This is a genomic window from Pseudoalteromonas ulvae UL12, assembly GCF_014925405.1.
In the GTDB taxonomy this organism is placed as follows: Bacteria; Pseudomonadota; Gammaproteobacteria; order Enterobacterales; family Alteromonadaceae; genus Pseudoalteromonas; species Pseudoalteromonas ulvae.
This window is the reverse complement of the sequence record NZ_AQHJ01000033.1, coordinates 1-57,671: the sequence shown is the minus strand read 5'-3', so window position 1 is coordinate 57,671 and position 57,671 is coordinate 1. Positions and strand designations below refer to the sequence as shown.

Annotated in this window: 51 protein-coding genes (1 of these 51 running past the window's edge); 14 read left to right on the top strand and 37 right to left on the bottom strand. The window is 41.5% G+C overall.

Going from position 1 to position 57,671, the window contains the following annotated elements:
• The 18 genes from PULV_RS15650 to PULV_RS15565 form a co-directional block, all read right to left on the bottom strand.
• Positions 1–3: the start of an SUMF1/EgtB/PvdO family nonheme iron enzyme gene (locus tag PULV_RS15650; RefSeq protein ID WP_193332206.1), read on the bottom strand. The gene continues 1,962 nt to the left of window position 1, outside the view; 3 of the gene's 1,965 nt are visible here — the first part of the coding sequence; it begins with the start codon at positions 1–3; its stop codon lies beyond the left edge, outside the window.
• A 146-nt stretch (positions 4–149) separates the two neighbouring features.
• Positions 150–4,310: a DUF6701 domain-containing protein gene (locus tag PULV_RS15645; RefSeq protein WP_193332205.1), complete on the bottom strand. Its 4,161-nt coding sequence runs from the start codon at positions 4,308–4,310 to the stop codon at positions 150–152.
• Positions 4,285–4,734, bottom strand: a complete 450-nt coding sequence (locus tag PULV_RS15640; protein ID WP_227009425.1) for an agglutinin biogenesis protein MshP — start codon at positions 4,732–4,734, stop codon at positions 4,285–4,287. The genes PULV_RS15645 and PULV_RS15640 overlap by 26 nt, the downstream gene beginning before the upstream one ends.
• Positions 4,735–4,780: 46 nt before the next feature.
• Positions 4,781–5,614 carry a PilW family protein gene (locus tag PULV_RS15635; RefSeq protein ID WP_086744063.1) on the bottom strand — a complete coding sequence of 278 codons (834 nt, stop codon included), beginning with the start codon at positions 5,612–5,614 and terminating at the stop codon, positions 4,781–4,783.
• On the bottom strand, positions 5,614–6,222 hold the full coding sequence (locus PULV_RS15630) for a prepilin-type N-terminal cleavage/methylation domain-containing protein (RefSeq protein WP_086744062.1): 609 nt from the start codon (positions 6,220–6,222) through the stop codon (positions 5,614–5,616). Before PULV_RS15630 ends, PULV_RS15635 begins: the two co-directional genes overlap by 1 nt.
• Complete coding sequence (locus PULV_RS15625; protein WP_086744061.1) at positions 6,209–6,685, bottom strand: type II secretion system protein; 477 nt, start codon at positions 6,683–6,685, stop codon at positions 6,209–6,211. The genes PULV_RS15630 and PULV_RS15625 overlap by 14 nt, the downstream gene beginning before the upstream one ends.
• 6 nt (positions 6,686–6,691) lie before the next feature.
• Entirely contained in the window at positions 6,692–7,231 is a 540-nt protein-coding gene (locus PULV_RS22100; RefSeq protein ID WP_086744060.1) for a prepilin-type N-terminal cleavage/methylation domain-containing protein, read from the bottom strand.
• Between the two features lie 33 nt (positions 7,232–7,264).
• Complete coding sequence (locus PULV_RS15615; protein WP_086744483.1) at positions 7,265–7,840, bottom strand: type II secretion system protein; 576 nt, start codon at positions 7,838–7,840, stop codon at positions 7,265–7,267.
• 139 nt (positions 7,841–7,979) lie between these two features.
• The gene (locus PULV_RS15610) at positions 7,980–8,483 is read right to left on the bottom strand and encodes a hypothetical protein (protein WP_086744059.1); all 504 of its coding nucleotides are present in this window, start codon (positions 8,481–8,483) and stop codon (positions 7,980–7,982) included.
• 1 nt (position 8,484) lies between these two features.
• Positions 8,485–9,705: a type II secretion system F family protein gene (locus tag PULV_RS15605; protein ID WP_086744058.1), complete on the bottom strand. Its 1,221-nt coding sequence runs from the start codon at positions 9,703–9,705 to the stop codon at positions 8,485–8,487.
• A 6-nt stretch (positions 9,706–9,711) separates the two neighbouring features.
• The gene (locus PULV_RS15600; protein ID WP_176365179.1) at positions 9,712–11,430 is read right to left on the bottom strand and encodes a GspE/PulE family protein; all 1,719 of its coding nucleotides are present in this window, start codon (positions 11,428–11,430) and stop codon (positions 9,712–9,714) included.
• Positions 11,427–12,515 carry a tetratricopeptide repeat protein gene (locus tag PULV_RS15595; protein ID WP_193332204.1) on the bottom strand — a complete coding sequence of 363 codons (1,089 nt, stop codon included), beginning with the start codon at positions 12,513–12,515 and terminating at the stop codon, positions 11,427–11,429. Before PULV_RS15595 ends, PULV_RS15600 begins: the two co-directional genes overlap by 4 nt.
• Positions 12,512–13,408, bottom strand: a complete 897-nt coding sequence (locus PULV_RS15590; protein ID WP_086744056.1) for an ExeA family protein — start codon at positions 13,406–13,408, stop codon at positions 12,512–12,514. Before PULV_RS15590 ends, PULV_RS15595 begins: the two co-directional genes overlap by 4 nt.
• Entirely contained in the window at positions 13,409–15,103 is a 1,695-nt protein-coding gene (gene mshL, locus PULV_RS15585) for a pilus (MSHA type) biogenesis protein MshL (RefSeq protein ID WP_086744055.1), read from the bottom strand.
• On the bottom strand, positions 15,087–15,413 hold the full coding sequence (locus tag PULV_RS15580) for a hypothetical protein (protein WP_086744054.1): 327 nt from the start codon (positions 15,411–15,413) through the stop codon (positions 15,087–15,089). Before PULV_RS15580 ends, mshL begins: the two co-directional genes overlap by 17 nt.
• The gene (locus PULV_RS15575; protein ID WP_086744053.1) at positions 15,391–16,041 is read right to left on the bottom strand and encodes a hypothetical protein; all 651 of its coding nucleotides are present in this window, start codon (positions 16,039–16,041) and stop codon (positions 15,391–15,393) included. Before PULV_RS15575 ends, PULV_RS15580 begins: the two co-directional genes overlap by 23 nt.
• Positions 16,038–16,631 (bottom strand): PilN domain-containing protein, encoded by a 594-nt coding sequence (locus PULV_RS15570; RefSeq protein WP_086744052.1) that lies wholly within the window; start codon positions 16,629–16,631, stop codon positions 16,038–16,040. The genes PULV_RS15575 and PULV_RS15570 overlap by 4 nt, the downstream gene beginning before the upstream one ends.
• A complete protein-coding gene (locus PULV_RS15565) occupies positions 16,615–17,559 on the bottom strand; it encodes a hypothetical protein (RefSeq protein WP_193332203.1) in 945 nt (314 codons plus the stop codon). The genes PULV_RS15570 and PULV_RS15565 overlap by 17 nt, the downstream gene beginning before the upstream one ends.
• Positions 17,560–17,667: 108 nt before the next feature.
• Between PULV_RS15565 and PULV_RS15560 the strand changes: the two genes are divergently transcribed.
• Positions 17,668–18,567 carry a 1-aminocyclopropane-1-carboxylate deaminase/D-cysteine desulfhydrase gene (locus PULV_RS15560; RefSeq protein ID WP_193332202.1) on the top strand — a complete coding sequence of 300 codons (900 nt, stop codon included), beginning with the start codon at positions 17,668–17,670 and terminating at the stop codon, positions 18,565–18,567.
• Here the strand turns inward: PULV_RS15560 and PULV_RS15555 are convergent.
• From PULV_RS15555 to PULV_RS15540, 4 genes are all read right to left on the bottom strand, one after another.
• A complete protein-coding gene (locus PULV_RS15555; RefSeq protein ID WP_176365178.1) occupies positions 18,564–20,261 on the bottom strand; it encodes an EAL domain-containing protein in 1,698 nt (565 codons plus the stop codon). The genes PULV_RS15560 and PULV_RS15555 overlap by 4 nt on opposite strands.
• Before the next feature lie 98 nt (positions 20,262–20,359).
• Positions 20,360–21,172, bottom strand: coding sequence for an ion transporter (locus tag PULV_RS15550; RefSeq protein ID WP_086744048.1), 813 nt, complete (start codon positions 21,170–21,172; stop codon positions 20,360–20,362).
• A gap of 105 nt (positions 21,173–21,277) precedes the next feature.
• A complete protein-coding gene (gene ssb, locus PULV_RS15545; protein WP_193332201.1) occupies positions 21,278–21,970 on the bottom strand; it encodes a single-stranded DNA-binding protein in 693 nt (230 codons plus the stop codon).
• A gap of 18 nt (positions 21,971–21,988) precedes the next feature.
• Positions 21,989–23,356 (bottom strand): MFS transporter, encoded by a 1,368-nt coding sequence (locus tag PULV_RS15540; RefSeq protein ID WP_086744046.1) that lies wholly within the window; start codon positions 23,354–23,356, stop codon positions 21,989–21,991.
• 288 nt (positions 23,357–23,644) lie between these two features.
• Here PULV_RS15540 and uvrA point away from each other — a divergent pair, with 288 nt between their 5' ends.
• The 4 genes from uvrA (at position 23,645) to PULV_RS15520 (ending at position 29,598) form a co-directional block, all read left to right on the top strand.
• Positions 23,645–26,464: an excinuclease ABC subunit UvrA gene (gene uvrA, locus PULV_RS15535; RefSeq protein ID WP_086744045.1), complete on the top strand. Its 2,820-nt coding sequence runs from the start codon at positions 23,645–23,647 to the stop codon at positions 26,462–26,464.
• Positions 26,465–26,488: 24 nt separating this feature from the next.
• Positions 26,489–27,466, top strand: a complete 978-nt coding sequence (locus PULV_RS15530; RefSeq protein WP_193332200.1) for a hypothetical protein — start codon at positions 26,489–26,491, stop codon at positions 27,464–27,466.
• Positions 27,467–27,478: 12 nt separating this feature from the next.
• A complete protein-coding gene (locus PULV_RS15525) occupies positions 27,479–28,372 on the top strand; it encodes a TraB/GumN family protein (protein ID WP_086744043.1) in 894 nt (297 codons plus the stop codon).
• A 275-nt stretch (positions 28,373–28,647) separates the two neighbouring features.
• Positions 28,648–29,598 carry an IS110-like element ISPtu2 family transposase gene (locus tag PULV_RS15520; protein ID WP_193331278.1) on the top strand — a complete coding sequence of 317 codons (951 nt, stop codon included), beginning with the start codon at positions 28,648–28,650 and terminating at the stop codon, positions 29,596–29,598.
• 28 nt (positions 29,599–29,626) lie between these two features.
• On the opposite strand, the gene PULV_RS15515 is transcribed toward PULV_RS15520, so the two are convergent.
• Entirely contained in the window at positions 29,627–30,016 is a 390-nt protein-coding gene (locus tag PULV_RS15515; protein WP_086744042.1) for an acyl-CoA thioesterase, read from the bottom strand.
• 23 nt (positions 30,017–30,039) lie between these two features.
• On the opposite strand from PULV_RS15515, the gene PULV_RS15510 reads away from it, so the two are divergent.
• Positions 30,040–30,750 carry a 2OG-Fe(II) oxygenase gene (locus PULV_RS15510; RefSeq protein WP_193332199.1) on the top strand — a complete coding sequence of 237 codons (711 nt, stop codon included), beginning with the start codon at positions 30,040–30,042 and terminating at the stop codon, positions 30,748–30,750.
• Here PULV_RS15510 and PULV_RS15505 read toward each other — a convergent pair whose 3' ends face one another.
• On the bottom strand, positions 30,751–31,611 hold the full coding sequence (locus tag PULV_RS15505) for a tetratricopeptide repeat protein (RefSeq protein ID WP_193332198.1): 861 nt from the start codon (positions 31,609–31,611) through the stop codon (positions 30,751–30,753).
• A gap of 391 nt (positions 31,612–32,002) precedes the next feature.
• Between PULV_RS15505 and PULV_RS15500 the strand changes: the two genes are divergently transcribed.
• Positions 32,003–32,614 carry a response regulator gene (locus PULV_RS15500; protein WP_193332197.1) on the top strand — a complete coding sequence of 204 codons (612 nt, stop codon included), beginning with the start codon at positions 32,003–32,005 and terminating at the stop codon, positions 32,612–32,614.
• 222 nt (positions 32,615–32,836) lie between these two features.
• Here PULV_RS15500 and PULV_RS15495 read toward each other — a convergent pair whose 3' ends face one another.
• Positions 32,837–34,075: a cysteine desulfurase-like protein gene (locus tag PULV_RS15495; RefSeq protein ID WP_193332196.1), complete on the bottom strand. Its 1,239-nt coding sequence runs from the start codon at positions 34,073–34,075 to the stop codon at positions 32,837–32,839.
• Between the two features lie 12 nt (positions 34,076–34,087).
• Positions 34,088–34,720: a 2OG-Fe dioxygenase family protein gene (locus tag PULV_RS15490; RefSeq protein WP_086744038.1), complete on the bottom strand. Its 633-nt coding sequence runs from the start codon at positions 34,718–34,720 to the stop codon at positions 34,088–34,090.
• A 313-nt stretch (positions 34,721–35,033) separates the two neighbouring features.
• On the opposite strand from PULV_RS15490, the gene PULV_RS15485 reads away from it, so the two are divergent.
• Together PULV_RS15485 and PULV_RS15480 are read left to right on the top strand one after the other, a co-directional pair.
• The gene (locus tag PULV_RS15485; protein ID WP_193332195.1) at positions 35,034–37,490 is read left to right on the top strand and encodes an alpha/beta hydrolase family protein; all 2,457 of its coding nucleotides are present in this window, start codon (positions 35,034–35,036) and stop codon (positions 37,488–37,490) included.
• Positions 37,491–37,632: 142 nt separating this feature from the next.
• Positions 37,633–38,340 carry a response regulator transcription factor gene (locus tag PULV_RS15480; protein ID WP_086744036.1) on the top strand — a complete coding sequence of 236 codons (708 nt, stop codon included), beginning with the start codon at positions 37,633–37,635 and terminating at the stop codon, positions 38,338–38,340.
• 36 nt (positions 38,341–38,376) lie between these two features.
• Here PULV_RS15480 and PULV_RS15475 read toward each other — a convergent pair whose 3' ends face one another.
• From PULV_RS15475 to PULV_RS15440, 8 genes are all read right to left on the bottom strand, one after another.
• The gene (locus tag PULV_RS15475; protein ID WP_193332194.1) at positions 38,377–40,089 is read right to left on the bottom strand and encodes a tetratricopeptide repeat protein; all 1,713 of its coding nucleotides are present in this window, start codon (positions 40,087–40,089) and stop codon (positions 38,377–38,379) included.
• A gap of 73 nt (positions 40,090–40,162) precedes the next feature.
• The gene (locus PULV_RS15470; RefSeq protein WP_086744034.1) at positions 40,163–41,686 is read right to left on the bottom strand and encodes a YifB family Mg chelatase-like AAA ATPase; all 1,524 of its coding nucleotides are present in this window, start codon (positions 41,684–41,686) and stop codon (positions 40,163–40,165) included.
• 34 nt (positions 41,687–41,720) lie between these two features.
• The gene (locus PULV_RS15465; protein ID WP_193332193.1) at positions 41,721–42,335 is read right to left on the bottom strand and encodes a trimeric intracellular cation channel family protein; all 615 of its coding nucleotides are present in this window, start codon (positions 42,333–42,335) and stop codon (positions 41,721–41,723) included.
• 90 nt (positions 42,336–42,425) lie between these two features.
• Positions 42,426–43,022 carry a 3-isopropylmalate dehydratase small subunit gene (leuD, locus tag PULV_RS15460; protein WP_086744032.1) on the bottom strand — a complete coding sequence of 199 codons (597 nt, stop codon included), beginning with the start codon at positions 43,020–43,022 and terminating at the stop codon, positions 42,426–42,428.
• Positions 43,022–44,422 carry a 3-isopropylmalate dehydratase large subunit gene (leuC, locus tag PULV_RS15455; protein ID WP_086744031.1) on the bottom strand — a complete coding sequence of 467 codons (1,401 nt, stop codon included), beginning with the start codon at positions 44,420–44,422 and terminating at the stop codon, positions 43,022–43,024. Before leuC ends, leuD begins: the two co-directional genes overlap by 1 nt.
• A 54-nt stretch (positions 44,423–44,476) precedes the next feature.
• The gene (gene leuB / locus PULV_RS15450) at positions 44,477–45,553 is read right to left on the bottom strand and encodes a 3-isopropylmalate dehydrogenase (protein WP_086744030.1); all 1,077 of its coding nucleotides are present in this window, start codon (positions 45,551–45,553) and stop codon (positions 44,477–44,479) included.
• Positions 45,550–47,097, bottom strand: a complete 1,548-nt coding sequence (gene leuA, locus PULV_RS15445; protein ID WP_086744029.1) for a 2-isopropylmalate synthase — start codon at positions 47,095–47,097, stop codon at positions 45,550–45,552. Before leuA ends, leuB begins: the two co-directional genes overlap by 4 nt.
• Positions 47,098–47,739: 642 nt before the next feature.
• On the bottom strand, positions 47,740–48,864 hold the full coding sequence (locus tag PULV_RS15440) for an EAL domain-containing protein (RefSeq protein WP_193332192.1): 1,125 nt from the start codon (positions 48,862–48,864) through the stop codon (positions 47,740–47,742).
• 271 nt (positions 48,865–49,135) lie between these two features.
• On the opposite strand from PULV_RS15440, the gene PULV_RS15435 reads away from it, so the two are divergent.
• Genes PULV_RS15435 through PULV_RS15420 form a run of 4 tightly spaced genes read left to right on the top strand, consistent with a single transcriptional unit; the run spans position 49,136 to position 51,372 of the window.
• A complete protein-coding gene (locus PULV_RS15435; RefSeq protein WP_086744027.1) occupies positions 49,136–49,441 on the top strand; it encodes a winged helix-turn-helix domain-containing protein in 306 nt (101 codons plus the stop codon).
• A gap of 6 nt (positions 49,442–49,447) precedes the next feature.
• Positions 49,448–50,044: a PepSY-associated TM helix domain-containing protein gene (locus PULV_RS15430; RefSeq protein WP_193332191.1), complete on the top strand. Its 597-nt coding sequence runs from the start codon at positions 49,448–49,450 to the stop codon at positions 50,042–50,044.
• A gap of 9 nt (positions 50,045–50,053) precedes the next feature.
• Positions 50,054–50,551, top strand: coding sequence for a DUF2271 domain-containing protein (locus PULV_RS15425; RefSeq protein WP_193332190.1), 498 nt, complete (start codon positions 50,054–50,056; stop codon positions 50,549–50,551).
• Positions 50,552–50,559: 8 nt separating this feature from the next.
• Entirely contained in the window at positions 50,560–51,372 is an 813-nt protein-coding gene (locus PULV_RS15420; protein ID WP_193332189.1) for a DUF4198 domain-containing protein, read from the top strand.
• Between the two features lie 46 nt (positions 51,373–51,418).
• Here PULV_RS15420 and PULV_RS15415 read toward each other — a convergent pair whose 3' ends face one another.
• The 3 genes from PULV_RS15415 to PULV_RS15405 all read right to left on the bottom strand — a co-directional run bounded on the left by PULV_RS15415 (position 51,419) and on the right by PULV_RS15405 (position 56,271).
• Positions 51,419–54,529, bottom strand: a complete 3,111-nt coding sequence (locus tag PULV_RS15415) for an efflux RND transporter permease subunit (protein WP_193332188.1) — start codon at positions 54,527–54,529, stop codon at positions 51,419–51,421.
• A gap of 9 nt (positions 54,530–54,538) precedes the next feature.
• Complete coding sequence (locus tag PULV_RS15410) at positions 54,539–55,771, bottom strand: efflux RND transporter periplasmic adaptor subunit (protein ID WP_086744022.1); 1,233 nt, start codon at positions 55,769–55,771, stop codon at positions 54,539–54,541.
• A gap of 62 nt (positions 55,772–55,833) precedes the next feature.
• On the bottom strand, positions 55,834–56,271 hold the full coding sequence (locus PULV_RS15405) for a hypothetical protein (RefSeq protein WP_086744021.1): 438 nt from the start codon (positions 56,269–56,271) through the stop codon (positions 55,834–55,836).
• Positions 56,272–56,397: 126 nt separating this feature from the next.
• On the opposite strand from PULV_RS15405, the gene PULV_RS15400 reads away from it, so the two are divergent.
• Positions 56,398–57,288, top strand: coding sequence for a DMT family transporter (locus PULV_RS15400; RefSeq protein ID WP_086744481.1), 891 nt, complete (start codon positions 56,398–56,400; stop codon positions 57,286–57,288).
• Positions 57,289–57,671: the final 383 nt, after the last annotated feature.

The following is a 57,671-nucleotide window of genomic DNA, read 5'->3' as shown; positions in this document are numbered from 1 at the left end:
CATACATTCCATTCCCAAAACGGCCGATTTTTGGTTCTTATTGTTTTTTATTCTAAATTGCCCTTTATGCTATGGAGTTGCAAGGCAAAATACAAGCATTGTTCAATTTTTCAATTAATTTTAGCTAGCGTGTAGTTATACCACGACATTTAATTAGTTTCACGCCAATAAATCACTCTATCATTTCCTCGGTATCGTCCAAACTGAATTTGGCTTCGCGGGTTAAGCTGAGAATTATCACCTAGCCAGTCATACTGCAGCCAAGCAGGCGGGCTGACATATTCTAAAATAAACACGCCCCCTTGCTCTTGTGAGAAAGGATTGGCGATAATTCCCTCGCCTAATTGGTATTCGCCTGAACTCAAGGTTAGTGGCCCAGCACCACCTTGTAACGAAAACGACAGCGCAGGAGAATTTGGAGAAATCTGCACTAATCCCTGTTGATAAGTGCTACAGCTATCAACTGCATTCAACTTCCACTGATTCTCATCCCAATACTCAGCTTTAAGCGGCACTTGTATAGCATTAAAGGCTGAGCCATAGGTATCGAGCAAGACATAGCGACCATATTTGAACTCTATTGGACTCGGGTTTAATCTCACGCTATTGCAGGTGCTAGGTATATTAAGATTGCATGGTTGGGCTAAATCATTTTCCTCGTAATTTTCATTTAAATCTTTTAGTTCAGTAAACGTTGAGGATTCATTATCTTGAGCTGTGATAACAAACTGCACAGCTTTAAATGGGCCATCGGCGGCTGAATCTCGCTTGAGTACAAAATCATTTTCATCTAACTGATATTCACCAGCAACCCAGTTACCTTGATTTGCTTTATCTTCTAAACGGTTTACATTACTGCTATCTTTAAAATCATCATGAGCTTTATAGCGAGGCGTAGGCTCATTGTTTTCAAGTTTCATTGCAATATCAGCTTTGGCTAGTGCACCGCTGTAATTTTTAGTGACCGTGATATTATTAGTCTCATCACTGAGCGCTTTAAGTTTAAACGCCGCCCTAAAAGGTTGTTCTAAATAAGTGAAACCGCTATTGCACATTGGTGGCAAAATCACTGAACTCGTATCAAGATAAAACGCTGCGGGAACAAAACGCCCGATATGGTCAACCTCCCCAATTATCGTATCTACATGCCCTAAATAACCGCCACTGGCAACGGCAGTCTCTAAACCGATTATGCCCACCTCACTCCAAGTTGCATTAAATGCGGCGACCCCATTATTAAATACAACTCCTGTGGCATCAGGGCTAAAGTCACCGATTTCGCCACCAACAGGCAACTGCAAATCATGATTCAGACTCAGAGAACTTGAACTAATTTCGGATGAATGAAAGTTTTGTGTGGTTACACCGTTTTTATTCACTGCCGAAATAGTCACTGGGAATGCTTGATTGGTTTTTTTAAACACTGAACTGGCAGCATCGATTGCATAAGAGTTATCTGAAGGCGCATGTCCATCTTCAAAGCCAAACTCAAAACGATCTGGGCGCACCACAAACTCATTTGACGTCCCCTGTAATACCGCACCGTTGGCAACTGTTTTTTGTGCATCAAGGCTAATCCGACCTGCATCAGGGTAAACATTATTAAGAAGTGCCAAATCGTTATTGCTAGGATCGAAATTAACTGAAACGGTGACAAACGTTGACTCATTTAAACTGACACCATTACTTCGGAAGTTCATCGCATTATCATTGCTGCATGCACCTGGTGTCGTACAGTATATTTTAAGTTGCACTTGCTCGGGCCCACTCATTGCTGACTGACAAGCACCTGTCGTGGTATTTTTTTCAACAGCTTTTAAATAACTCGTAAAATCATGCCCAGCAATTTGATTCGGTAATAAGCTATTATCAGTGCCGTTCACAAACTTAAATCCTGAATCCTTAAACTCAGTGGCACATTGCGATGTTTCACTACCAGCAATAAAGCAACGTACAGCCGATGTTGGCTGTAAGTTCGTTAAACTATACGCCACACTTTGCGGTTGCAGATAATTGATCGCTAAGTTTGTCTGCCCTGTAAACGAAAAGGCATCTGATGGTACCCAAGTGGCTTCTGTATTGGGAGTCGCCACGATCTGGCCTGTGACATTATTTGCATATGGAGTCGCACACGTTGCATCTGCACATGCTTTGAGTACAACATTAGTCGCTTCACACGTGAGTCCCGTTGTGCTGGCCAATTCTATACGGTAATGATCAATGGACGGATTGAGACTACAGGCATGCACTTTACGCATGTCTTCTTGCACTTTTGCTTGCGTTAATGCACTGGCATATATTTTTACTTCGTCTATTTTACCCTGGAAGCGGCGGTTATTCAGTACACCACCACAAGATGTACTACCCGCTGTCGCCGTATCAATTCCAATATAAAAATCACACGGTGTGTCAAATAAGCCATCCGACCAACTGCTCGATGCAACCAAATTTCCGTTTATATACATACGCTGTGCACCTGCTTGGTATGTGACCGCCACGTGAGACCAAGTATTTAAACTCAACGAGATATTACTAGTTAAAGAGCGAGATTGCCGATTGTTATTGGTCCACCACCAATACAAGCGCTCTTGATTATTAAGGTGAAACTCAAAGTGCTCATCTTTTGAGACCAATGTTTGTAATTCATTTTGCTCTCTAGTCGGGTAAACCCAAGCACTAACGGTCAATTTTTCTTGGTTATAATCATTGCTATCGTTAACTCGAGCATAACTACTGCCATCCAACTCTAAATATTTACAAGTGCTATCTGGTGCCTCTGTATAAGCAGGATCAGGATTTGTTTGACTATAGGTTAACGCACCGGTGCCAGTTAAATTATTGATTAACTCTTGGGATGAATCATTCAAGTTATCTTCAAACTGATACCAACCAATTAAACATTCAGGAGCTAAATGCGCAGCACTACCATTGTAGCTTTTGCCTGCACTTTGGTTATCAAACACCGCTTTAGCCTCTGCTAGAGATACTGATCCATCAAAAAAAACGACTTCATCAATAACACCAATATAATTTTGCCCCCCTATAACTCCGCTTGAGGAAATTGTTTGTCCTAAAACCATTTGACTGATTGAAAGCGCACCTGCGGTTAAATTGATACACTCAGAAATTGTGCCATTGATATAAATACAGACATTTTCTTGCTCAACAGACACAACCAAATGCCGCCAGCCACTTAAGCTCAGTGGATTAAAAAACCAATATGATTGCCCATTTAAAGTCACTTGCGGGTAAAAAGAGCTTTGCCATTGCCGTAATTCAATCTTAAATTCTGAGCCATTGGCTGGGTTAGTGGCCGATAAAACTGTCTGTAAGGCTTGCGTATTCGAATAATCGAGCCACATAGAAACCGCAAAGCTACTTTTTCCCTGTAGCATGCTAACATCTTGAAAAGCTAGATAATCGTTGCTTGTATTAGCACTCAAATCAGCACTATAGTGGATCACTCCATTACTATTTTCATCAATATTGGTTGCTTGTGCTAGATAACCATTAATCAAATCAGTAACCGTCGAACTGGTTACATCAAAACATAAATCAAGCGGGTAATGAGCGTTAGCGACACCTCCCCCGTGCACAATTGCACTCCCACAAATCCCAGGGACTGGATTTGGTACCGAGAGTTGATTTGCCTCAAAACCTGCACCAACAGTAATATCGGCACCGGCTGTTACTCCGCCATCTATCACTGATAACGCGCCAAGCTGCGCTTCTCCAGTTGTGTAGATAAACCCTTTAAAATATGACGATGTTGCCGTGATAACCGTTCCATCAACATAAATGACTAAATACGCGCCCGCTGCAAAGTTAATATTTGTAGTTAACACTCTTAATTGCGCTTTAGTTGCGGAATTAAATGACCACCGTAAAAAAATTTCTGTGGGGCCGTTTACTTGATACGTTGTCCCAGCTGAAAAATCGAGGATTTGTTGATCAAAGTAATATTCACCATTTAAAACACTCGGAATACTAGTTCCTGTCACTGCTTTAAATTGGCTCGGTATAGTGCTCGCTTCAGCGGTTGTAATAGCATTTGTACCACTGGCAAAACAATTGGTAGGAGATGGGCATTTCGGTCGCCCACGTGATTTTGTCATTTGAGACGTGATCAGTTCACCATTTGAGGGATAGTTTATTGAGGCTGCACCATCAAACCGAATAGTACTATTATTAAAGGTTGCAAGACCACCAGGGAATAACGCATCACATTGCGGTAAAGCCAATGCTTGCATGCCAGTCATTGTAAAAATGACCGCCAACGCACAATTAATTAAGCGTTTTAGCTTCAACACTTAAACTCCTTTGAGTTTGCCAAAAATCTTTTCGACACGCTTGGCCAAGTGCGCAATCATTCACTTTACACGTCGCTGTGCTAGTGAGTCGATAGACACTCACTTGAGATACGCCTCCAGAAGGGGCTAGATTAAAATCTGGTACAGGCCCCACTTGCTCGCACGCTAATACAACGTTGCAATTTGCTAAGGCGGGTGAAATCAAATCAAAATTTGTTGTAACTGGACAATTTCCTGTACCAGGTGCCCCCCCTAAGGGAAACATCTCACTCAAACCTCGCTCCAACCCACTTTGCGCAGCCAAAAATGCACGTGCACCATAATACTCAACGGCATTATTATTGGCTGAGCTTGAAATAATCTTCACAACTGCCAACCCAAGGCCCAGCATTAAAATAGCGACAAATAAAGCGGTCAGCAACATGCTCCCGCCTTGCCGATTAAGCCGCTTTTTTGTTGCTATCTGTTGATTATGGCACATTGGGTAAATGAATCTCATGATTAAATGACACTGAGTCGCTACCAGAAAAGCCCATTTCAATCTGCAGGTTAACGATCGAATTGCGAGTCAAACTCGCTGACTCATACTTAAAAACAGGGTTAATTGCCAACGCATTTTGAATAAATTGGGCTAAAAACTGTCCTTGAACGCCATTTAAAGTGTGATTAGCCGTGTTTGGAACAGGCTGAGTGCTGCTAAAACCATATCCTTGATAGCGATATATCTTTTTATCTTCTAAACAAAACGACACTGGCCCACTACTTGATAAAACATACACCCTCTTGGCTGGGGAGCTGGCGCTAAATCCCAATTCGACCTGCCATTGATCCGGCTCTGTTGTCGCAGTTCCTTCAATTACTTGAGTAATTCTTCGGCGCTTACCCTGCGTAAGGTCAAATACATCATCAGCTGTTAGCGCATAAATACTGGCCCAATCATTCACATTCGGGCTTTGCTTTGCATCAACGACTGTCATCACGCCGCTCTGAGTCGTGTCCATGGGTAAATTATTAGTATAAATCGTACTACTTGAGAAGGGCACAAACTCTAAGCATTGCGAGCTAATACACAGATCACCTGGCTGGTTCGTACAACTTAACCTTACAGAGCCTGGAGTTGCATGACGCAACTCTTTACTTAAACGAGTCAGTAAAAAACGAGCCTGAGACACCACTTCATCACGTTCTGAGCTGTCAGCATAAATTTGCGCACCAAAACTTAGGTACTGCACAGTGCCAACCGACACAATGCCCAGTATCACAATCACTAAAATGAGCTCAACTAATGTAAAACCCTTATTCATTAATAATTCCCCCGATACGCAGAGAACTGATACAGCTCGTTAGTACTGGCTAACACCTCAATCGTGATTAACTTTGCTGTTTTGCTACTACTGCTGCCTGTATTGTCATAATTATCATCATAAGCAACCGATACAGATATACTAAAACCTTTATAATAATCAGTCGGAAGATTAAAAAAAGCCGCAAATTCAGCATCTGAGTTGAGTGTTAAATTGTGATAATCATCAACATCATTAAATGTTGCTCGACTCTCAAGACTTGAACCTGAACAAGCTGGAGGGGTTTTACTTGAATCAAGGCAATCAGGGCCAAAGCTAGATTGCACCGTACATATCAATGTCCCTTCACCGCATCGTAACCATGGTGCATTTCGTTGTGATTGTTGATCAAAAGATTTTGCAAGTATTTCATTCATTAAGGCCTGACCCAGAGCTGTTGCTCTGATTTGAACAACAGGATCGGCACTTTGTCTTGCTTGTGGAGCTAGCAGCCCAGTAATGATTGTTAGCGTGATTGATAAAATCACAATGCCAATTATAAGCTCAATAAGTGTGAAGCCATTTTGTGGTGATTGCCTAACGTGGAACCGTACTTTATTCACAACCATAAATAGCCCCCTCCACATTGATACAAATATCGGCTTCACCCATTTCGATCCGGCATGTATTAGCACAATTAGGAACACCATTAGTGCGGCCTAAACTATCGAACTCAATAACAGAAAAGCTCGTGTTATTAGTATCTAAGGTGGAAAAACGGACATCAGTGCGATTTGCATCTAAGGCAAGCACTAAATAATCTGCATTATTACTATCGGCAGTATTGGTACAGGTATCCACAGCGGGTGGCGCCATTAACACAGGTGTAATAATAATTTTGTGACAGGCCGCGCCTGTATTTTGCATTGCACGTAATTGCATCGTGCGTAGTATAGAGAGGCCTTGGTCGCGAGCGGTGTACGAATCAAATATACTCGGGCCAAAAAATTTGGGCAGCACCGTCACCGACAGTGTGCCCAAAATAACTAACGTAATGATCAGCTCAACTAAAGAAAAACCGCGAGCTTTCATATTAGATTAACAAGCGTCTGTATTCACAACGGTTGAAGCTGGCGTATAAACACTTCCTGTAACTGTCGCAGCTACATACCCAACATAACAGCCATCATTTGTATCGCCCGCAGTGCCATTACCAGCTACAAATGCAGCTGGTGCAGTAGAACCATTTGCATAAATTACAGCGCCAGCCGCAATAACATTGAAATTAAAGTCAGAAGTGTTTACAACTCCTGCACCACTTAAGTCTGCAACTGAGATTTCTAGTGCTTCAATAATACCCGCGGCTGTTGCTGCAGGGTATCCATAAACAGTGTTGATTGTATCACCATTAACCGTAATAGAATTTGTTGCAGCCTTCTGAATACCAGCTATTACAGACTTACCATAAATAATATTCATAGCGCCATTAACTGAGCCATCAACCCCTTGAATAGCCGATGCATTTGCATCACCTTGCAAGTCTAAAAATTTTGGTGATGCCGTCACGGCTAAAATACCTAAAATTACAATCACGATGATCAGTTCGATCAAAGTAAAACCTTGTTGTTTCTTATTCATAACGACCTCTAATTAAAATAATATATTAATGTATTACTGATTAAACACTGTTACTTGACCTGTAGAAGGCAAGTAAGTAAACCCTCTAAAATTACCCGCAGCTGGTAGTGCGCCATTCGGTGGAATGGTGGTATCGATTGAGCTGCTTAAATAATAAAGGCAGGTATCCGTTGCACCATCCGCACGGACAAAGTATCGATTATCCTGAATGTCAGTTAAAACGGCACTTGTTGTATTAGGTGGTGTACTTTGTAAAATAATATCAAATACTTGCTTGCATTTAGCCGCATCCATCTGACTCGCACGCGTATCAGTGCCTGTACTATCAGTAGTCGGGTAACCGATTGAATTATCGATGCCGACGGTGACAGTATCATAGGTTATGAAAGCGGCATTGCCAGTCCCTTTTGGGCGGCCATTTAATTCCCACTGCGAACGCACTAACCCAACTGCAGCAGCAAATCCACCAGCCATCCCCTCTACGGATGCATCCTCTGCTTGTTCAGTTACATCTAAAAAACGAGGTAGCGCAGTTGCCGCTAATAACCCAAGAATAATGACCACGATGACTAACTCTATCAGGGTAAAACCAGCTTGTTTTTTCGTTATTTTCATAACATTCCTTTTATTCTGGTACAAAGTTATTAGTTAAATCTAACTTAAACACTGTGCTTAGTTCAATTACTTATTGTAAGTTATTAGTTTAAATTACTTTTATTGCTACTTAATTGCAGATTCTAGCTTATTTTCAATGTATTGGTAACAAATAAACCTGCCCATTTTTGCTGTCATACACTAAATAATCTTGTTCAGTTACTTTGTATCGACAGCCTACGACTTCTTCTTTAATCAATATAGTGTCAGCATGTAAAGAGGCACTCCATGGCTGAGATTGCACACTGCTCCATAGTTGCTGGCAATCAAAATTACTTCCATTTTGCAGGCCAATCACATGCCCTCGTGCATTTACACGAAAGCTCACAGAACCCTTTTTTATTAACTGCGAGCCTTCCACAATGTCCAACGTAACGTTTGTACGTCGTTTTTGTAACCATTTACTGCGGATCGCACTCACTGTTTGTTGAAATTCTGCAACGGAGCGGTCTCGATTAACCACATCGATTGACTCCATTAAAGAAGTTACTTTTTCAGCAAATATACCAAAAAAAAACGCAATGATAATCAGCAATATAACCGTGTAATACAGTTTACCATTCGATGTTGGCTTGTCGTTAAAATCACGGGATTTCATCCTAACGCCCTTTGATGGCAGACATCATGTCCCACATCGGTGTAAAAATACCTAAAGCTAACACCAGCACCATAACGGCGACGGCAGAAATCAGAATGGGTTCAATTTTAGCTGTGAGGCTTTTTAAATCGAAATCAACTTCACGCTCATAAAACTCAGCCGACTCTTGCAGTAATTCATCCACCTGACCCGTTTCTTCACCAACTGAAACCATTTGTAATACTAACTGAGTAAACAAGCCACTATTGCGAGAAACACGAAGTAAGCTTTCACCTTTTTCAATGCCACGACGCATTTCGATGACTTTTGTTTCCATATAGCGATTATCAACCGCCTCAGATACTAAGGTAAGCCCTGTTGTCATAGGAACACCCGCTTTTAAAATCATAGCGAAGCTTCGGCTGTAACGAGCTAAAAGAGAGCGTTCAATAATTGAACCAACTAGCGGAAGTTTTAGTTTTATTCGATCCCATTTTAAGCGCCCCGCATCCGAGCGAATGTAATTGCGTACACCTAAAGTGCTCACCACCATCGCGATAATCAGTAACAACCAATAATCAACAAAAAAGTCTGACGTATTGATCAAAATACGAGTCATTAACGGTAACTCAGTATGGAATTTACTAAACATGTCAGCAAAGGTCGGAATGACAAAAATATTTAAAATAAACATCGCCGCAACCAATGCCAAAATAACAAAAGTTGGGTAACGCATGGCTGATTTGATTCGTTTACGCGTTTCTTGCTCACGTTCAAAGTAAGTGGCTAATTGTAAAAAAGCATCCTCAAGCTTACCGGTGCTTTCGCCGACCACTACCAATGAAATCATTAAGCGATTAAATACTTTCTTATGACTAGCCATCGCACTGGATAAATTACGCCCCTGCTCGAGCTGTTTAGCTAAATCATTCAGCGCTTCTGAAAAACGTTTGTGAGTAGTTGTATCAGCCAAACCAACAATTGCTCGAATAATCGGTATTCCAGCTTTAAGCAGTGAGTACATCTGACGGCAAAAAACAATCTGCTCATCAAGCCCGACCTTTGGATCAAAATACTGCATAACATCAAACGCATCACCGCTATCTTTGGTTTCAACAATACTCATCGGGATAAAATCTCGCTTGAGTATTGAATCCGCGGCAGCTGCTTGATTCATAGCTTCAACCACTCCTTGGTGCAACTTACCTTGGCGGTCTTTGGCTTGATATTTAAACATCGGCATCGACGATTACTGACCTATCAATTCAGGAAGACCTTCAGAGACCCTAAAGACCTCATCAAGCGTAGTAATGCCTTGCTCAGCATAATCGAGAGTCATCAACGACAACGGTTCAAAATCAGGGTTATCTTTAGCTGCTTGGGCAAACGCTTGTGTGTCAGACGCCCTTAATGCATCCATCATAGGTTCGTTCATTTCGAGTAACTCGAACACACCTACTCGCCCTTTGTAACCGGTATAATTACAGCTTGAGCAGCCTTTTCCAACACTAAACGTTAAAGGCTCTGTCGCACCTCGTTTTAAATATTTCACCCACGCTAGCTCTTGTGCATCAGGTACATACTCTGTGCGACAATTTTCACATATGCGCCGCACTAAGCGCTGAGCAATAATCGAGCGTAATGAACTCGCCACCAAATAGGATGGTGCGCCCATATCGATTAAACGCATTGCACTGGTAATTGCATCATTGGTATGCAAGGTTGAAAGTACTAAGTGACCTGTTAACGCGCCTCGCAATCCTATCTCTACAGTCTCCTGATCACGCATCTCCCCCACCATAATCACATCGGGATCTTGTCGAAGCGTGGTACGCAGCACGTTGGCAAAGTGCAGACCTATTTTAGGGTTAACTTGGACTTGGTTAATACGCTTTAAACGATACTCGACAGGGTCTTCTACGGTAATAATTTTTGTACTGGGTTGATTTAGCTCGCTTAATGCACCATACAAAGTGGTTGTTTTACCCGAACCAGTTGGACCGGTGACCAAAATCATACCATGAGGGCGTTTTAGCGTTTCACGCATTCTGCGTAACATTTTTTCCGGCATACCAGTCTGATCAAGCGTCAACAATCCAGCCGATTGATCCAATAGTCGCATTACTACCGATTCGCCGTTTTGAACAGGCATAGTCGAAACACGCACATCAATACTGTGATTTTTAACCTTGATATTAAAGCGACCATCTTGCGGCATACGTTTTTCAGAAATGTCCAGACCTGACATGAGCTTGAGTCTTAATACTAAAGCGGCCGCAATGGCAACTTGGTCTAACGTATTCTCATGCAAAATGCCATCGATCCGCTGACGGATCCGCAACAAGCCTTCATCTGGCTCAATATGAATATCTGAGGCACGCATTTGTACAGCATCTTCAAAAATTGACTGCAGTAATTTAACAACCGTAACATCCGACGCATCATCATCGAGGGCATTGAGATCAAAATCTTCACCCTCTTGATATTCTTCTTCAAGCTGCGAAGCAAAGTTCTCGATATCTTGCGTACGGCGGTACAAGCTATCAAATGCATCCATCATTTGGCTTTCTTGTACAACCGCTAATTCAATTTGCTTTGGTTCGACAATCGGTGCGATTTGATCAAGGCCACTTAAGTCAGCGGGATCAGACATACCTAATAAAATTGAATCACCTCGATCCTCAATTACTAAGGCTCGATATCGGCGGGCATATACTTCAGGTAATATTTTTGCGACTTCAGGGGCTATGCGCTGCTGAGAAATATCTAAAAAAGGCACATTAAGCTGCTGGGCTAAAAAGCGTAAAAGCTGCGCCTCACTCAACATATTCAATTCGATCAATGTTGACCCAAGTTTACGACCAGAGGATCTTTGCGCCTGTAAAGCCGCTAATAATTGATGTTCTTCGATAATGCCTTCATGAACAAGCAAGTCACCCAATCGCATTTTTAATCTAGGTCTGATCATAATCGTCCCCCTAAATACTCCAGACGTTTTTCGGCATGGCTGCGGGAATTCGGCGACAACCCCCCGAGCTCTAGAGCCGTCATATAAAAACGACGCGCATTACTTTGCTCTCCTGCTGCATCAGATGAACTGGCTAGCGCAAGCCACCACTTTGCTTGATCAGGCTGAAGCTGTGTTAACTTTCTAAAGCTCGACAATGCAATCGAATTTTCATTCAATTGTTGTGCAGCAGTCCCTTTAAGAATCCAATAATCAATATTTGCATGTGCGTCATAGGAAGGGCTTAAAATTGATAAGACTGATTCATAACTTTGACGCTCGACTAAAATTTTAGCCAATAAAATTCGCCAGCGCATCACATCAGGGTTCAGAGATAACCCATGCCTTAAAATTGCATCTGCTTGCGCTAATTGACCTCGGCCATAATAAGCTGCCGCCAATAAACTGCGGGCATCAATATGCATGGGCATCAAAGTTAATGATTTATCTAAATCTCGAATTGCATCATCAACCAAACCAAACTTAAAAGACTCCTTCCCTTGAGTAAACCATTCTTCGGCTCGCTCGCGAGTTGTAAGACGCGTCACCTGAATTCGCGCTGATGCAGGCTGAGCAGGCGGACTACTTTGCACCACAGTGTTGTTCATTTGCTGTTTTTCATCCGCAGCAGCGGCTGCAAAACGTTGAGAGCTAACAGAAGGCTCTGGTGAAACTGGTTCTGTTTGCTTGCTTGAACTTTCAACCAAATCCACAGCAGGTGACTCTCTTTCGCCTTCGATGGGTAACGAAGTCAAGGTTGCAGGCACTTCTGCTTGCACCTCAACCATTGATTCAGCTGTAACGCTTGGCGTGAGTTGCGCCACACTTTGCGGTGTATTACTAACTTCATTTGACACGCTGAGTTTATTCGGAATAAACAAGTAAGCTAAGACTACACTACCCAGTAAAAGCGCCCCGAAAAGACCCACTTTAATCCATTGCTGAATATCAACAATATTTGCCACTTCAACCGTGGGTTCAATTGGCAATTGCGCTGTGACTTCACGTTGTTCAATATCTTTGAGCATTTTATTAATCACACTCATAGCACTTGCCTCCAAAACCAAAGACCTACAATTACAAGTACTACACAGCCGCTTGCTATTATTCCCCACTTAACATGGGGTGCTTGAGTGCAATCTTCTGTATCGGCAATGGCATGACTAACATGCCTGACTGTTAATTTATCTTCACCTTGGCCAAAAGCTTGTAACAACACCTTGTGACATAACAAATTGACTAACCTTGGAATACCTCTGCTTGCTTTGGCAATTTCAAGTGCACAACGTTTATTAAAGAGTGATTGCGCTGCACCGGCTACTTTTAAGCGATGTTCAATGTAATACACCACTTCTGCTTTGGTCATTGGGCGCAGTTGATATGAAAAACTAATCCGTTGACGAAGCTGACGCACTCGTTCATTAGACAGGCGTTGATCTAATTCTGGCTGCCCAAAGAGCACAACTTGCAGCAGCTTTTTTTGCTCTGTCTCTAAATTAGTAAATAGTCGGAGCGCCTCTAACGCGTCCCAACTTAAGCACTGCGCTTCATCAATAATCAAGATAACGCTTTGCCCTGCACCTTGCAGTTGCAGTAATTTATGCTCAATTTTTTGTGAAAGAGCCTGCTGATCAAGATCTGAATCACTCGTCAAGCCAAGCTCTGTTGCAAATGCCCAGCGTAATTCGTCAGGATTTAGATAAGGATTGGGCAAATACGCAACAACGGTATCCTCAGATAAACTATTGAGTAATTTTCGACACAATAATGTTTTACCTGTCCCAACTTCTCCTGTTACTTTTATAAATCCTTCGCCCATTTTCAATGCTGTCAGCAGAACTTGCATCGCTTCATTATGCGGTTTTAACGCGCAAAAAAACTGCGTATTTGGCGTCAAAGAAAAAGGCATTTCATTTAATGAAAAAAACGATAAATACATTTAATTTGTATACCAGCTTTTAAGCAGTTTCATTGAGCGCTGCTGTTGCTGCTGCCACGTATCAGCCATTACGACTGTCGGCTTAATTAAAATTACGAGCTCTTTTTTATCTTGGCGTTTTCGCACATTTTTAAATAAGTTGCCCAACATTGGAATGTCTCCAAGCAAGGGAGTTTTGGATTCTTCATCACTGGTCACCGTTTGCATCAAACCACCTATCACGACTATTTCACCACTACCGGCGCGAATAACAGTATCTGATTCTCGAATGTTACTTTGTGCAAGCGGGAGGACAAACTCTTCATTATTGAGCGTAATTACTTTGCGTTGTTCAGCCGTTTCAGTCACCGACGGGTGAACATGTAAAATAACTGAACCATACTTGTCAATTTGTGGGGTGACATCTAGCGCAATCCCCGAAAAAAACGGAGTCAGTGATATCTCAGGTGTCGTAGTGGTCGCGTTACCAGTTACTGTCGTGCTTGATACTTCGGTAACGAAATATTCATCTTGCCCAACTTTGATCACCGCCTTTTGATTATTTGTTGCTGTGACACGGGGATTAGACAACATTTGCACATCACCTTGAGTTGAGAGTAAGTTCACAACACCTGAAAAATCTGCATTCTTAAAAACAACATTGGTGACACCACCTAAACCGGCTGAAATGGTATTACCAATTTGGCCTGCAGCCGAAGTACTAAAATTAAAATCAGTACTGCCAACATGACCGAGCACTTCAGTCCAATTAACCCCTTGTTGATAGTCATCTTTGAGCGTCACTTCTATAATTTTAGCTTCTAAAATCACTTGTCTTTGTAAGCTTTCTTCACTTTGACGCAAAAACTCTTTCATCGCTGCAATTTCACTCGGTAATGCATGCACAGTCACTAAGCTGGCCTGAGGACTGACGATAATATAGCGTCCTTTAGCTTTGCCAACGAGTGACTCTAAAGCCTTTTCCAAATCACTCCAGAAATCAGACTCTGAAGACGTTTGAATACTGGCCCCATTGATTTGCATATTATTATTGCCGCCGCCAATACTATTGCCGTTGTTATTGTTATTGCTGTTGCTGTTATTTTGATTAAAACCTTGTGAACCTGAGTTCGACGATCCGCCACTACCACCTTGATCAAATTGACTGACACCACCTGCAACTACGCTAACCGTTGAGATACCGGTTCGCTTCATCATCAAATAATTAACAGGGATTGATTCCGTACGCATTCGGGCAGGTAGCACCTGGATAATTTTTCCTTCACGAAAGACATCAAGCGGGTACATTCGAGTAATAATTTTAATGACTTCATCAATTGTTACGTCTTTGAGGTTTAAGCTAATGTTTCCTTCGACCTCAGGGTGCAAAGCAACACTATACGGCGTGCCATCAACAAGGCTGGTGAAGAAATTTCGTACATCAATCTCATTCGACGCTATTTCAAAACGTTTAAGTTGCAATTCATTCGGTGCAAATAAGTTGGAATTGACCGATGAAAGCAGCTCTGCCGTTAAACCATCTGGCATTGCGTTTGAGCGCGTTTCTGGCGCAGGCTGTTGTGGATCAGCGGTTAATTCCTCACTGATATGTGGGCGGATATCTTGCTCAGTTTCAGTCAATTGACACCCAGAAAGAAGTGACAAAAACAACGCCGCACTCGTAAGCTTTAATGATTGATTAACGTTTAATTTCATGAGGATATAATTCTAATTTTAGTTGTTCGTTACCACGAGTTAAATAAACAGCACGCTGACTTATTTTAGCAACCACATAGTCGCCAAGCAGCTCTCCTTGCTGATAAATAGCCCCCGAAATAATCGCTTTATAATGCCCGTTATGGTGGATCAAAGACTCAAGACGCCATTTTGCTTTACTTTGAGCGATGTTTTTAGCTGAGCCTTGAGATAAAAAACGCGGTTTTGTCGGATCAACTAAGCTCTGCGCAAACAAAGGAGTCGCCACCAACAACACTATCGTTACGCTAAATTGAAATAAATTTTTCATCAGCACTGACCGTTGCAATAATTAATGTGAGTTGTGCATTAGGATACTCAACCACGTTGTACTCAAAATCCTTGATGAACAACTTTTCTTCAATACTTTGAATTTGCTCAACATAGTTCAAAAGGGCGAAAAAATCACCTTGTAACGTTAATACCATCGAGTGCTCAAAAAACACATTCACTGACTGCTCACCTTCACCAACAGTAATGCTATTTACAGGCTCTAACTTAAAAGATACTAACGATACTTTGCTGTTATTTACTAAAACTTTTTTTAATACCCTCGCCATTTTATAAGGCGGAATAAACCCTTGGCTAAAAACCTGTAGTTGCTGATCCACTCTGTCTAGTTGCTGTTTGGCTTCTTCAATTTCAGCTCGCAACTGCCCAGTATAATCTTGTTGCAAAGCATTCTTAAACATTTCTATTTGCTGATGATTACTTTTAATGCTCTGCTGAGTTACCTGCAAATTTTTTGAAGTTTGCACATACTCTTTATACATTGGATTAACCAGAAAAAATCCGATTAAATAACAAATTAGAAACAGCGCAACACCTAAAAAAAGATATTTTTCTCTTAACTGCAATTGTGCAAATTTCTCTGACCATGCTAACCATTGCTCTTTCATGGCTGAGCCTCTTTTTCAAGACCGGCAAGTGTAAACATTACCGTGTTATTTTTTTGTTCAAATTCCATAACAGAAAATGACTGCCCTGAGAAAAAGTCAGATTGCTTCAAATTATCAAGCCAATGTGGCAGTACACTGGCATTTTCTGCCATTCCAGCCAAGGTAACATTGTCAGGGTTTATCTTAAATTCAGTTAACCAGATTCGATTATCATGAAAACGCGCCAAATCAGTCATTACATTGGCAAAATAAACGGCATCAGCCTCGCTTCGAGACGAGATAAAATCAAACATCAACTTTTTATGGGTTATTTCATTTTCTATGAGCTTAAGTTCTTGAGCCAATTTACTTTTATTTTGCTTTTGCTCAAGCTCAGCTTGCAATTGATTTAATGACGATTGTTGCTGTTCGGCTACATATTGCTCCGTTATTAATGCTTTTTTTAATTGCGCAACTTGAGTCGTTATTATTGAGCTCACCACAAGCATCACACTAAAAACAACCCCACTTATTACCAATAACTTTACAAGTGAAAGCGGGTCTTTTTGCGGCCTAAGTTCAGGTGTATATAAATTAATCCGATTCTTCATTGCCACCCTCTATTAACTCTGCGGCCGCAGCAATTGCAAAATGATACTGCTCTTCATGACCTTGGCAAATTGGTAACTCTGACTTAAACGCCTGTACTTTTACCGGAAAATACTGACCGAATTGCGCCACAATCTCAGCTAAACAGGTACTGGGGATACGAATCAAGATAGACTTTAAAGGGGGTTGTTTTAATTGGCTTTCAAAAAAATCAATTGAGCGTTGCACTTCTAAACTAAGTGAATCCAACATACCATGAGCTAACTCTTCGAGACTCATATCACTTAAGCGACTAAACCCACGAAGACGACGAGAAAACAAGACACATCCATCACGAACAATTAATAAACTAGGCTCTTGAGCAACCTCTTGGCTGACAATCAAATTTGCAGCACTTTGCTTACCAACTAACGAAGCAATAATCATTTCATCGCAAGTAAGTAATGACAATGGGGCATCAGATTGATTCACGACATCGATCAAAGGCGAAATTAAGCTTCGGTTACTGACAAAAACACTTATTTTATCCAGCGGGCCTTGTTTGATGGGATTATCGATATAGTCAGCAATGATGTCAGCTGGATTGATTGTTACCAAATCCTTTACCGTCCATTGTAAAGATTGCTGAATTTCCAACTCTGACAGTTGAGGTTTATCCATCTGTACCAATTGATACATGTTACTCGGCAATACTACAGCCGATTGCCCTTGATATTTATCAAACTGTTGTAAGCAATCAGCTATAGCGGACAGTAAATCGGTTTCATTTTGAAATTCTTGAGTCACTTTTTGCTCAACGACCCACTGCTGCTGAGCAGGCACTAAACACACAGCTGTGATTTGCAGATGCTGAACAACTAAACCAACCATCGCGGAGGGGTGATTATTGATATTCAAAAATGGTAAGCGGTTTAGCAGAGTTTTTATCATATAATTATTATAACATATGCTGATATCTTAAATTATCAGGTATTTAGCACACTTAGCAAGTTTATTACCGTGTTAAGTGCACTAAGTCATTTAGAGTAAGTGCAATTAATGAATATTAGTCTTCCAGAGTCCCCATTACAAACTCTTAGGCATCCTCTTTTAAAACACCATAATGTAACTCTCAGCGTGAAAAGGGATGACTTATTGCACCCCATTATTAGCGGCAATAAATGGCGAAAACTTAAATATAATTTGATTGAAGCGCACAATCAACAATATACCCATTTACTCAGCTTTGGTGGTCCTTTCTCAAATCATTTACATGCATTAGCTGCTGCAGGGCGAATTTTTGGCTTTGAAACCACCGCGATTATTCGCGGCCCCGAACTCGATTCTGGCAATCCGACAATTCGCTTTTTACGAGCATGTGGTATGAAATGTCATGCTGTTGATCGACAAACCTATCGATTACGAAACTCGCCCGAGTATCTATCACAGCTAAATAAGCAGTTTGAATCTGCGTTTATCATTCCTGAAGGTGGCAGTAACTTATTTGCAATCGACGGAGTCGCAGAGCTTGCAAGGTCACTACCACAGTTCAGTCACCTCATTACCCCAGTGGGCAGTGCAGGAACTTTGGCAGGATTAATTGAAGGCGCACAGCAAGATCAACACGTTTTAGGTTTGGCGGTATTAAATCAAGCTGATTATTTAATTGAAACAATAAAAACACTTAGCCCTAAAGCAAACGAGCAATCAAATTGGCGCTTATTTACTGAATTTCACGATGGTGGATATGGACGTTTCTCCCCCAAACTTTGGCAGTTCTGCCAGCAAATGCGACGAGATTATTGCTTGCCATTAGAACCGATTTATAGCGGCAAACTCTTTTATGGATTATTTCAATTAATTGAACAGGGTTATTTCAAATCTGGCAGTGAACTATGCGCTATTCATACTGGCGGGTTACAAGGATTAGCAGGGCTTAGATACTGTAAACGAATTTAAACTTGGCTGAACAACGCGAGTTGTTGTAATGGTTCAGAAAAATAATGTCCTTGCGCGCCAGTAACCCCTAACTTAGTTAATACATCTAGTTCAGCCTTAGACTCTACTCCAGTGGCATAAACAGGAATGTTCTGCTGCAAAGCCAAAGCAATAATTTTTCTGACGCTATGTTGCTTTAATACATGATGCTCAATGTGATGCACTAGACTTAAATCCAACTTAAATCCGATCACATTAAGCTGTGTTAATTGAGTTTTATATTTAAATTCGCACTCAATGTTATCAAGTACGATGGCGACTTTAGCTTGCGCTAACAGTTGAATGGTTTTTAACAGCTCGATAGATTGCCCCGATAAATCCTGTAAGCTAATCTCAAATGCAACACGGTGCTCAACCCGCTGAGCATTCAACATACTTAACAACTGGCTTAAATGAGCAACATCAAGCAAAGTAGCATGATTTATATTAATGCTCACTCGGTTGTAACCTGGCTCATTTTCAATAATTTTGAGCACGTTTGTCAGAACTTTTAAATCTAACATACGCTGATCAGCCAATGACACCACATTTGCTAAAAACTGCTTAGCACACAACAAACCCAATTCTTTATGTCGTAACCTTAATAAGGCTTCATGCTGTAAAATCTCTCCATCCGCGATGGAAAATACTGGCTGAAACAAAAATAAATATTGTTTTTTATCGATAATCTCCATGACCTGCTTAGCTGTAAACGTCAACAAATGGTTATAGGTATGGTTATAAGTCAAACGATAATAATGCTGCCATGAATTAGTGCGACTGACCGCAAGTGCAGCTTCAGCTAATTGGTAAACCAACGCTTGATCAATTGTTTCATGAGCTTCAGTGCGGTAATTACATAAACCCAGTTTTACATCGCCTCCTAGTAACTTTTTATTGTACTCTCCAGCAATATGAGCAATTAATCCATGTAATTTCTTTTCTATATTAATCAATAGCTCAGAGCTGATTTGTGCTAATGTGATGGTCATTCGCCCCGAAGGTAAACACTTAATCGACACTAAACCAATCCCTTCAAACTGTGTTTTAATTGCTTGTTTTATTTGCAAACTCATGGCCTTTACTTGCGATGCAGTCAAAGCACTCGCTTGGCGATAATCCACAATTAAAAACGCTTTATAATTTACCTCACCTAAACCCAGTAACGTAGTATTCAATAAAGGCTCAAAAGCGGGCTTTGGTAAATTAGCAACCGTATTTGAAGTAAATAAACGCTCAAACTTAATCGGCTTTGCCGAATTTTTAATGAGTTGCACTGACTTTTTAAGCTTTCTTTGTTGTTTTTTGATGTACATCATCAACATAACAAACAGACCAATACATAACGTATTCGCCAAAATAAAATAATAACTCTTACTTAACCAAACCGGAGGCACTAAAAAACCAAGCCCATTGGCATAATAGACATCGCCAATTTGCGTCGACTCCAAACCCGTATTATTACTAAACAAAACAAAATTATTAGCGAGAATTTCTTTCTTAACATCAGAGACAGGTAACACAGGACTTTGCTCAAGAAGAATAGCAACCGCAGATTGGTCTTGGTTTAGAAAATAACCATACATAAAATAATTCCCAACCAAGGTAAAAAAGCACATAACAGCGACAAGCGCACAACAAAGAATAGATTGATAACGACGAGGGATGAGTTTCATTAACAACCTTACGCAGAATAAGCAGAACTGCATTAAGTGTTGTTCAAATCACAAGGAATACAAGCTATGCAGCAAAGAAACTGCATAGCTTATTGCGCTTATTTTAACTGTTGTTGCTGCAGTTGTTGACTCAATTGAGCAATTTGTTTTTGCAGTTCATCAAGTTGAGAGCGAGTAGCGGGTTTATCGCCGTCAGGGGTTTGTTCAGAGACAAATGCCTGATGCTCATTATTCATCACTTCTAAAATGACCCCAACCATCATATTTAAGAAAATAAAGGCCGTTAAAAAAATGAAGGTCAAATAATATAGCCAGCTTAAAGGGTGAACAGCCATTGTTTCGTACATGACATCCGTCCAATCTTCAAATGTAGCGATCCTAAACAGTGTCAGCATTGCAATCGAGACATCGCGCCATAACTCTTCATTTATATCACTAAACATCATGCTACCGACTGCTGCATAAATATAAAAAATGACAAACATTAATAGCGCAATATGCCCCATTCGCGGAATGGCTTTCAGAAGCGCATTAACCAGCATGCGAAGCTCTGGCACCATAGAGACTAAACGCAAGACCCTAAAAATACGTAACAAGCGTGCGATAAACACCGAAGAACCAGCCAAAGGCACTAAGCTACCAACAACAATCACCACATCAAAAATATTCCAGCCTTTAGAAAAGAACGCCTTAAAACCCTTAGATGCCATATATCGAATAATGATTTCGACTAAAAAGAATAGGGTGATAGCGCGATCAAGGACCAGTAATAAGTTTTCTAGCCATACCGGGAGCGCATAAGTATGTGCACCCACGCTAATGGCCGAAACAACAATAACGAAGATCACAAATGACTGAAATAGCTTACTATTATCAATACGTTGAAACAGCAACTGTAATGATTGAAACATCAAATAAAAACCTCTAAATATCAAAAAGCCCCAATAAAATGGGGCTTTAAAATCATTTATCAATACCTTAACGAGTTAAGAAACTCTCAGCATTAATAGATTTAATTAAAACGGAATGTCGTCATCAAAGTCAATGGGGGGTTCCATTGGGTTTGACGCACCGCCTTGTGGGGCATTTTGTGGTTTTGGTGCAAATCCACCTTGCTGCTGACCTTGCTGTGGATTAAATCCGCCTTGCTGTGGCGCTTGCTGCTGTGGTGCAAATCCCCCCTGCTGCGGTGCTGACTGCTGCGAATAACCACCTTGTTGCGGTGCTGATTGCTGTGCATAGCCACTTTGTTGAGGTGCTTGCTGTTGTGGTGCAAATCCACCCTGCTGCTGACCTTGCTGAGGATTAAAACCACCTTGCTGCGGTTTTTGCTGGTAGCCACCAGATTGTGCGCCGTCATTACGACCACCAAGCATTTGCATTTGACCAGTGAAACCATCAACAACGATTTCTGTGGTGTATTTTTCTTGCCCGTCTTTATCTGTCCACTTACGTGTTTGTAGTTTACCTTCTACGTAAATTTGTGAACCTTTACGTACATACTCACCCACGATTTCAGCTAATTTGCCAAAAAATACCACACGATGCCATTCAGTTTTATCTACCATTTGGCCTGTATTTTTATCTTTATAGCTTTCAGCTGTTGCTAAACTTACATTGGCAACTGCATTACCATTTGGCATATATCTTACTTCTGGATCTTGGCCTAAATTACCCACCAAGATAACTTTATTTACACCGCGTGCCATGACACCTCTCCTTTAAACTTAATTCAGTCCAGCAACCTGACGAGCTTGTTCCAGGTTAAACGTTTTATCATTCACTTTTAAATAGGTGCGGCTTTCTTCCCACACCACCGTTGCCTCAATTACACCTTCAAGATCAACGAAGCGAGCCGCCAGCACTTCTGCTTGCTGCTCAGTATCAATTTCAGTAAGTAAACTAATTAATTTACTTCGTGACGGGATCTGCATTCCCCAAGCGATAGCTAACCATATTACCCCAATCAATGCGGCTGCGGCAAACACTGCTTGCCCTGATTCAACCGAGGCAATATAACCTCCTAATATCCCACCTAAAAAAGCACCAAAAAACTGTCCTGATGAGAAGACCCCCATTGCTGAGCCTTTCTGATTGGCAGGAGCCATTCTGGACACTAAAGCGGGCATGGTGGCCTCTAGGAAATTAAAGGCGATAAAGTAACCGAGCATGGAAATACCAATACCCCATACTGAATTAGCAGCTAAAGTCAGCGTCATTAAGCTCGCAACAAGTAACGCAATCGAGGCTATAAATGCCTGTTTTTCTTTTTCTTTTTTTATTGAAATAATCATAATTGGCACCATTAATACAAATGCCAACACCAATACTGGAATATAAAGCTGCCAATGCTGCTCAGCTGCAAACCCACCTGACATCAACTTACTTGGCAAGACCACAAACACGGCTGTTAAGGTCAAATGCAATAACATCACACCCAAATCTAAACGCGCTAGTTGCGGATTTTTCATCAGCTTTTTAATATCACCGAACACAGCTAAAGTATCGCCTTTTGGCGCTCGGTTAACCGCGGTTGGTACAATCGTCAGGACTATCACTATTCCACACAATGCCAAAGCTGTTGTTAACCAAAAAATACCACTAATACCAAAGCTAGCAGCGATCATCGGCCCAAGTAACATCGCAAACGCAAAACTAAGCCCAATACACATCCCTATCACAGCCATCACTTTTGGGCGCTGTTCATCACGGCTTAAATCAGCGGCCAAGGCCAGCACTGCACTAGCTATCGCGCCCATGCCTTGAAGTGCTCGACCTAAAGTCATCATATAAATTGAATCTGCCATCGCGGCAATCAGTGAACCTAGAGCGAACATCAGTAAACCCGCCACAATGACGCGCTTACGACCAAACTTATCAGACAACCAGCCCATCGGTATTTGCAGCAGCGCTTGTGTCAAACCATAAGCACCAATGGCTAAGCCGACCCATAACGGAGAAAAACCTTCTAACTCTTGGCCATAAATAGCCAAAACAGGCATGAGCATAAACAAGCCCAGCATGCGAAATGCAAAAACACTGGCCAAAGAAACCGCTGTGCGTTTCTCTAAATGATTGAGCGATGATGAAGACATAACACCTAGTCGTATGGTCAATTTATACAAAAATTAGGGCGGCTATATTAACACAGATATTTCAAACCCGTCTAAACCGGATTCACTGTTCGACGCTAAAAATCCCTCATCACTTATTTTCACACTCCTTTAGCGCTGGCGCACGAAGAAAAATCAAACAGCTGCCACAAGTTGACCAAAACATCAGACCATAAACAGTACTCAACTTTTTTTCAAAGTATGCGATACTGGCAGTTAAACCTGATCGAACGTAAATCAGCCACCGTACAATCAAGATTTAGAGAACTCATGGATAATATCGAAGTAAGAGGGGCTCGCACCCACAACCTTAAAGACATCAACCTCACCATTCCTAGAGATAAGCTTATTGTGATCACAGGCTTATCTGGCTCAGGAAAATCATCTTTAGCGTTTGATACTTTATATGCCGAAGGGCAGCGCCGTTACGTAGAATCCTTGTCATCGTATGCACGACAATTTTTATCTTTGATGGAAAAGCCCGATGTCGATCACATCGAAGGTTTGTCACCGGCTATTTCCATTGAGCAGAAGTCAACCTCTCATAACCCACGCTCAACCGTGGGCACCATTACTGAAATTTACGATTATCTACGATTATTATTTGCCCGAGTAGGTGAACCGCGCTGCCCACATCACGATCTGCCATTGGCAGCGCAAACCATCAGTCAAATGGTTGACCAAGTATTAGCACTTGAAGCCGACACTAAAGTAATGTTGCTCGCCCCTGTTGTTAAAGAACGTAAAGGTGAGCATGTTAAAACCCTTGAATCACTGGCTGCACAAGGTTACATTCGCGCTCGGATCGATGGTCAAGTATGTGATTTATCCGATCCTCCAGAACTGGAGCTTCATAAAAAACATACCATAGAGGTGGTCGTCGACCGCGTCAAAGTCAAAGATGGATTACAGCAGCGCCTTGCGGAATCGTTTGAAGCTGCATTGGGGCTTTCTAATGGCGTGGCACAAATTGCTTTTATGGATGACCCGACTCGCGAAGAAATTATTTTCTCAGCTAATTTTGCCTGTCCAACCTGTGGTTATGCCATGGTCGATTTAGAGCCTCGTCTATTTTCATTTAATAATCCGGCAGGTGCGTGTCAAAGTTGTGATGGTTTAGGCGTTCGCCAATATTTCGACCCTAATCGAGTTGTGCAAAATGCCGAATTAAGTTTAGCAGGCGGTGCTATTCGCGGTTGGGACAAACGCAGCCTGTACTACTTCCAGATGCTGCAAGCGGTTGCTACACATTATAAATTTGATATTGAAACACCTTTTAACCAGCTCACAGCTGATGCGCAACGTGTCGTACTTGAAGGTTCAGGTACCACTGCGATTGAATTTCAATACCGCAATGATCGTGGCGATGTTGTGGTGCGCAATCACACCTTTGAAGGTGTGCTTAACAATATGAACCGTCGCTACAAAGAAACCGAATCAAGCTCAGTACGCGAAGATCTTGCCAAATACCAAACCAGTCAAGATTGTCCTAGCTGTAATGGCTCGCGTTTACGCGAAGAAGCACGACATGTGTTTATTGGCCAAACAAACCTCCCAGAGGTCACTCGCATGAGTATCGGCGAAGCCACCGAGTTTTTTGCCAGCTTGTTGTTAACAGGGCAAAAAGGTCAAATAGCCGAAAAAATTCTCAAAGAAATCCGCGAACGCTTATCTTTTTTAGTGAACGTTGGCTTAAATTATCTCTCTCTTGAGCGCAGTGCCGACACACTATCAGGCGGCGAAGCACAGCGCATTCGTCTAGCCAGCCAAATCGGCGCAGGGTTAGTTGGAGTTATGTATGTGCTTGATGAACCCTCAATCGGCTTACATCAACGTGATAACGACCGTCTTTTGGGCACTTTAACCCACCTACGAGATCTCGGTAACACTGTTATTGTGGTGGAGCACGATGAAGACGCGATCCGCGCTGCCGATCACATTATTGATATCGGCCCAGGTGCCGGTGTTCACGGCGGTTACGTCATTGCCGAAGGCACGCGCGATGACATTATGAACAATGAAAAATCAGTCACAGGTCAATATTTAAGTGGTGCACGTAAGATTGATGTGCCCGCAGAGCGCAACCCAACCAATGACAAATGGCTTGAGGTATTCGGTGCCACGGGTAATAACCTGAAAAATGTCGATTTACACATCCCATTTGGTCTAATGACATGCATTACTGGGGTATCGGGTTCAGGAAAGTCGACCTTAATCAACGATACTTTATTTAAGGTTGCTCACACTGCCCTCAACGGCGCAACAACCGCCGAAGCCGCGCCTCATAAAGAAGTTAAAGGGCTGGAGCATTTTGATAAAGTAATCGATATCGACCAAAGCCCAATCGGCCGTACGCCCCGCTCGAATCCTGCCACTTACACTGGGATTTTTACAGCAATTCGTGAGTTGTTTGCTGGCACTCAAGAAGCACGTTCTCGCGGGTATAAAGTCGGTCGCTTTAGTTTTAACGTGAAAGGCGGGCGATGCGAAGCATGTCAGGGTGATGGTTTAATTAAAGTTGAAATGCACTTTTTGCCTGATGTGTACGTGCCTTGTGATGTGTGTAAAAGCAAACGTTATAACCGTGAAACACTCGAAGTGCTTTATAAAGGAAAAAACATTCACCAAGTGCTCGAAATGACTGTCGAAGATGCTCATGCATTTTTCGACAAAATCCCGGCTATTGCCCGTAAATTACAGACTTTAATGGACGTGGGTTTGTCGTATATTCGCCTTGGCCAAGCAGCCACCACCTTATCGGGTGGTGAAGCGCAACGGGTTAAATTAGCCCGCGAGCTTTCAAAACGAGATACAGGTAAAACCTTGTATATCTTGGATGAACCCACCACAGGGTTGCACTTCCACGATATCCAGCAATTACTTCTGGTATTGCAACGTTTACGAGATCACGGCAACACTATTGTAATTATCGAGCACAACCTTGATGTCATTAAAACAGCTGATTGGATTGTCGATCTTGGACCTGAAGGCGGAGCTGGAGGTGGTGAAATACTCATTGCTGGCACCCCAGAAGATGTTGCACAATGTGAAACATCACACACAGGTCGGTATCTTAAACCTCTGCTTTAGCAGAGGTTTTGTTTTGGAGTATTCATGGAACGACTTACTTTTTTAAATAACCCCATCAGTCATCGCCTTAACCATTTGAAAGTAAAGTTGCAACAAATTTGGTTTTCTCTCAATACTGCACAGCGTTTTTATTTCCTTGCAGTTTTGATGTTACCAAGCGAAAACCTAGTTTTAGTGAGTATTCCTGCAGCATTGGCTCTTTGTATTGAGTTTTGGCCCCGCTTTGTCAAATGCTGGGATTCTATTTTAGGCAAAGCACTGATCTTATTGATTTACGCCATCATCGCCAATTTTTCGCTTGTGAGTGCATCCGGTATCGTCAACGAAATCACCACCGTCTCTGCGACGCATTTTACCTACAGCCACAACTTCGCCATTTTATTATTTTTACCGAGCTGGATAATTGGCATTTCATTCATCTTTTTACTTTTATTTCAGATTATCATGCCATTTTATTTATTGGCTTTATTAGCACTGAAACCCTTTGGATTAAAAGGGGTACGTTTGATCAGCCGCTGTGAATTTCCATTTCTTACAGCCTTAGTGCGTTTTATTGTCGCTATGGTGTTATTGGTGCAAGTAGTTGAACTCTCCGATGTCGGTTTAAATAAGCAAGCCCAAAGTTTTATCAAAGGTGTTGAAGAAGGTTTTAACGACGCGCACCACACTCAACCTCCTGCAGCGAGCAAGGCAAACAACCAAAGTGATGAAGATCAAACCTTATCGATTGGTATCATTGATAAAAATGCCAATAACCCGTCGAACTCAAGCATTAATATTGATATGAACAAAAACTACCCAAGCATCGCCAAGAAACTAATTGCTAAATTTATTTATGAACTTGAAGCCGATGAGTTTTCTCGTTGCCAGCTATCAAACAATACAAAAGTAGTCGAGCTCAATGACTATGAAATTGTTGAAATTAGCAAAAGTGACACAGCACAATACGGTTATCAATTTACGGTGAAAAAGTGTCTTTCACCGGCCTTTCCAGCCAACTAAAAGAACCTTGTTATGAAAAAAATAGCTAAATGGATTCCTTATTTCAAACTGGCAACGGCTGTCAGTATCATCAGCTTAAGCACCTTCTCGCATGCGGCCACCACATCACTTTGGCAGGTCAGTAAAAATGGGGATTCGATTTATATTGGGGGCACAGTGCATGTGTTACCGCCCAGCGAATTCCCACTGCCAAAAGGGTTTGAGCAAGCGTATCAAAAAAGCGATGTCTTGATGCTCGAAGCGCAATTGCCTGATGCAAACGATACCGCAGCGCAATTAACAATGATGCAAACACTCACTTACCCTGCAGGGCAAAATCTAAAAAGCAATCTATCACCCGCTGTGTATCAACAGTTAAGTCAGTACTTTACAAGTTTAGGTGTCGACATTACGATGTTTGAGCAATTTAAACCGGGCTTAGTGGCGATGATGTTACTCACTTTTGAGTTACAAAAATCGCAACTGCAAGGTGAAGGCGTGGATGCCTACTTTGCCCGTTTGGCGAAACAAGATAGCAAAAAAACGCTGTATCTCGAAACACTCGATTTCCAGCTTTCACTGTTTTCCGCTTTTGGTGAAGACAACACCGATGCGTTTATTACAAGTAACTTAGCGCAAATGAAAGACTTTAAAGCAAGCTTTCTGAAAATGCTTAACGCGTGGCGTTCAGGAGATTTAAGTGACATCGAGTATTTGATGATCACCGAAATGCAGCAAACCGATCCTCAAACATACGATGTGATGTTTACCAAGCGTAATAAAGACTGGATACCAAAACTAGAAGCCCTATTTGGCAACCAAGAAAAAGAATTGATTTTAGTCGGTGCCGCTCATTTGGCGGGTAAAAACAGCGTATTAGATTTACTTAAATTACGCGGTTACAAGGTTAAACAAGTGCAATTTTGATCACAAAGGCGGCTACTAGCCGCCTTTTAACATACATAAATCAGCTTGTATGGATAATAAACCCATCTAATTATTCTTTTAAACCAAGTTCGGGTAATGTGAGACCCAGGCTTTAGCTGCAACTAAAGCTCTCTTTTGTGGTAGTTCGATTAAGCGATGGATCCTCTGTTGAGAGACCGATAACAAGAATGAACGCCACAAAAGACTCCAAGCATCACACTCGAATAGTCTACTGGGTCTCGAACCCGCATTATGCAAGCAAGAGTTAGCTTATTATGAAAACAAATACTAATCAAAACATTAATGTCGGTGTCGATACCGGCAAATTTCAACTCGATATTTATATTCGCCCTCTTGATATCTATTTCACCGTTAAGAACGATGAAAAAGGGATTGCTGAGGCAATTAAAAAAATCAAAATTCACTCTCCAAAACGTATCATTATTGAAGCCACTGGCCGCCTTGAAATGCCCTTTATTATTGCATGTGCAAAGGCCAATTTACCCTTTGTCATTGCCAACCCAATACACATAAAACGCTTTGCTGGTGCCATTGGTCAACGCGCTAAAACCGACAAGCTAGATGCACAGTTGATTGCACATTATGGCGAAGCAATTAAACCCACACTCTCCACCCTAAAGCCTGACATCATGCAGATTATGAGTGATTTGGTTGCCAGAAGAAATCAGCTGTTGGTCATGCAAACGATGGAAAAAAACCGCCTGCAAATTTTACCAAAAGAGCTGATTTCAACCATCAAACCTATTTTAACAGCCTTTAAAAATCAGATTGAAAAAATTGAAAATAAAATTCTAAAACTCATTGAATCATGCCCTGAATATTCAGCCAAAAACACGATTCTGCAAAGCATGAAAGGCATTGGTAAAATTGCCGCTGCTTCCATCATCAGCAACTTACCTGAGCTTGGCTATATGTCGAATAAAGAAGCCGGTGCATTGGTTGGCGTTGCACCTATGAATCGTGAAAGTGGCCGCTATAAAGGGCTTCGGAAAATTCAAGGTGGGCGACATCAAGTGCGCACCGTTTTATACATGGCGATGATGTCAGCCATCCAATCAAACCCTGTTTTTAAATCAACTTATCAGCGATTAGTTGCTGCTGGGAAACCAAAAAAAGTAGCGCTTATTGCGTGTGTCAGGAAGATGATTGTGATCTTAAATTCGATGCTCAGAGACGGGGTGATGTGGGAAGCGCCAAAAGTTTAAAATTAGCTATTGACGCCATAGTCTCTTGTTAGATTAAATGATCCGCCAGTGCGCTGCGCTCTTGCTCATTTAAAGCTTGTGCGCTTTTTTGTGAAAAATCATAACGTACCATCACCGTTTTGCCTTCTGCACAACATTGCCCATGCTGCCAAGCTTGCTGCAGAATAACAAATGAACTGCTGCCAATTTTCTCAATCATGGTCTTAATTTCGACTTCTTGACCATAAAAAAGCTCCCCTTTAAACGTGACCTCAATTTTAGCTACAATTAAACGCCATTGATGCGGGTCAAGGTTTGGGGTGAAAAACTTAAAAATAGGCACACGTGCCGCTTCAAACCACACCGGCAATACGGTATTGTTGATGTGCCCTAAAACATCGGTTTCAGAAAAACGAGGGGCTATTTTTTCAATAAACATAAGAATCCTTATAAGGAACGAGCATGACGGACTTTATCCGAATTTATGATGGCGCACTAAGTCCTGACTTTTGTGATCACTTTATCAAATTATTTGAACAAAGCCCGCATTTAAAACCCGGCACCACCAGTGGCGGAGTTGATTTAGCAAAAAAAAATAGCCGCGACCTCTACTTAAATATGCACCCTGAATACAGCGAGCAACTCAAGCACATCCAGCAAACTACCGCGAAACATTTATTCAACTATTTAGAAGAGCACTTTTTTATTTTAATCGGCGCATTTGGTCTAAAAGTCTATCACCCAAAAACAGGTGAACCTGTTGATTTAACCGTTGAAAACTTCGCCGAAGTGGGTAAACCACAACTACATGTTTTGGTGCCGCAGCTGTTTCGCCTTGGTAATATTCAAGCGCAAAAATACCAAGTTGATGAAGGCGGCTACCCGTACTGGCACAGTGAAGTCTATCCGCAAGTTGGCCACAATGAAGCCCTGCATCGCATTTTGCTTTTTATGTTTTATTTAAACGATGTTGAAGAAGGTGGAGAAACCGAATTTTATTACCAAGAACGTAAAATTCACCCAATAAAAGGCGACATGGTCATCGCCCCCGCCTATTTTACTCACACACACCGAGGCTGTGTGCCAAAATCAAACGACAAATATATCCTAACATCGTGGGTGTTATTTAATCGGGCAGAACAAATTTATGGCCAGCCACCCGAACAACAATAATCAGTCTTGCGGTTTACATAATGCAGGTTCAAGGCATAATTTTCTGACTTGAACCTGTGCTTTTTCATACCCTTGCGCTGCTGCTTGTTGATACCAGAATACAGCTTGTATTAAATCAACCTCAACTCCTTGACCATCACGATACATCTCAGCCAAATTAACTTGAGCATGCATATCGCCTTGCTCAGCAGCCTCTAAAAACTTGGCTAAGGCTTCTTTAAATTGCCCATCTTGATAAAAGGAAATACCGTCTTGATTTGCTCTATTTTGCTCAAATCCTTTATAGAGGGGCTCTGGTTGACTGGGCATTTCAACAATCCCACCAAATAATGTTAAGCCTTGCGCTCGCAGCACTTGATAAATCGCGCCCTCTGAAAATAGCTGCTTAAGTTTGCTGTGCGTGACTTGCTCATGTTCTTTACTGAAATAGTTTGGCTTGATCAAATTATCGAGCTTAATCGCTTTGATTACCTGATTGTGTCGTTGATAGCGGTAGTTAGCGAGCTGAAGAGAAACAGCCTCATCATCAACAGCGGTCACTTTCGCGACTAAAAACTGCTTTTGATAATATGACTCTTGGCGAAACAAACTATAGTCAACCAGATAAAAATCATGCACTTGTGGTGATGCTAATATCGCCATTTGTTGCTTTTTATCTGCTTGCAAAAATGCGAAACCAAACATCATTGCAATCAAAATAATAACCAGACCAATAAACTTAACAACAACTTGCCACCAAGAAAAAAGCTCAATTGAACGCTGCTGCGAATCGTTTAAACACGTTAAGCAGGCTTTGCTTCGACGTAACCGATAAGGAAATACAGGCACAATGCCAAAGCTTAAGTAATGTAATTGATTCACACATTCCATACTTAATGAGCTCTCGCACTGGCTGCACTTTGCTGGAGATGAAGATATAAACGTTTGCCGTTGTAATGAAAAAAAGAGCATTCCACTTCCAAATAGAGAGTTTCATACATCATCACTCAACCACAGCAGGAGCGGAAATAGATAAGTGTAAAATGATGTTACAACACGCACTACCCTTGATAAAAAGGGTACATACTTACAAGCATTGCCCACATTTATTGCTAGGCTAAATCCTTTTCCTTCCCTTACAGGGTTAAATTATCTACTCGCTTTTGATCATTGGCCATTCTAGAACAGTTTGCGCATTTGCCAATCTGTGCTTAATTCTAATACAAGGGATACCGCTGTAAATAATCTGCATCAGATAATTGAGACAAAACTTATGCTTACAAAAAAAGAATGCACACTCACCTCGGCTTTATTAAGTGCGCAAATAAAGAGTCATCGCGCGAAACTAGAAAAGAGTAACAATGATGATGAACGCGCAGAAACCGAAAAAGATTTGATCAGTTATGTTTCAGTGCTCAACAAACTCAGACACCAAGCTGATAAGTTCTCAAAAAAGAAATCCGCTCAAGCAATGCCCCGAGTCTTATTAGTTGATGATGCCCCTTCTATGTTAGCTGTCGCTTCGAAGTTACTTTCTGAAATTGGCTTCAGTAAAATAGATACCACCCCTGACGGCGATAAAGCCTTGAAACTGTTACTCGCTGCAGCTGAAGAAAGTAACCCGTTTAATATTGTTATAACGGATTGGGAAATGGAGGGTAAATCGGGGTTAGATTTATTAAAAGTGATCCGTACCACTGAGTCATTGATGAATACCGATGTATTCATGCTGACTTCGCACTCGGAGCAAGTCAATATCCTAAGTGCCATTGAAGCAGGTGTCACAGGTTACATGCTAAAACCAATAAATTTCAAAATGCTGAATAATAAATTATTGGAATATTTACCCGAAAGCGAAGAGAAAACAACTCCTCAAACTTCATAAGTTCAGCTCAAATCAACGTGCAATAGGCTCGTCATTGATGTGTTGAACTGCCTAATATCCCTTGAAAATCTCTGGCTTGAGAGAAATAGACTGAATAGTGACTTTTAATTCAATCTATTCTCCTCTCATCCAAAACTGAGATTAAATAGAAACGACGTGTCTAGTTCGCACCAACACAAAAGACCCTAACACCAGTATTGATACTGATGCTGGCCATATTATTTAGCGGTTTATTAACTCATTAAGCTTATCAAATAACCGATCAATTTCTGCCACAGTGTTGTAGTGCATGCATCCTATTCGTACGACTCCACCGGTTTCTAACACACCTAATTGCTGACAAAGCCCTTGCGCATAAAAATTTCCATCCCAGACACAAATTGCATCTTGACCTAGAAAACGTGACACTTCATTAGGGCTATGATCCGCAAACGTTAACGCAAATGTTGGCGTACGCTCAGCCAGTCGCGTTACATCATTGATACCAAACAGTTTGATCTGTGGAAATTCAGCCAGACGCGCTAAAAAATGCTGACTAAGAGCCATTTCATGCTGTTTACTGATAGTCAATGCGTCCACTAAACGCACACGTCTCGATTCACTCGAAGGTAATTTACTGATAGACGCAATGTAATCTATTGCAGCTATGACACCAGCAAGCCCTTCAAAACTTTGTGTGCCTGTTTCCCAGCGCCCAGGAATAACATCTTTAGCCGGTTCAACTTTATAAGGCGTAAACCCTTCCAAATGTTCACGTTTTCCATAAACAATTCCAACATGTGGACCAAAAAACTTATAGGCTGAACAGGCTAAAAAATCACAATTTAAGGCTTGAACATCAATCAATTCATGAGGCGCAAAATGCACAGCATCGACGTAAACTAATGCACCCACTTGATGTGCGGCTTCCACAATGCGCTTAATATCATTAATCGAACCAGTGGTATTTGAGGCATATGTCACTGCAACTAGCTTAGTTTTTTCATTCAATAAGCTTTCGAAATGAGCATAATCTAAAGTGCAATCAGCTTCATTTATCAAAGCTGTATTGACTGTCACACCTTTATCTTCGGCGGCCAATTGCCACGATGATACATTCGAAAAGTGATCTGCATTGGTGACAATAATTTCATCACCTGCTTGCCAATCTCTTGAAATCGCACGACTAAAGCTAAACGTAAGGCTAGTCATGTTGGCACCAAACACGATTTGATCTGAACTTGGCGCATTGAGCAAATCAGCCACCGCTTGGCGGGCCTGTTGCATTAACGCAACTGTTTTATCACTTGAAAAAAACGCACCACCTAAATTAGAGTTATAAAACCCTAAATAAGCATTCATTGCTTCGAGCACACTTTGTGGCACTTGCGAGCCACCAGGACCATCAAAAAAAATCGGCGTTTGATTATTAATGCTTTGATTTAAAGCTGGAAACTGTTGACGTAAAGCCGCTACATTCATTTATTGAGTCTCTTAAGCAGTTAGTACAAAACAATCTAAATAACCGACTTTATCAGCATCGATTTTATTCATTGGGGTCGCGTTGTGCCAAACATGGCGATCATTAATGAGTGCAAACATGCCATCTTTAATTGCCATTTTGAAGCAAGGATCAACATCGCGGTTTTCATATACTAAAAGCTCGCCACCTTCGATATTTTCATGAGATACACCACAGACACAAACATGATCAAAACCATCTTGGTGGATCCCTTCAGGAGCTGGCGGCGTATCGCTCTCTATCGCGAGCATTCTAAATTGGTGAATTTCAATTTCAGAGTCAGAAGCGATATTACTCAATTGACAAAACTCGCTGACAATATGCTTCATCCCTTCAGTGGCAAGTAACTGCTCTGATAAATTCTCATAGACACGTTCAACATTCCCTTGGAAAGTGTTGATATCATCATTTTGCACAAATGCTTTAGCTGCTTGCAATGTTAGCTGACCATCAATCATTTTAATCACCGAATAACGACGAAGGCGAAATGCACCATCAGCATAAGGATTCGTAGGAAGCTCATCAAACGATGGTTTTACTTGTGCAATGGTCTCTTGATTTAAGAAGCGTAACTGCAATAAATTCTGGTTGTTTAAAAGGGTCATAACATTCCTATCACAAGGCTCAATTAAGTGAAGGGATTTTAATGCATTTAAAATGCAGAATCTTAGCATTTAACACAAAATAGCAGCCTATAAACGCTATTTATATCCAATTAAAGTAGTTAAAAGGATTTTTTATTTAAATAGCGAACATTTACATCACAATAACAACAAACTGGACAGACCAGATATCATTTCCAGTCAATATAGCTTTCGGAACAAATAATCTGAATTAACGCTCTGTTTATCGCACAAAGATGCCGTCAAAACGCAAAAATGTTTATATTAAGGTCAATTGAAACGATGGAATTAAGCGATGTTAAAAACAATTTTAGCCACTGCATGTGCCGTTGCATTAAGTGCAAACGTACACGCAATTGAATTAGATAAAAAACACATTAATTATTTGGGCCCAATTGCAGAAAATAATTTACTCAAGCCGTATGAGACAGCTCAGCAAAAAGAGATACTCGCCAATTTTGCTGAGACATTAAGTAATAATGCTCAAAAAGTAACAGTGTTTGGTCAACCGTTGACTTGGCAACCATTTGATCAAGTAAATGAACTCACCGTCGCGGGCTTACAAGCTCTAAAATTTACGGTCTCTGTCGATCGTTTTACCCAAGGCACACTCACATTTAATGGTGTCGATAACGCCTCACTGTTTATTAATGGCAAAAGTCACTCTTTAAACAAAGACAAACTCGATGTGAACTTAGCAACTGGCCAACACCAATTTGTGTTATTAGCTGAGCAAGTGGCTGACTGGAAAAAGGTGAATGTCGATTTTGCAGGAAAAGCTGACCACGATAATATCCAACTCATCGAAGAAATCACCACATTGTCTGCACAACAGCTATTTGATGCCGCCACCATCACCGGTTTAAGCTTATCACCTGATAGCAAAGACATGATTATTACCACCAGCCATTACAGTGATAAAGGTGGTGACAAAGCAATTCGCACCACTCAGCTACGCGATGATAAATATCAAGTTCGTTATAGCTGGGATAATGCTAAAGCCAGTGGCTTTGCATGGAGCCCTGATAATCAAAAACTCATTTATACCATTGACGGTCAATTGCGCATGCTCGACCGCAAGACACTACAAAGCAGTATCATCAGCGATAAATTAGTTGGCGCGAGTGGCTTTGAGTTTTTTGATAACAACACGCTTATTTTTTCATGGTATAAAACCGCAGAAACAAACACAGGATTAACCAAGCATTATCAAGGGTTAGAAGATCGCTGGTCGTATGCGCGCAATAGTAATCACGTGTATTTACTAGATATTAGCTCTGGCTTAGCGCGTCAAATTAGTCCAGCGACACACAGCCATTCATTGCAGGACTTCGACAAAGAACGCAATAGCATCTTAGTCAGCCGCAACTTGAAAGACTATGCAGCGCCTCCTCATATGCTCACTGAGTTGGTTGAAATTAATTTAGCCGACAACACAGAAACCTTAATTGGTCAGTATCGCACCTTTAATCAAGCTAAATACCATGATGATGGCTTATACATCACCGCAGGTCCCGCGTTTAACAATGGCGCAGGGCTGGCAATAAAAGAAGGTTTGTTACCCAATAACTATGATGGGCAACTCTATTCTGTCAGCTTTGATGGCAAACAAGTCACCGCATTATCGAAAAGCTTTGACCCAGCCATTGGCAGCATGACAGCTCTTAGCAATGACGACTTAATTTTAAGTGTCACCGAAAAAGATACAAAACAACTGTATTTATTTGATGAAAGTAAAACTCGCTTTACTAAGTTGAACACACAGTTAGACGTTGTTGATCGCTTTAGTGTCAGCGATAACAAAAAACCACGATTAATTGCAGCGGGTACTAATGTCAGTAAACCTCAGCGACTTCAATCTCTGACGATTGCAAAAAACAAAGCCAGCACCTTATGGGATTCAGCCAGTGAGTTTTATGCCAATACTGACATCCCAGCACTCGAAGAGTTTAATTTCACGAATAAATCTGGCGTAGAAATCAGCGGCCGCGTGTATTTACCTCATAACCTAGATAAGAGCAAACAATACCCTGCTTTGGTTTATTATTATGGTGGCACCTCTCCGGTAACACGTGGCTTCACAGGGCGCTATCCATTTAACTTCTGGGCTGCCAACGGCTACGTGGTTTATGTAGTACAGCCAACAGGTGCGACAGGTTTTGGCCAAGAGTTTTCAGCTAAGCATGTTAATGCTTGGGGGGAACATACCGCAGACGATATCATGCAAGGCACTCGCGCTTTTCTAAATGCGTATCCATTTGTAGACAGCAAAAAGGTGGGTAACTTAGGTGCATCGTATGGTGGTTTTATGACTATGCTACTTGCAACTAAAACCGATATGTTCAGCGCATCGATTGCTCATGCTGGCATTTCAAACATCACCTCTTACTGGGGGCAAGGATGGTGGGGTTATTTATACTCTGGCGAAGCATCTAAAAACAGCTTCCCATGGAATAACTCTGCTTTATATAGCCAACAAAGTCCTGTTTTTCATGCAGATAAAGTGAAAACTCCGTTGTTATTAATTCACGGTGATGCCGATACCAATGTACCTAAAGGTGAAAGTCACAACATGTACACGGCACTTAAACTGCTTAATCAGGATGTTGAGCTGATTGAATACAAAGGAGCCGATCACCAGATTATCACCCGTGAGCAACGCTTTCATTGGTGGAATACTATGCTTGCTTATTTTGACGCCAAGCTAAAAGATCAACCACAATGGTGGAATAGTCTATATTCTAGTAAATAAGATAAAAAAGGAGCTAATTTTACATTAGCTCCTATCTACTTGTTGTATTTACATTTCCATACAAAATTAGTATCGCCTTCCTTTTCTCTACTTGATAATTTGATGGTAGTATTGGCGGCCAAGAAAATTGTGAAAAAATAAAATGACGGTTAGAGTTTTATTAGTAGAAGATGACGAATTATTGGTTAAACGCATTGAGTCACACTTTGACGACAGTGGGTTTAGCTTTGTGACCGACATTACCGGCGCAAACGCAATGGACATAGTACAAAGCCGACAAAGCGATCCTTCACAAGCGATTCAACTGGCGATTGTCGATATTGTTTTGCCAGAAAAAGACGGTTTGCTCCTTGCCAAAGAACTCAATACCTTAACCGATATTGGTGTGATTGTGCTATCAAGTCGTGACTCTCAATCAGATCGCATTGCTGGTCTTGCCCAAGGTGCTGATGATTACATCTGCAAACCAGTCGATTTACTTGAGTTAGAGCTACGCATGCGCGCTTTATGTAAGCGCATTGTTGTTGAAACCCAAGATGATTCAGATGATTACATTGAGTATGCCGACATAAAAGTACATCCAGAGCATCGCACTTTAATCTGTGGCGACAGTGAAGAAATGCGCCTAACAGAAGCAGAACATAAAGTGCTGATTTGCCTAATCTCGAATGCAGGTAAAGCCACTTCGCGTGAAAAACTCTCAGAAGAAATAGGCCAAACCGATTGGAGCCCAGCTGATCGTACTGTCGATGTATTAATTGGTCGTTTACGTAAAAAACTCAGTGATGAAAAAGATCAAAAACGCATTGTCACTGTGCGCGGAAAAGGTTACATGATTTCGTTAGCCTAATTGATTAGGCTAACTTACATTACTACTTGCTTGAGATTACCAAGGCGCAATCTCTGAGTTTTCATATGACAACAAACGCTGTTCAAAAGGCTCCATAAAATAATCTTTACTCCATGCCTGTTTCACTGCTTGCTTTTGTTTATCAACCGCTTCTTCAAATTGCCCAAGCTTAGCGTAAGCGGCTGCAATATATTCTAATGCCCACGGGTCGTCTTGCTCATCAACAACTTGCTCTCCTAAGCTGATTGCCAACTCCAAATCACTTCTCATGTTTGAAGTACGTGCATATATGCCAGCAAGCTCGCGTTTGGCAATAATATTACCTTGTCCAACGGCCATTTCTAGCCAAGCTTTCGCTTGTTCTTGTTGATCATTTGATAGGTTAGGATCGTGTAAGAGACACTTTGCAGCTTGAACTTGCGCCGGCACATAGCCATTTTCGGCTGCGATGCTCAATAACGGTACGTTACAATTAGCACCTAGTAAAAATAAGCTTTCAGCATGACCACCTTTAGCCGCTTCTTTACGCCAGTAATCAGCTAATAGCTCTTTTGGTTGATTGATTATCGATTTAATCGTTGCATGACTACGTGTTAAGTAATTTGAAAAGCGTTGGTTGCGAGGTTCATTATTATAAAAAAACTCAACTAAATATGGCCCTTGCTCAACAGTCGCTTTTTGCGGTTCGATATATGATAACTGCCAGTCATCTAATGTTTTTTCTGCATTTGACTTGAGTGACTCAGCAACAGAATGCTTAGAATAAAGTACTTTTTTTGAAATTTTTGCAGATGAATCTAACCAAACTAAATAACTAAAATTATGAAAGCGCCCCTCTAATTCAGGCTGATAATCAAAAGTAGGTATTTGGCTTTCTTTTAAAAAAATACGCTGCGGCTGCGTCGTTGCGGCGACAACTTTCTCTTTGGGCAAAGCAACAACATGTTCAGGTAAATCGCTCATTAGTGACAGTAAGCTGGCCAGTTCTGCTTGCGCATTGATATCACCTGACTTGGCTTGCCCTATTAGCTGTTTTTGCTTTGTCGCAATACTCGCTTTGATATCTTGAGGTAATTCACTGCTTTTAAATAACCCACTAAATTGCGCATTACTAAATGTACGTAGCGTACCGCCTACTTTTAGGATCTGGTAGCGGGAGTTTTCGAGCTTTTCTTTAACACTGTCAGCAAATTCAGAGTTCGGGTATGACTGAAGTAACACCAAGTCCCGCGCAACACCATTGCGGTCAATATCAAAAATAAAAGATGCAAAACCTGGCACACCATCACGAGCGAGCCCAGATGGATATTCAGCATCTGGATTAATGGTACGTTTCGGAGTTGGGTTATGACTGCGTACAGATGAGAATTTGTTTTCTAAATTATCAGTTCCTTGAGCACCGTAGAGCTCTATAAGCTGTGCCGCCTTGGCTTCAGCTTGTTTAAGCTGTTCAGGGCTAAGGCGTTTTATTACTGACATTCGAGCCTGACGCGCCATTTTAAAACCGTTGTCGAGTGCAAGGGTTAAATAACTATACGCCATTACCGGATCCGCTTTCACACCTTGGCCACGCAAGTACTGCACACCTATATTAAACTGGCTTTTTGCATGCCCTAAATGGGCGGTATCTTGGAAAATTCGAAACGCTTGCTGATAATTTTGATTGAGATAAAGATCCATCGCTTTATTGGCATCAGCAAATGCTGACATGCTTAAAACTGAACTAATTAAAAGCGCTAACCTTTTCATCTCACAATCCTTATATTACTCGACTAACAGCATGTTAACAGTTGGTAAATTAAGGTGCAAACCACTCTTATCATTAATACTGAGATAATTGATTTAATAGCCTTTCTAGTGCTCGATAACCAATCGATTCTTTCAGATGAGGCAAAGTAATATCTGACTCGGCGGATAAATCAGCAATGGTACGCGCAACTTTAATAATACGATGATACGATCTGGGTGATAAACCAAGCTTTTCACTAACCTGAGCTAAAAACACTTGCTCTTCATGTCCCAAAGGGCAGTGTATGGCAATTTCTTTATTGCCAAGTTGGCTGTTGAGCTTACCTTGGCGTTTCATTTGCCGTTCATACGCTTGCTCAACGCGGATGCGAACATCTTCACTTGATTCACTATATTCTTGGCTTTGTAACTGAGAAGCAGGCAAGCGAGGAAGTTCAACCTGTAAGTCAATCCGGTCTAAAAATGGGCCTGATATTTTGCTAAGGTATTTAAGCACTTGATCGGGAGTGGAGCGCTTATCAGTGTGACACCCTGTTGGACTGGGATTTAATGCCGCAATCAATTGAAAGTTAGCAGGAAACTCTGCTTGTCTGGCTGCGCGAGATATCACAACTTTCCCAGTTTCCATAGGCTCACGCAAACTATCGAGCACTTTACGTTCAAACTCAGGCAACTCATCCAGAAATAAAATACCGTTATGTGCCAAGCTGATTTCGCCAGGCCGTGGGTTCGATGAGCCCCCCACCAGCGCAACAGCAGAGCACGTATGATGTGGATTACGATAAGGGCGCTTGCGCCAATTGTTCAGAGCAATTTCTTGTCCGGTTATGGAGTAAAGTGCTGCGGTTTCAAGCGCTTCATCAGCTGTCATTGGCGGCATAATACTGGTCATTCGCTGCGCTAACATCGATTTACCAGTGCCCGGAGGCCCGACGAAAAGTAAGTTATGCTGGCCAGCAGCGGCAATTTCTAGCGCTCGCTTGCCTTGTTGCTGCCCTTTGACTTCATTCAAATCGAGGGCATCGCCACAAACATCATGCTGTTTGTCAGGCTCCGATTGATAAGCACAATTGAGCGCTAATGGCATCTGGCCACTTAAATCTAACCATACTTGCTGCAAGCTAGTACATGCTTTTCGATTCGCGCTATCGATAAGGCTGGCTAAAGGATCATCCACTTGTGCCAACACACAGCACCGCTTAGCTTGTGTGGCCGCCATAACGCTCGGTACAATCGCCGAAACGCCACGGATTTCACCACTTAAAGCCAGTTCACCAAAAAATTCATACTGGCTTATATCAGGGCTATGAAGCTGTTCAGATGCAACTAAAATACCTATCGCTATGGCTAAGTCAAAACGGCCGCCTTCTTTAGGCAAATCCGCTGGGGCTAGATTAACGGTGATCCGCTGATCTGGAAATGAGAATTGGGAATTAATCAAAGCGCTACGAACGCGATCTTTAGCTTCTTTGACTGACGTCTCGGGCAACCCAACAATACTAAATGACGGTAAGCCGTTACCTAAATGAACTTCAACGATAACTTCTGGTGCGGCAATACCAACTTGAGCGCGAGAATAAATGCGAGCTAAAGACATTCCATGTCCTTTTTTTAATCGGGTTTATACAAGTTTAGTTTGGATATTTAAAAACATGTAAGCTCAAGCGCCATTTTATTGCTGCAGCCCTTAACACTAATGTCGCGAGCATCCCGGTAATAATCGCTATTTCTTTGTCGATACCAAAGTTTAAACTTTGCGTATAGACCACGCCCCCTAATATACACGTCGTTGCATACAACTCACTTTTAAGCACCATCGGAGTGGAGCGAGCAAGTACATCGCGGATCATACCACCAAAACAGCCAGTAATTACCCCCATAACTACAGCGGTAATATCTGGCATGCCGTAATCAAGTGCCTTTTGCACTCCCATTACCACAAAAAAAGCCAACCCTAATGCATCAGCACTTTCGATAATAATTTTTCGCATTTCACCCCGTTTATTTAACCAAATTATGGTCAAAAACGAGGCCCCTAAAATCGAATACAGGTAACTGGGATCATGCAACCAAAAAACTGGCGCATTCAAAATGACATCTCGAATGGTACCACCACCAATTCCAGTGACTGCGGCTAATACCACCACGCCAAATCCATCCAGTTTTTTACGGTGAGCCACAAGCGCTCCCGAAATAGCAAAAACCGCAACACCGATTAAATCAAACCAATGAAACATAGCATCCATTTACAACCCACCCCGGGGGAACTCGATAAAAACAAAAAAGGCCGAGTATCATAACTCGGCCTTTAAACATAACAAACTATTTTAGGGCATTTACTGCCACGGGCGTTCGCGATGAAGCTGATCTTCAAATTGTTGAATATTCGCATTGAGTGTTTCTGTCACGCCGATAAAATCAAGGCCACTTAACAAGCGCTCTTTGATATCCGCTCGCACCTCAAAAGAAATATCATCAAAGGCATCACTTCTTAACATCTGCGCGGCTAAATCGACATCAATCTGTAATTCTTGCTTTTCAGCTAACACAAACAATCGATCAAGTGTCTCACTGGGCAATGCGATGGCCAACATTTGATTATTAGCGCAGTTATTAAAGAAAATATCAGCAAAACTCTCAGCCAAAATCACTTCAAAACCATACTGTTTTAGCGCCCAAGGTGCATGCTCACGAGACGAGCCACAACCAAAATTATCACGAGTTAGCAAAACACTCGCGCCTTGATAGCGACGTTCATTGAGAATAAATTCAGGATTCAGTTCGCCATTATCTAAGTAGCGCCAATCATAAAAAAGCGCTTTATCAAAGCCATCGCGACTGGTCGATGTCAAAAACTGCTTCGGAATAATTTGGTCAGTATCGACATTGTTTTTATCTAAAGGTGCTAATAAACCTTGGTGAAATACGCTCATTATGCCTCTCCTCTAATGTCAACAAAGTGGCCATAAACAGCCGCCGCAGCAGCCATCGCAGGGCTAACTAAGTGCGTGCGCCCACCGCGACCTTGGCGGCCTTCAAAGTTACGGTTTGATGTGGATGCACAGCGTTTACCAGCTTCTAATCTATCGTCGTTCATTGCCAAACACATCGAACAACCAGGCTCTCGCCATTCAAAACCTGCTGCTTTGAAGATCTCGGCTAGGCCTTCATCTTCGGCTTGTTTTTTAACTAAACCAGAACCCGGTACAATCAAGGCTTCAATGCCATTGACCACTTGCTTACCTTGTACAATCGCGGCTGCAGCACGTAAGTCCTCAATGCGGCTATTGGTACACGAACCAATAAATACCGTATCCACTTTCACATCTGATATTTTTTGCCCCGGCGTTAAATCCATGTAGGCTAAAGCGCGACGAATCGCATCTGCTTTAATAAGGTCAGGCTCTAAAGTCGGATCAGGAATGGTACCATCAACCCCTATCACTTGCTCAGGACTCGTACCCCATGTGATTTGTGGCTGGATATCGCTTGCTTCAAACTCAACGACGTGATCAAACACAGCATCATCGTCTGATTTTAGCGTTTGCCAATAAGTAACCGCTTCGTGCCAATCTGCACCTTTTGGTGCAAACGGACGACCTTCTAAATAATCATAGGTAATTTGATCCGGTGCAATTAACCCTGCTTTGGCACCCATTTCAATACTCATATTGCATAAAGTCATGCGCGCTTCCATCGACAATTCACGAATGGCTTGACCGCAAAACTCAGCAACGTAGCCATTACCACCAGCAGTCCCTAAACGACCAATAACAGCCATGATTAAATCTTTAGCTGTGACTGTGGGTTTTAAGGAACCGTTTATCTGAATCTTTAAGGAGCGGGCTTTTTTCTGCTGCAGTGTTTGAGTGGCTAAAACATGCTCCACTTCCGAGGTGCCAATACCATGAGCTAACGCACCAAATGCACCGTGAGTAGAAGTGTGACTGTCTCCACACACTATGGTTGTGCCAGGTAAAGTGATCCCTTGCTCTGGGCCCATTACATGCACAATCCCTTGGTTAATAGAATTTAAGTCGTACAAAGGTACACCAAACTCTTTACAGTTTTCTGTTAAAGCATTGAGCTGATTTTGCGCAACTTTACTCGCAGCAGCTAATGAGCGCTCTTTGGTTGATATATTATGATCCATCGTCGCAAAAGTTTTATCAGGGCGTCGAACGGCGCGTTTTTTTTCTCTTAAGCCCGCAAACGCTTGCGGTGATGTTACTTCGTGTACTAAATGGCGATCAACATACAGCAAATCAGTCTGTTCATTAATTGCTGTTATTTTATGCGCTTGCCAAATTTTGTCATATAAGGTGTGAGCCACAATGCTTACCTCTTTGATGCGGCACTCGGTGACGGTGAGTGCAACTAAATTAAATTAAATACGAGCCACAATTGCAGCGGCGACATCTGATGTGGTGTAACCCGATTGTGGATAAATATCGGGAGTGCCCACGCCTGCTGCAACAGCTTCTGCGACTGCTTTTTCAATTGTGCGGGCTGCTTCTTCTTGATTAAGTGAATACCGAAGCATTAATGCCGCACTCAGTATTTGTGCAATCGGATTAGCAATGCCTTTTCCTGCGATATCTGGCGCTGAACCACCAGCGGGCTCATATAAGCCAAAACCAGATTCATTCAAACTTGCGGATGGCAACAACCCCATTGAACCCGTAATCATCGCGCATTCATCAGATAAAATATCTCCAAATAAGTTATCACACAGCAACACGTCAAATTGCGCCGGATTTTTAACAAGTTGCATTGCCGCGTTATCGACATAAATATAATCCAAAGCTACATCGGGGTATTGAGGTGCAATTTCAGTGACGACCTCTCGCCACAGCACACTTGATGCTAAGACATTCGCTTTATCCACTGAGGTCACTTTGTTACCGCGCAATCGGGCTGCTTTAAATGCAAAATGTGCGATGCGTGCAATTTCTTTGCGCGAATAAGTTTGAGTATCAAACGCAGATTCAGCCTCACCTTCACCACTGCGGCCTTTTTCACCAAAATAGATGCCTCCAGTTAGCTCTCGAACACATAAAATATCAAAGCCTTGCTCGCTAATATCAGCTCGAAGTGGCGATGCCGCACTCAATGCAGGAAGTAATTGCGCTGGCCTTAAATTACAAAATAAACCAAAGTGTTTACGCAAAGGTAAAAGAGAGGCGCGCTCAGGCTGCTCGGCAGGCGGGAGGTTTTCCCATTTTGGACCACCGACAGAGCCAAATAAAATCGCATCGGCCTGTTCACATGCCTGCAGAGTTGCTGGGGGTAATGCTTGACCACACTGATCAATCGCTGCGCCACCAATCGCATGTGCTGTACGATTTAAGGAAAAACCAAATTTGTCACAAACTGCATCGAGGACTTGATTAGCCGCTGCCATCACTTCAGGGCCAATCCCATCACCGGCTAAAACGGCAATATTATAATTTGATTTACTCATCCTGCTTTCCTTTGTTGTTTGATATCCGACACTTGCTGTGCACGATAAATTAAGTTACATACACGCACCATGGCACGTACTGAGGCCTCGACAATATCTGCGGCCAAACCTGCACCGTGATAGAGTTTGCCATCGAATTTTGCAATCACATCAACTTGACCCAGAGAGCTTTCACCCGCGCCAGTTGCATCTAAGTTATATTCAATCACTTCGATATCCATTGCAGTGATCCGTTTGATAGCTTTGTAAGACGCTTCAACGGGCCCATTTCCTGTCGCCGCTTCAGAAATTTGCTCACCGCCTATGGTTAACCCTACGGTACTACTGGCGACTGATTGAGAGTTTGAGGTTGAGTTCACAAAATCGAGTTGGTAGTGATCGTCTTTATCGGTGATTTTATTGAAATGAATCATCGCCTCTAAGTCATAGTCATAGACAGTGCCTTTTTGATCAGCTAAGGCTAAGAAGCTTTCATACAAACTTTCGATATCGTAATCACCCGCTTGATAACCCAACTCACTCAAACGGTGTTGAATAACGTGGCGACCAGAACGTGAAGTCATATTAAGTTGGTTGCTCGGTACACCGACGGTTTCAGGTGACATAATTTCATAAGTGTTTTGCGCTTTAAGCACACCATCCTGATGAATACCTGAGCTATGCGCAAATGCGTTTTCACCCACAATGGCCTTATTGGGTTGTACTGGCATATTACAAATTTGACTGACTTGACGTGAGGCGCGATAAATTTCCTCTGAATTAATACCTGTATATAAATTTAAATGGTCGTGACGCATTTTTAATATCATCGCCACTTCTTCCATCGAGCAATTACCCGCTCGCTCACCAATCCCATTTACGGTGCATTCGATTTGACGAGCACCAGCTTGTACCGCTGCAATTGAGTTTGCTACCGCTAATCCTAAATCATTGTGGCAATGGACACTGAGGCGCGCTTGATCAATATTTGGCACATTGTTCATTAAGTGATGGATCATCGCCGCATATTCATCTGGCGTCACATAACCGACAGTGTCTGGCAGATTGATAGTTGATGCGCCCGCTTTAATGGCTTGTTCTACAATGCGACATAAATCACCATGAGGTGTACGCCCGGCATCTTCACACGAAAACTCAACATCATCGGTATAGTTTCTCGCCAATTTAATCGACTTGATCGCCATTTCCGTGGCTTGATCTAAACTCATGCGCAGCTTGTGCTCAAGATGCAAAGGACTGGTTGCAATAAAAGTATGAATGCGACTTTGCTCTGCAGGACGTAAAGCCTCACCGCAAGCTTCGATATCTTTTGCGACCGAGCGAGCCAGACCACAAATAATCGGGCCTTTTACTTCGGTGGCAATGCGCTGGACAGATCGAAAGTCAGCAGGACTTGAAACTGGGAAACCCACTTCCATTACATCAACATTCAGCCTGCTGATAGTATGAGCGAGTTGTAATTTATCATCTTCTGTTAAACTTGCTTTTAACGCTTGCTCACCATCTCTTAAAGTGGTGTCAAAAATCCATACTTTATCGCTCATAACTCAATCCTATCTAACCTTCATTAGGCATAAAAAAACCCCGGCTAATGCGGGGTTTTAACGTATTTCTCTCAATGCAAATACACTTAAACCCCAATACCTTTAAGTAGGAGTAAGAGCTCAATATTAAGTGTACGTAATTGTGTCTTTTGCATTGTGAACTGTATTCTCTAAACAATATGGTTACTTTTTAACACTCACCGAAATGCAAATCAAGCATAAAAATTTCAAATAAAGCGCTAAAAAACCGAATCGTTAACAACATAAAATCCATAAACCACTTTATTTTGGTTAAATTATTCAACCTAATCTATATGAGAACACTGAATATGAACTATGACGTGCATATATGACAAAACTTAGTTTTAAATATTAAAGTTAAAATACTTTGTACACTTTAGGGGGATGTTGATCTTTCACAATTGTTTGCCGATGGTTTATACAAGGCTGCGCTTTTATGATGAAGCTTGTTACTCTGAGATGCGATCAGACAAAACAAACACAGCTGAAAGATTACGCTAAAAGCGCTTTTTCATAGTTGAGCAATATTTTCCTAGAATGTAGAACAAGACAACACACAGCTCAATACGATAAAAACGCTTTTATTTAAAACAAAACTTAAACACGCGAGATCAACCGCTCCTAATGTAACTGAAGCTCAGCAACTTCACTTAAGCCTACGGGCGGTGCTAGATAGTAACCTTGTAAAATCGCTTCTGACGACATCTTTTGCGCACGCTTATATTGTTGGTATTGCTCTATTTCTGCAAAGACGATTCGTGTGCCTATATTTTTAGATAAAGGAACAATGTTCTCTATTTCTGGTAAAACAAATCCCCCGCCAGTTTTTCTTGCATGGCTCACGGACAATTTCACCTCATCAATCATCAGAGGGAGTCCCTTTAAGTTTTGCAAGTCCCCTTCATAACCATCAATAGCCATATCAAATCCTAATGCTTTAAGCTCGCATAGCAGCGTAATAGCTTGCGCTGACGATGAAAAGTAGGCCGATGCATCAAACTCAAGTGTTATTTTATCTGCAGAAATATTTGTTTCACTGAGCATTTTTTTTATCACTGTCAGTAAGTCATACTTCTCAATGTTATAAAGGGATAAATTCAGAGATAAACGTGTCTGCGTAAAAGCGGGTAACACCTCAGTGAGACGCTTGAAAAAAACTTGGCTAAATTTATCCATTAAACCATGGTGCTCCAAAGCATCAATCACTTCTTTTGTGTCAAACTTTGCACCACTATGCTGGAAGCGAGTCAGGCACTCAAACCCCCATAATTTTTCACTGCGAGCTAAATACTGTGGCTGAAACTCTATAGAGAGTGCATCTCTGCGATTGAGCAATTCACTCAAGAAGGAGGCGTCGAGTTTTTTATCAGAATGGCGACTCGACTCAATGGCACATGTTTTTGTGAAATCGGTTAACTTAACTGGTCGTTGTAACGTAGTTAACTGCTCACTAGGAATAAAGCTAGGTAAGGTATCATCCTCATTTTTTATTAACACTAAATGCCCTTTAAAGCCCGTTCCTAATAACCAACTCGCTAAATCAATATGAACAAACTCTGCTAATTCAACAATAAAAATGTCGATTGGCTGCTTGGGATCGCTCAGCACTTCCTGTGCTCGTAATAAAGTCGTTGACTCCTCAATGTGCCCTGACCAAATATAATGCAAACATTTCAACGTATTATTCAAACTTACATTATCACTATCACACACCAAAATGCCTTTATTTTGATTGCGCTCACTCATAGTCATACCCAGTAAAAATAAATCATCCTTATTTAGGCTTAGCAGATATTGACCTGAATTCTAGGGGTTTTTTAAGCTGATTTTTGTAGAAGGGATTTACTCATATGCTTCAAAATATAAGTTACTTTAAATCAGTTAGTTGGTACTTAACGACTTCCACTGTTGTTTAAGTCGCTAAAAAGGCAATTTTTAAATTTAACCTAAAAAAATGCATGCAATCTGATGTGAAACACCATAGAATCAAATAAAAACAATTATCACTTAGATTATCATGACAAACAATCTTACCTTGCAGATCTTAGCGAAAATGCAGCAATGTCCTTTTACCCTGACAGAGTCGAAGCTGCTCGATTGTTTGATTCACAACAAAAACAACGTTGTGAGTAAAGCAACGTTACAACAACGCGTACTCGAAAAAGAGTTTAATCTCTTAGATAGAAATTTAGATATGCATATTTCTAATATCCGAAAAAAGTTGGTTGCACAAGGGATTGAAAAGGGAGTTATTAAAACTATCAGAGGGATTGGATACAGCCTGACTATAGAGCCCCGCACACCTTTAAATCCAAGAAGCTAACCCTCGATGTCAAAAAATAAATTTAAGTTCAGTAAAAAAACACTGACGCTTTTACGTGCTATCCATGTTTATGTCTCAATGGCATTGTTAATGATGATGATCTTTTTTGCCATCACAGGGATCACGCTCAATCACCCCCAGTGGTTTGACGGTGATGGGGTCAGTCATACTGCGCAAGTCTCTCTACCTTCATATTTAACCGCCTTATCAACCACTGAGCGAGCACAAGCTTTGCCTCATTATGTTGCCAGTCAATTTGCGATGGACTTTAGCAATGCTGACATTTCAGAAGAAGAAATATCAATCGTACAGAAAGGCCCCGGGACATATAAATCTTTGCTTATCGATTTAGTGGAAGGTGAAAGTTATTTTGAGTCCATTGAATATGGTTTTGTGGCGATCCTTAACGATCTACATAAAGGGCGTAACAGTGGATTGGTGTGGTCTTGGGTTTTAGATATTTCAGCAATTTTAATGCTGTTATTTTCTATTACTGGTGCGTTACTGCTGATCCCACAACAGCGAAGAATGAAAAAATCTCTTTTCTATATGAGCGTCGCGACTTGCAGTTGCGTTGCAATCTTCTTTATTTTTACCCCTTAGGAAATCAACATGAAAATCACACTCCCACTCATAATTTTTTGGTGTTTTAGCATCAGCTTTCACGCCAATAGCGCAATGCAGATGAACATCGACCTGACACTACCAGAAATAACACAAGGTCAATATCATCGTCCATATGTAGCTGTCTGGATAGAAGACAGTCAATCCAAGCATCAAACCACCATCGCATTGTGGCGTGAAGACAAAGGCTTCAAATGGCTAAAAGATATTCGTAGATGGTGGCGAAAAGCAGGCCGTGATGACAAGGCATTAGTGGATGCAATGACCTCGGCCACGCGCCCTGCGGGTCAGTATCAATTGTCATGGAATGGATTATCACAAAACAATACCCCACTTGAACCGGGCAAATATACTTTATTAGTTGAAGTCGTCAGAGAACACGGCGGACGTAACTTAGTTAAACACCCATTTGTACTCAATGAATCTTTTAATGCTCAGATCGCACCAACTGCAGAAACTGGCACTATCACACTGACCTATCAATAAGGATCACCATGAAAAAATCATTAAGTTTAGCCCTATTCGTTTTACTGAGCAGCCAAGCTAATGCTCATGACCGTTGGATTTTACCGAGTCATTTTAACGTTTCATCTGATAAAGGCTCTGTTTGGGTAACTTCTGATACCAGTGCAAGTAATCAAGTTTTTGAATACGATAAACCCTTCTCAGCTGATGCCGTTATTATTCAAACACCAAACGGCAAAACAGACAAACCCGCTTCAATTTACCAAGGTAAGCGTAAATCAGTTTTTGACTACCAACTGACTGATGATGGCACCTACAAATTTGAATACCCGGTGAAAGCAGGGAGCTTTACCCGTTATAAAGTCAAAGGTGAAGAAGGCGTGAAACGCAAGCGGGCAGACAAAGCGACCACAAAAGCCGATGCACCCGCCGGCGCTCATGATTTTTACACCAAACAGTTTGTTTCTCGAGTCGAAACATATGTCACACTCAACAGCGCAACGCGCGAGACATTAGCACCATCGGGCCAGTATTTAGAGCTAACCCCGATTACTCACCCTGCTGATATCGTGCAAAATGAACAAGCAGTGTTAAAGTTTACTTACGATGGTCAACCGGTCGAGAATTTAGAGGTTGAAATTGTTGCTGATGGCACTATGTATCGTAATCAACCTAATAAAGTATCATTAAAGTCTGATGCACAAGGCATGGTTCATTTCACTCCGACTCAAGCAGGCCGGTATTTGCTCCACGCAGAGCATAGTATTAAATTCACTGACAACAAAGATGTGGACGAGTTAGGGAGTTCTATTTTCCTGACATTTGCTGTTGGCCTAGAGTAATCAACTCATTGACAGCCAGCTCAAAAAAGAGCTGGCTGTCATGCGATCATTTAATGACTCGGCCTCGATAAAGTAAATAAAACACACTTGGAATCAGCAGCATAGAGATCAGCGGGCTGACAATCATCCCACCTATCATCGGCGCGGCTATTTTTTGCATCACTTCATTTCCTGTCCCAGCTCCAAGCATAATCGGCAATAAGCCAACCACTATTGTGATCACTGTCATTGCTTTTGGCCGCACCCTTTGCACTGCACCAACCTCTATTGCAGCCACTATGTCTGCTGAGTGTTGCTTAATAGCCTGATTAAGATATATCAGCATCACCACACCAAATTCTGCAGCAACTCCAGCAAGGGCAATCATTCCCACAGCTAAGGCGACTGAGAATTGATAATCCAAGTAAAAAACAAACCACACTGAGCCCGCGAGCGCCACTGGCAACGTGAGCATGACTAACATAGCCTGTGCAACAGAAGAAAAAGCTAAATGCAAAATCACAAAAATGATCAGCAAGGTGATTGGGATCACATATTGCAATTTCGCTTCAACCCGTTGCATATACTCAAATTGTCCAGCAAAACTAATCGTATATTTTGCTGGTAACACCAGCTGCTGTTCAAGCAGTGCTTGTGCTTGTTCAATATATTCACCAATTACCACATCAGGATCTAAGTCGATAAACGTCCACGCAATTGGGCGGCCATTTTCGCTTTTAATCATTGCTGGGCCCTCTTTAATCTCAATATCAGCTATCTGATCGAGTGTCACCCAAGCCCCTGAAGGTGTGACGAATGGTAATGTAGCAAGACTTTCTAACTGGTCGCGATAACGCCTAGGATAACGTAAATTAATTGGGTAGCGTTCAGTGCCCTGAATCACTTCACCGATATTTGCGCCACCTAATGCATATTTAATCACTTGTTGAATATCACTAATGCTTAAACCGTATTTTGCTGCATCAAGCCTTCTTGGCGTAATATCAATATACCGCCCAGATTGCGCTCGTTCAGAATACACAGATCGAGTCCCTGATAATGGCGCTAAGATCCCTTCAATCTCTTGCCCTATTGCTTCGATTTGAGCAATATCTTGCCCTGATATTTTAATGCCTATCGGGGTTTTCACACCGGTTGATAACATATCAATGCGCGTTTTAATTGGCTGAACCCAAGCGTTTGTTAACCCTGGAAACGTTATTTTACTCTCAAGCTCTGCAATAATTTTTTCTAGAGTCATCCCTTCGCGCCACTGCGATTTTGGTTTTAGCGCAATAGTGGTTTCCAACATAGTCAACGGAGCAGGATCAGTCGCGGTTTCTGCCCTGCCGACTTTACCAAAAACACTGGCAACTTCAGGTTGTGTTTTTATTAATCGATCCGTTTGCTGCAAAATTTCTCCAGCCTCAGCAATGGAGACCCCCGGCAAAGTAGTGGGCATATATAACAAGTCCCCTTCTTCAAGTTCTGGCATAAACTCAGAACCCATTTTAGAAATGGGATAATAACTCGATGCCGCAACTAGAACAGAAAAAGCAACGACCAACCAAGGCGCTTTTAAACACCCTCTTAATAAAGGTTTATAAATGTATATAAGTCCACGGTTTATGGGGTTACTGGTTTCTTTAGGTACTTTTCCTTTAACTAAAAACCCCATTAAAACAGGCACTAAAGTAATAGATAGTAAAGCGGCAGCCGCCATAACAAAGGTTTTTGTGTAGGCTAATGGTGCAAATAACTTGCCTTCTTGCGCTTCAAGTGAAAAAACAGGTATGAAGCTCAAAGTAATTAATAACAACGATAAAAATAAGGCTGGGCCTACTTCTAATGAGGCATCTCTAACAAGTAACCAATGCTCAGATCCACTTGCTGGCTTAGCATGTTTTTGTTGATACTCATCTAAATGTTTATGTAAGTTCTCAACCATCACAATCGCCGCATCAACCAAAGCACCAATCGCTATCGCAATCCCACCTAAACTCATGATATTGGCATTAATTCCCATCGCGCGCATCGCCAGAAAGCCTAATAACACCGCAATAGGCAAACAAATTGCAGCCACCAGAGTAGAACGAACGTGTAGTAAGAAAATAAAGCACACTAGTACAACAACGATGATTTCTTCTATTAACTTAGTTTTTAATGTCTCAACCGATCGTTCAATCAATAAACTGCGATCATAAACGGTTACCAGTTCGACTCCTTTAGGTAAACTGGCTTGCAGGGCGGCAAGCTTAGTTTTAATAGCAGCGATGGTTTTTAGTGCATTTTCACCATGGCGCATCACTACAATTCCACCAACCACTTCACCTTCACCATTGAGTTCAGCAATACCGCGACGCATTTGTGGCCCCATTCGAATAGTGGCCACATGCTCTAACAGCAAAGGTGTGCCTTGCTCACTCATGATGCCTAATGGAATGCGGTTAAAGTCTTTAATCGAATTTAGATAACCCCGACTACGAACCATGTACTCTGCTTCTGCCATTTCGAGTACCGAACCACCAACTTCAAGATTGGCTTGCTCAACCGCCAATTTCACCTGGCTCAAAGTCAAACCATATTGCATTAACCTTAATGGCTCAATCACAATTTGATAAGTGTTTTCCATCCCTCCAACTGTCGCAACTTCACTGACCCCCGCGACGGATTGCAGCTCAAACTTAATGAACCAGTCTTGCAGTGCCTTTAAATCTGCTAAGTGATGCTGACCACTGCTATCTTTAAGGGCATATTGATAAATCCATCCCACACCAGAAGCATCAGGCCCCAAAGCAGGCTTTGCTCCTTGAGGTAATTTTGCAGAGACCTGATTTAAGTATTCAAGTACACGCGAACGCGCCCAATATAAATCAGTATCATCTTCAAAAATGATATACACATAAGAATCACCGAAAAAAGAAAAGCCCCGCACAGTTTTCGCTTTTGGTACCGCCATTAAACTGCTCGCTAACGGGAAAGTTACTTGCTGCTCTACAATTTGTGCCGCTTGACCGGGAAAACTGGTTTTGACGATAACTTGAACATCAGATAAATCAGGAACAGCATCAAGGGGTGTGTCTTTGATTGCTTTGATCCCTAATACCACACTAAGCAAAGCAAAAAGAATCACCAGCATTTTATGTTTTAAGCTTAAGCTAATAATAAACTGAATCATTGGCTGTCCTTAATGCTGATGAGCTGTATTAACGGGAGTTGTCATCTTCAAAATAGCTGAGCGAATATTGGCCTCAGAATCAATCAAGAATTGACCAGAAGTCACCACTATTTCGCCTTCATTGAGACCGGATATGACTTCGGCACGACCTTGAGTGATCATACCAATCGCCACTTCAACAGCACGAAAACTGGTGTCAGATACTTTAACTATTACCCTATTTTGCTTTTCTGTTCTGATTAACGCTTCAACAGGAATGTTAAGCACCTCTTCTTTTGGCCCACCATAAATACGTACATTAGCAATCATGGCTGGCTTAAACTGATGATTTGAATTATCCAGCGCCAAACGGACTTTTAACGTGCGAGTCTTCTCATCAAGTGCTGGGTAGATATACTCTACTTGCCCTTCGGCTCCATAAACACCAATCGCAGGCAAATCAAACTCTGCCCATTTACCTGTTCGAACCCAATCCATCTGGTGTTCAAATACATCAGCTAGCACCCAGACTCTCTCTAAATTAGATAAAGTCATAATGCGACTTTCTGGTTTTACAAACATCCCCTCACCAATACTCAGCTCAGTGACGATTGCATCGTAAGGCGCATAATACGGCACCTGGAAAAAAGACTGTTTGCGAGTTTCTAGTTGGTCGATAAGTTTATCTGTCATACCGAGTAACTTAAGACGGGTACGCCCTCGCTGCTTCAATTGATCAGCAACTTGCTGGTGATTTTGGAACATAGAAATATAATCATCTTGCGCCACAACAAGGTCAGGTGAGTAAATTTCATATAACAATTGACCTTTTTTTACTTCTTCTCCTAACGTTTTAACTTGGAGGTTTTCAATCCAACCCGATGCACGAGGGTGAATATGATAAATGCCGTTTTCGTCATAATTAATTTCACCAAAGGTTTCGATATAGCGCCACAGTGTGCTTCTCATCACTTTTGCGCTCGTTAATGCCATGCTTTGTTGCATCTGACCTGATACGCTGACTGTGACTTGATCATCTTGTGTATCTGCATTGTCTTCAATGAGCACCAAGTCCATCCCACAGATTGGGCATTTTCCTGGATGTGTTTTTACGATATGGCTATGCATAGGGCAAACATAGTGGTTTTGTTTCACTGAATTCAATACAAGTTCAGGTTTAACTCGTTCAATTTCAGAATGCTGTGGATTAGCCCAAAGTAAACTTGGGAATATAACAAATAGGATCAGTATATATAGCTTCATTGTTTCGCGCTCAATAAATAAAATACATCCATCTCAATAGATGGCTAACAGTAAGATATGTATTAAGCGATAGGAGGGATTAACCAGCTTTGAGTAGGGTTAGGATAATAGGGGAGATGATATAAATATATATCTTGCAGATTAATTGAAGCCGACAAATTTAATGTAAGCGGTAAAATAACAACTGTGAGATGGCAATGTGTTTGACACTGCGCGCATTCACCATCGCAATCATGACTGAGTATAGAGTTTAGCTGCTCATCACAGCAATCATGGCTAGTTGATGTTTCTTTTACCTGCTCTTGCATCATCACGTCATGATTCATCGAGCATGGTTGATTCTCAGCATTTGCAGGAGAAGCAAAGCCGATATTTAATGCAACAATAAAAAGAATTACATATTGAATAATACTCATAGGGCAGAGTCTACGATAATCATACTCACTGCGCCAGTGAAGATTCACCAGCATCAAAATAAAATAAGCCTTAGAGCCAATCAAAAATTACCCTTTTAGCTAGTTGGATAATGAGATTGAATAAAATTGTATATTGTTTACTGTCTTTACAGACTAAATATGCTATTTTTAGCGCCCTTTCTACTATGGGTATTATTTAATCGAACAAATATGGTTAAAAATCAACGCCACGCTGTGTATTATGGCCTCGCGGCTGTACTGCTTTGGTCTACAGTCGCTACTGCTTTCAAGCTTGCACTGAATGAACTGAGTTCATTACAATTACTTTTTTTTGCATCCGTTTTCAGCTGGTTTTTTCTTGCCTGTTGTTTATTCAAAGATAAACAGTATATGTTAGTTCTCCCCGCATTTTTAGCTCATCCATGGCGATATCTGAAACTTGGGAGCATTAATCCGTTTTTGTATTATTTAATTTTATTTAAAGCCTATGAGTTACTCCCCGCACAGCAAGCACAGGCCCTTAACTACACTTGGGCGATTACTCTAAGTATTTTAGCTGTGCCTCTATTGGGCCAACAACTCAAAAAAGCTGACATAGCCTCACTTTGCTTTGCTTACTTCGGCGTGCTCATCATCAGTACAAAAGGACAAGTAACAGAACTTAATTTTGAGAGCCCTTTAGGTGTTTCGCTAGCACTTTTAAGTACATTACTGTGGGCGCTCTATTGGATTTTTAATACAAAAAATACCGATAAACCCATCATTAGTCTGTTCATTTGTTTTACGATTGGTTTACCTCTGATAGCAATCGTGATGAGCTGGCAATCAGCTTGGCTTCTTCCCAGTACAACAGGGTTATTCGCCGCTATGTATGTCGGTTTATTTGAAATGGGCATTACATTCGTTTTGTGGCTAATTGCGATGAAAAAAGCAGAAAACACGGCAAAAATAAGCAATTTAATCTTCATTTCACCTTTTTTGTCATTGATATTCATTTATCTATTTTTAGGCGAACAGATCCACCCAACAACACCTATTGGGCTTGGCTTAATAGTAACAGGCTTAATCATTCAAAAAGTAGCCACAAAAAAATCGAAGTGAATTACTTACTGAATACTGACTGAGCAACACCGTTCATATTAAAAACCTGATTCTAGGTCAGGTTTTACTCCACTTTAGCCCTAGATACTTCTAGCAAATTAACTGAGCTACCAATCAACCACATAACAGTATTACCAACACAACTTATAAATTACCCATATTAATATTCGCCCCAATAAACACCATTTAGCTACAGTTCAACCATAGAGCTGAATGGCCAAGCGGCTCACTTATCTTTTAGTAAGACCCATATAAGTGATACATAGCTAAGAAAAAGCCTAGGGAAATATAATGTGGTATAGAAATAACATTCCTTCTGAGGCTCAAGAAAGAGATGAGTATAGAATAATGGCCTAATAAGACTCTTTTCAATGTTTGAGGTA

Bases quoted from the DNA above. Each gene is read 5' to 3' on its own strand.
- PULV_RS15440 (WP_193332192.1), bottom strand. From the start codon at position 48,864: ATGAGTGAGCGCAATCAAAATAAAGGCATTTTGGTGTGTGATAGTGAT.
- PULV_RS15630 (WP_086744062.1), bottom strand. From the start codon at position 6,222: ATGGTTGTGAATAAAGTACGGTTCCACGTTAGGCAATCACCACAAAAT.
- PULV_RS15575 (WP_086744053.1), bottom strand. From the start codon at position 16,041: ATGAAAGAGCAATGGTTAGCATGGTCAGAGAAATTTGCACAATTGCAG.
- PULV_RS15565 (WP_193332203.1), bottom strand. From the start codon at position 17,559: ATGATAAAAACTCTGCTAAACCGCTTACCATTTTTGAATATCAATAAT.
- PULV_RS15420 (WP_193332189.1), top strand. From the start codon at position 50,560: ATGAAAAAATCATTAAGTTTAGCCCTATTCGTTTTACTGAGCAGCCAA.
- PULV_RS15640 (WP_227009425.1), bottom strand. From the start codon at position 4,734: ATGTTGCTGACCGCTTTATTTGTCGCTATTTTAATGCTGGGCCTTGGG.
- uvrA (WP_086744045.1), top strand. From the start codon at position 23,645: ATGGATAATATCGAAGTAAGAGGGGCTCGCACCCACAACCTTAAAGAC.
- PULV_RS15495 (WP_193332196.1), bottom strand. From the start codon at position 34,075: ATGAATGTAGCGGCTTTACGTCAACAGTTTCCAGCTTTAAATCAAAGC.
- PULV_RS15580 (WP_086744054.1), bottom strand. From the start codon at position 15,413: ATGAAAAATTTATTTCAATTTAGCGTAACGATAGTGTTGTTGGTGGCG.
- PULV_RS15540 (WP_086744046.1), bottom strand. From the start codon at position 23,356: ATGTCTTCATCATCGCTCAATCATTTAGAGAAACGCACAGCGGTTTCT.
- PULV_RS15560 (WP_193332202.1), top strand. From the start codon at position 17,668: ATGAATATTAGTCTTCCAGAGTCCCCATTACAAACTCTTAGGCATCCT.
- PULV_RS15520 (WP_193331278.1), top strand. From the start codon at position 28,648: ATGAAAACAAATACTAATCAAAACATTAATGTCGGTGTCGATACCGGC.
- PULV_RS15470 (WP_086744034.1), bottom strand. From the start codon at position 41,686: ATGTCTTTAGCTCGCATTTATTCTCGCGCTCAAGTTGGTATTGCCGCA.
- PULV_RS15435 (WP_086744027.1), top strand. From the start codon at position 49,136: ATGACAAACAATCTTACCTTGCAGATCTTAGCGAAAATGCAGCAATGT.
- PULV_RS15600 (WP_176365179.1), bottom strand. From the start codon at position 11,430: ATGATCAGACCTAGATTAAAAATGCGATTGGGTGACTTGCTTGTTCAT.
- PULV_RS15605 (WP_086744058.1), bottom strand. From the start codon at position 9,705: ATGCCGATGTTTAAATATCAAGCCAAAGACCGCCAAGGTAAGTTGCAC.
- PULV_RS15595 (WP_193332204.1), bottom strand. From the start codon at position 12,515: ATGAGTGTGATTAATAAAATGCTCAAAGATATTGAACAACGTGAAGTC.
- PULV_RS15610 (WP_086744059.1), bottom strand. From the start codon at position 8,483: ATGAAATCCCGTGATTTTAACGACAAGCCAACATCGAATGGTAAACTG.
- leuB (WP_086744030.1), bottom strand. From the start codon at position 45,553: ATGAGTAAATCAAATTATAATATTGCCGTTTTAGCCGGTGATGGGATT.
- ssb (WP_193332201.1), bottom strand. From the start codon at position 21,970: ATGGCACGCGGTGTAAATAAAGTTATCTTGGTGGGTAATTTAGGCCAA.
- PULV_RS15570 (WP_086744052.1), bottom strand. From the start codon at position 16,631: ATGAAGAATCGGATTAATTTATATACACCTGAACTTAGGCCGCAAAAA.
- mshL (WP_086744055.1), bottom strand. From the start codon at position 15,103: ATGAAATTAAACGTTAATCAATCATTAAAGCTTACGAGTGCGGCGTTG.
- PULV_RS15480 (WP_086744036.1), top strand. From the start codon at position 37,633: ATGACGGTTAGAGTTTTATTAGTAGAAGATGACGAATTATTGGTTAAA.
- PULV_RS15515 (WP_086744042.1), bottom strand. From the start codon at position 30,016: ATGTTTATTGAAAAAATAGCCCCTCGTTTTTCTGAAACCGATGTTTTA.
- PULV_RS22100 (WP_086744060.1), bottom strand. From the start codon at position 7,231: ATGAATAAGAAACAACAAGGTTTTACTTTGATCGAACTGATCATCGTG.
- PULV_RS15555 (WP_176365178.1), bottom strand. From the start codon at position 20,261: ATGAAACTCATCCCTCGTCGTTATCAATCTATTCTTTGTTGTGCGCTT.
- PULV_RS15525 (WP_086744043.1), top strand. From the start codon at position 27,479: ATGAAAAAAATAGCTAAATGGATTCCTTATTTCAAACTGGCAACGGCT.
- PULV_RS15475 (WP_193332194.1), bottom strand. From the start codon at position 40,089: ATGAAAAGGTTAGCGCTTTTAATTAGTTCAGTTTTAAGCATGTCAGCA.
- leuD (WP_086744032.1), bottom strand. From the start codon at position 43,022: ATGAGCGTATTTCACCAAGGTTTATTAGCACCTTTAGATAAAAACAAT.
- PULV_RS15425 (WP_193332190.1), top strand. From the start codon at position 50,054: ATGAAAATCACACTCCCACTCATAATTTTTTGGTGTTTTAGCATCAGC.
- PULV_RS15500 (WP_193332197.1), top strand. From the start codon at position 32,003: ATGCTTACAAAAAAAGAATGCACACTCACCTCGGCTTTATTAAGTGCG.
- PULV_RS15625 (WP_086744061.1), bottom strand. From the start codon at position 6,685: ATGAAAGCTCGCGGTTTTTCTTTAGTTGAGCTGATCATTACGTTAGTT.
- PULV_RS15485 (WP_193332195.1), top strand. From the start codon at position 35,034: ATGTTAAAAACAATTTTAGCCACTGCATGTGCCGTTGCATTAAGTGCA.
- PULV_RS15635 (WP_086744063.1), bottom strand. From the start codon at position 5,614: ATGAATAAGGGTTTTACATTAGTTGAGCTCATTTTAGTGATTGTGATA.
- PULV_RS15510 (WP_193332199.1), top strand. From the start codon at position 30,040: ATGACGGACTTTATCCGAATTTATGATGGCGCACTAAGTCCTGACTTT.
- PULV_RS15430 (WP_193332191.1), top strand. From the start codon at position 49,448: ATGTCAAAAAATAAATTTAAGTTCAGTAAAAAAACACTGACGCTTTTA.
- PULV_RS15550 (WP_086744048.1), bottom strand. From the start codon at position 21,172: ATGTTTCAATCATTACAGTTGCTGTTTCAACGTATTGATAATAGTAAG.
- PULV_RS15410 (WP_086744022.1), bottom strand. From the start codon at position 55,771: ATGAAGCTATATATACTGATCCTATTTGTTATATTCCCAAGTTTACTT.
- PULV_RS15490 (WP_086744038.1), bottom strand. From the start codon at position 34,720: ATGACCCTTTTAAACAACCAGAATTTATTGCAGTTACGCTTCTTAAAT.
- leuA (WP_086744029.1), bottom strand. From the start codon at position 47,097: ATGAGCGATAAAGTATGGATTTTTGACACCACTTTAAGAGATGGTGAG.
- PULV_RS15465 (WP_193332193.1), bottom strand. From the start codon at position 42,335: ATGGATGCTATGTTTCATTGGTTTGATTTAATCGGTGTTGCGGTTTTT.
- PULV_RS15400 (WP_086744481.1), top strand. From the start codon at position 56,398: ATGGTTAAAAATCAACGCCACGCTGTGTATTATGGCCTCGCGGCTGTA.
- PULV_RS15590 (WP_086744056.1), bottom strand. From the start codon at position 13,408: ATGTATTTATCGTTTTTTTCATTAAATGAAATGCCTTTTTCTTTGACG.
- PULV_RS15530 (WP_193332200.1), top strand. From the start codon at position 26,489: ATGGAACGACTTACTTTTTTAAATAACCCCATCAGTCATCGCCTTAAC.
- PULV_RS15415 (WP_193332188.1), bottom strand. From the start codon at position 54,529: ATGATTCAGTTTATTATTAGCTTAAGCTTAAAACATAAAATGCTGGTG.